This window comes from Aldersonia kunmingensis (assembly GCF_001646865.1).
GTDB lineage: Bacteria > Actinomycetota > Actinomycetes > Mycobacteriales > Mycobacteriaceae > Aldersonia > Aldersonia kunmingensis.
This window is the reverse complement of record NZ_LRRB01000255.1, coordinates 1-44,642: the sequence shown is the minus strand read 5'-3', so window position 1 is coordinate 44,642 and position 44,642 is coordinate 1. Positions and strand designations below refer to the sequence as shown.

The following is a 44,642-nucleotide window of genomic DNA, read 5'->3' as shown; positions in this document are numbered from 1 at the left end:
ACGCGGGCGACTGGATCTGCAGGTTCATCAGGGCGGAGCATGCCCAGGTCTTCTCAATCTTCCACTTGCCGTCCTCGGCAACGAACGGCACGGTGACCGGGTTGACCTGACCGTTGATCGTGAAGTCTGCGTTGGCCTGCAGCGATCCGCCGAGATCCTGGACGCTGGTCACGACGATGGTCGCGCCCGACTGCTTGTAAGCCTCGGCGAGCCGGTTCGGCAGCTCGGGATCGGCCTCGGCGCCCTGCACCATGTCGGCCTTCTCGCTCGACGGCACGGCGGGATCGAGTGCAATCTGCAGCTGGGCATTGAGATCTTCGGCCGACGGCACCGGCGGGGTGTCGGCCTGTGCGGTGGTATCGCTCGCGCTGGTGGTTGCCTTCGACGTGGTGGTGCTCGACCCATTGTCGTCGTCGGAGCTACATGCGGTCATTGTCAGTGCGGCAACGATCGCCATGCCCGCAACCAGGGCGCGGCTCGTGGGGCGAAGGTTCAACTGCTCGTCCTTTGCGTCGTACTTGTTCGCGGTCCGTGCCCAGGCTACCCGTCAGCGGAGGCTGTCCAACGGATCGGCTCTCACCAGCGCGGACTCCTCTGCGGGAAAGGTGCGGGCCGGTCCGGGTCCGGTTGACCGCGTCTCGAATCGCACCGACACGACACCGTGCCCCGCGCCCTGCACCCAGCCGTGGCCGTACTCCGAATGCCGAACATCGGTGCCGGGCAGCCAGACCGGATCGGCAGCAACGTCCTCCGCCGGCGGTGGCTCCGAAAGCGCAGCGGCCGATTCCGTTTCGACGGGGATATCCAGCTCGGGAAACAGTGCTGTCTGACTGACGCTCGACAGCCCGCCGTAGCCGACTCCGACCAACCTGATCGGCCCGAGCTCCACCGGGTCGATCACGGACCGTTGCGCCGCGGCCACGAGCATCGCGAGTTCCGTGGTTGCGGCGGGCAGCGTCACCGACCTGGTGAGCACGCTCATATCCGCCTTCTTGAGCTTGAGCACGACCGTTCGCGCGGCACGGCCGTCCTTGGCCAGGCGTCGATGCGCGGACGCCGCGAGCGACTCCACAGCCTCACGCAATTGAACGAGGGTGACGAGATCGGCGGCGAAGGTTGTCTCGGCCGAAATCTGTTTCGCCTCGGCCCGTTCGACGACCGCGCGGTCGTCGATGCCGCGCGCGAGGCGGTGCAGGGACGGACCAACCGTGCCACCGAGCAGCGACGCGACCTCCGACTCCGGCATCTCGGCGAACGCGCCGATAGTCTCCACCCCGAGCTTGCGCAGCTTCGCCTCGCCGACGGGGCCGATTCCCCACAGCTTGCGGACGGGTAGCGCGGCGAGCAGCTCGTCCTGTTCGGCGGGCGAAACCACCCGCACGCCATCGGGTTTGGCGAGTCCGGAGGCGATTTTGGCGACCTGCTTGCCGCTGCCCGCTCCGATCGACGCGACCAAGCCGGTGCGTTCTCGGACGTGGCTGCGCAGGTCCTCGCAATACTTCCACACCGAGGCCGCGTCCGCCCCGGCAAGATCGGCGGGTTCGCCGAATGCCTCGTCGGTGGACAACTGCTCGAGCACGTGCATCCGCTCGCGGACTGTGTCGAAGACGGTTTTGCTCATGGACGAGTACACGATTCCCCGCGGTGGCAGCACGACCGCCGTTGCCCCGACCAGCCGACGGGCCTGATGCATCGGCATTGCCGAGCGAGCACCGAACACCCGCGCCTCATAGCTCGCACCCGCGACCACACCGCGCCCGCCGGTGCCGCCGACGAGCACTGGTCGCCCGCGCAGCGTGGGTCGAGTGAGTTGCTCGACGGAGGCGAAGAACGCGTCCATGTCGAGATGGAGGACCCAGCGGGCACTGCGGGTGGGGTCTGCGGTCACGTCTTTCGGCGAGTCTTCTTCGGTTTCGGGACGGGCAGCACGTCCGCGGTCGCCTGAACGAATCCGTGCAGCCAGTCCACCTCGTGCAGCCGCTCGGACGGTATTGCGAGATAGTCCTTGGCCTCCGGATACGGCCGGCCGAGCGGCAGGCCGTCCGAATACCGATCCGACACGTCGGTGATCTTCATCAGCAGCGTGTTGTCGCACACGAAGCCGACGACCTTCTCGTCGCAGTACAGCGCGTATTCACCGAACATCGGGTGCACACGAACGTCGAGCGGCTGCAATTGCTCGAGCAGCGCGTCTACCGTCTCCCGCCGAGTACCCACGCCGCAGACGCTACGCCCGCCTCCCGACAGGTTCGCGGTATCACCCGAGGTCGCCCGAGTAGTCGATGTGCTCGTGCGCGCCATGCGCATCGAAACCGCCGTATGCACCAAACCGGCCCTCGGTGTCGATTTCGAACTCCGGGCCTCCCGCAATGCCGATCGAGAGTTCGACCCCACCGCGTCCTGGATGCCGGCGGCAATCGCACTCAGGTCGGGGATCTGGAACGGATTCGTCATTGTTTCTCCTCGTCGTTGTGTCGGTGCCGCTGTGCTGCGGCTGCCATTCGGATGCGCGCCGGGCGCCGAATGTTCCCGCCATCGCGAACAGCGGGCAGAGTGGAGGCCATGGACATCGGATTCGGACTGCCGGTCTCGGGGTCGTGGGCGACGCCGGGCAACATCGTGGAGATCTCGCGGCGCGCCGAGGAACTCGGCTACTCGACGCTGTGGACCTATCAGCGCATCCTCGTCGCCGAATCCACCCCACTCGGCCCGCAATACGCCAGCGTCCTCGATCCCGTTGCGGCGCTGAGCTTCGCGGCCGCGGTGACCGAGCGAATCCGGCTCGGCACCGGCATCGTCAACGTGCCTTTTCAGGCGCCCGCGATTCTCGGTAAGCAACTGGCCACCCTCGATGTCCTGTCGGGTGGGCGGCTCGACGCGGGCCTCGGACTCGGCTGGTCAGAGGACGAGTTCATCGCCGCCGACGCCGACTACAGCCGCCGCGGAGCGCGGGGCGCGGAGTACATTTCGGCGCTGCGTGCGGTGTGGGGTGCCGATCCCGTGGAATTTGCCGGCGAGTTCTATCGGGTGCCGCGCTCGAAGATCCAGCCCAAGCCCGTGCAGCAACCGCACCCGCCGATCATCCTGGGCGGTAGCGCACCGGTCGCGCTGCAGCGCGCGGGACGGCTTGCCGACGGCTGGATGAGCAGCAGCCACACCGATCTCACCGCGATCGGCGAACAGGTCGAAATCGTGAAAGTGGCGGCACGCGAGGCCGGTCGGGACGAGAGCCAGCTGCGCTTCATCTGCCGCGGCGTGCTACGCAATGCCGAGCGCTCGAAGCCGCTATCGGGATCGTTCGACGAGATCCGCGGCGATCTGGACCTACTCGCGCGAAACGGCATCACCGAGACGTTTCTCGACCTGAACTTCGACCCGACCGTTGGCAATCCAGACGCCGACCCGATCGCATCGATGCGCTGGGCGCACAAGGTGCTCGACGCTCTGGCACCGACTAGGGCGTAAAGAACCGGCTCGACGCGATCCGCCTCCCGGGCGATGCAGCCCGCTCATACTGGCATTTGTGGCAGGGACATTTTCGGGGCGACTCGTCGCGGTCCTGGCGATCCTGACCGCGAGCCTGGTGGGGTGCGGTGAGTCGGCTACTTCGTCGGACCTGCCCGAAGCGCAGCTCACCGAGACGATTTCACAGGGAATGGCGCAGGCCTCGGTTCCCGGGGTAATCGTCGGGGTATGGCAGGGCGACTCTGCGTACGTGCAGGCCTTCGGTTTACGCGACACGGCGACCGGCGACCCCATGGCGCCCGATCTCCATATGCGCATCGGCAGTATCACCAAGACCTTCACCACGACGGCCGTGCTGCAAATGGTCGATCAGGGAAAGGTCGGCCTCGACGATCCGATCGCCAAATATGTGCCGGGCGTTCCCAACGGGGAAAACATCACCATCCGCCAACTGGCTGCCATGCGGAGTGGACTCGCAAACTACTCGGATGTCGTGATCTCGGCGCAGCCGACTGACCCCGAGCACGTGTGGACACCGCAGGAAATGCTCGCCATCAGTTTCAGCCGTCCGCCGCTCTTCGCGCCGGGTACCGAGTTCGACTACTCGAACACCAACACGGTGCTTCTGGGCCTCGTCGTCGAGAAGGCTTCCGGCCAAGCGCTGAACGACTACATCGCCGAGCACATCACGGAACCCGAGAATCTGGACACCACCTCGGTTCCCACCTCTGCTGCGCTTCCCTCACCGCACGCTCAGGGGTACGCGAAGATTCCCGACGGCGCGACTGTGGATTCGACCGACTGGAGTCCGTCGTGGGGATTCGGTGCAGGAGACATGATTTCCACACTCGACGATCTTCGCGTGTGGGCGCACGACCTGGCGGTCGGAACATTGCTCTCCGAGGAGACTCAGCGCGCACGGGAGCAATTTCAGTTGGCGCCCTCTGAAGGCGCGGGATCGCTCTACGGGCTCGGAGTCGAATACCAGAACGGCTGGATCGGCCACAACGGCAACATCGGAGGATTCCAGGCCTACGCCTATTACCTTCCACCGGAGGACAAGACGGTGGTGTTCCTCGTCAATTCGAACGCCGATCCGCTGGGCGTATGGAACTTCTTCACGGAGATCGCGAATATCGTCAGCCCCGACCACCCATGGCCAGGTCCGCCGGCGTAGCGGTGCTCGACCCACCGAATGGGGGAAGCACTTACTCACCGAGGCGGGCATGGGGTATCGGTTCGAGCCCTGAACTGGAAGCCGGAGTCAGCGCCGGGTGATCCGCGCGCGCACGCCCTCGATCACATCCACGGCGTCCGCGCCTGGATCGCCGAGCGAGAACTCGGTGGCGAGCACCTCACCAGCGATGAGTTCGCTGTGGGTCTGCGCCCAGCCCACGTGCTCCTCGTCGACGCCGAGCACGAGGCTGATCCGATCGGAGACATCGAGACCCGCGGTCTTGCGAGCCTCCTGCAGTTCGCGGATCACGTCGCGTGCCCAACCTTCGGCCTCGAGCTCCTCGGTGACCGTCGAATTCAGCACCACGAGACCGGCATTGCCGGGCAGCGCCGCTGTCGACTCGGGCTCCGCGGCGACGAGACGCTGGGTGTATTCCTCGGGCAGCAGCGCGATGCCGGCCGCACTGACGACTCCGTCGGTTTCGGTCCAGTCGCCGGCCTTGACCGCCTTGATCACGTCCTGCACCTGCTTGCCCAGGCGCGGGCCCGCGGCGCGGGCGTTCACGACCAGTTCGAACTTGCCGTGGACGTCGACGTCGGTCGTCAGATCGACCTTCTTGACGTTCACCTCGTCGGCGATGATGTCGGCGTACGGCGTCAAGCGCTCGGCGTCACCTGCGGCGATGGTCACCTCCGAGAGCGGCAGCCGCACCCGCAGGTTCTGCGCCTTGCGCAGGCTGAGCACCGTCGAGCAAACCGTGCGCACCTCGTCCATCGCCTCGACGAGCTCGCGATCGGCGGGAACCTCACCCTCGGCAGGCCAGTCGGTCAGATGCACCGAGGTGCCGCCGGTGACGCCACGCCAGATCACCTCGGTGACCATCGGTAGCAGCGGCGCGGCCAGCCGACTCACGACCTCGAGCACAGTGTGCAGCGTGTCGATCGCATCCTGATCCTCACGCCAGAACCGCTGACGCGACCGGCGCACATACCAGTTCGTCAACGCATCGCTGAAGGCGCGCAGTTCTTCGCACGCGCCTGCGATGTCGTACACATTGAGCGCTGCCGTCATCGAATCCCGCAGTGCGGCAAGCTTAGCCAGCACGTACCGGTCCAGGACGTGCGGAGAGTCGGTCCGCCAGTTGCCCGGCTTGGCCGCGTAGAGCTGCAGGAAGGTCCAGGCGTTCCACAGCGGGCGCAGCGCATGCGAGACGCCCTCGCGGATGCCGCGCTCGGTGACGATGAGGTTGCCACCACGCAGGATCGGCGAGCTCATCAGGAACCAGCGCATCGCGTCCGAGCCGTCCCGGTCGAACACCTCGTTGACGTCCGGGTAGTTGCCCTTGGACTTGCTCATCTTCAGGCCGTCGTCGCCGAGCACGATGCCGTGTGCGGCAACGGTCTTGAATGCAGGACGGTCGAACAGCGCGGTCGCCAGAACGTGCAGCGTGTAGAACCAACCGCGGGTCTGCCCGTTGTATTCGACGATGAAATCGCCCGGGTTGTGCGGTTCCTGGCCACCTTCACCGTCGAACCAGTCGCGGTTCTCGAACGGGTAATGCACCTGCGCATACGGCATCGAGCCGGACTCGAACCAGCAGTCCAGTACCTCCGGCACCCTGCGCATGGTCGACTGCCCAGTCGGGTCGTCCGGGTTCGGACGGGTCAGGTCATCGATCATCGGGCGGTGCAGATCGGTCGGGCGCACGCCGAAGTCGGCCTCGAGCTCGTCCAGGCTGCCGTACACGTCGATCCGCGGGTAGGCGGGATCGTCGGACACCCACACGGGGATCGGGCTGCCCCAGTATCGGTTTCGGCTGATGTTCCAGTCCCGCGCGCCTTCGAGCCACTTACCGAACTGGCCATCACGGATGTGCTCGGGCACCCAGGTGATCTGCTTGTTCAGCTCGACCATGCGGTCGCGGAACTTGGTCACCGCGACGAACCAGCTCGGCACCGCCATGTAGATCAGCGGCTGGCCCGAGCGCCAGCTGTGCGGGTACGAGTGCTCGATCGTCTCGTGCCGCAGGATCTTTCCTGCCGCCTTGAGGTCGCGGATGATGTTCGGGTTCGCGTCGAAGACCATCTGGCCCTCGTAGGGCGGCACCATCGAGGTGAACTTGCCGCCCGGATCCAGCGGCTGCACGAGCTCGATCCCATTGGCCGAGCAGTACTCCATGTCCTCCTCACCGAAGGCCGGCGCCATATGCACGATGCCGGTACCGGAGTCGGTGGTGACGTAGTCCGCTTCGATCACGCGATGCGAATTCGGATGTCCGACAAAGAAGTCGAACGGCGGCGCGTAGTGCAGGCCGACCAGGGCCGCGCCGTCGAACTCGCCGAGCTGTTCGGCGCCTTCGAGTTCGCGCGCGTAGTGGCTGACCCGCTCGGCGGCGAGTACGTACCGCTTGCCATCGGTGGCCTGCACGTGCACGTAGCGCAGGTCGGGGTGGACCGCGATCGCCAGGTTGGACGGCAGCGTCCAGGGAGTCGTGGTCCAGATCACCGCGTTCGCACCATCGAGCGCGGCAAGCGGATGATCCGCGGCGACGCGCAGCGGCATGTCGACCGTGACCGCCGGGTCCTGGCGCATCTTGTAGGCGTCGTCGAGCCGCGTCTCCTGGTTCGACAGCGGTGTCTGCTCGTACCAGCTGTAGGGCAGCACCCGGAAGCCCTGGTAGATCAGCCCCTTCTCCCAGAGCCGCTTGAACGCCCACATCACCGACTCCATGAAGTCGAGATCGAGAGTCTTGTAGTCGTTGTCGAAATCGACCCAGCGCGCCTGACGCGTGACGTAGTTGCGCCACTCGTCGGTGTAGCGCAACACCGAGGTCTTACAGGCCGCGTTGAACTCGGCGAGTCCCATCTCGTCGATCTGCGACTTGTCGGTGATGCCGAGTTGCTTCTCCGCTTCGATCTCGGCGGGCAGGCCGTGGCAGTCCCAGCCGAACCGACGCTCGACCTTGTGGCCGCGCATGGTCTGGTAGCGCGGGACGACGTCCTTCACGTACCCGGTCAGCAGGTGGCCGTAATGCGGCAGGCCGTTGGCGAAGGGCGGGCCATCGTAGAAGACGAATTCCGGCGCGTCCGCGCGCTGCTCGATGCTCTTGCGGAAGGTGCCGTCCGCGGCCCAGCGTTCGAGGACGCGCTGCTCGAGCTCGGGAAAGAGCGAGCCGGAGGCCGCGATGCCCGCCGTCAGGTCCACGCGGGGATACGACTGTTCGGTGGTCGGCTGGTCGGCCATGACGCGTCTCCTGTGCCCGTTTACTCGGCACGGGGACGATCGCAACGCCGTTGCGTTGCTACCGCGGTACCACCCCGCTTGCCCGGACACTGCGTCCGAGCCTCTCTTCACGAGCTGTGACGGGCTCTCCCGTTCGGTTCTACTGAGCGAGCATGCTCGCCGTTCTTCCGAAGGCTCCCCGGTGATGGCCGGATCCACGCCGAAGGTTGTGCAAAACCGGATTCTACCGGTCGATCGTGGTGCTCATCGCGTCCGGTTGCGCCCGCTGAGGGCACTCGCCAGGAGCAGAACCGCACCCACCAGGCACACGCCGATGCTGCCCCACGCCCATGCCACCGAACCGGTGGACAACGCGATGACGAGGAGTGTGAACCCGACGGCAGCCATCACGAGCGTCAGTACCAGCACAATGGTGCGAGCTTAGTTGCTCTCGTTGGCGTACGAGGACTGTCCGCGGCTGTTGTTATCGAATGCATCGCCGCCGTCGGCCGGCACCGCGGAACCGCGGTTCTCCAGCTCCTCGAGCTGCGACTCCAGGTACGACTTCAACCGCACGCGGTACTCGCGCTCGAAGGTCTTGAGCTGGTCGATGCGACCCTCGAGCACCGAACGCTGCTGGTTGATCGTCGCCATGACGTCGGTGTGCTTGCGCTCGGCCTCCGCGGCCATCGCGTCGGACTTCTCCTGGGCCTCGCGAAGCTGATTCTGCGAACGGGTCTGCGCGTCGGTGATCATCGCGTCGGACTTCTGCCGCGCCTCGCCGATCATGCCCTCGGCACGCATCCGCGCGTCGGTGACCAGGCGCTCCGAATTCGTACGGGCGTTGGTGAGGAGCTGCTCGGACTCGGCCTTGGCCTCGCTGGTGAGCCGGTCGGCCATCTCCTGGGCAAGTCCGAGAACCTTCGCGGCCTGCAGGTTCGCCTCAGCGGACGGTTCGGGCGCGGGAGCGGGCTTGGGCGGCTCGGGAACGTGAACGGGTTCCGGCTTCGGGGCTGGAGCGGGGGCAGGGGCTTCCTGCTTGATGGGCTGCGGCGCCCGCTTGGCATCGGAAAGCTCGGAGTCGAGCTCGCTCACGCGCTGGCGCAGGTCTGCGTTCTCCTCGATCAGTCGAGCAAGCTCCTGCTCGACCAGGTCGAGAAACGCGTCGACCTCGTCCTCGTTGTAGCCACGCTTTCCGATTGGCGGTTTGCTGAACGCGACGTTGTGCACATCAGCTGGTGTCAGCGGCATGGAAGGATCCCTTCACGCATATTGCAAGCGGTAAAGCTACTGGTCGGAACGGCTCTATGAGCGTTGTCGAACCTAACCACTCTAACCGTGTCGCTCAGAATCATGCCAAACCGGCCGGTTGTGCGAGACGGCTGACGATTTCCATCAAGATGTAAACGAGAAACAGCAACACCATGATCGACAGGTCCAGTCGCAGGCCACCCAGTGAAATCGGCGGGATGATTCGCCGCAGCAATTTCACAGGCGGGTCCGTGATGGTGAAGACCGCCTCCAAGATGACCACGACCACGCCAGTCGGGTGCCAGTCTCGGGCGAAGGCCCGGATGAACTCGACAATGATCCGGCCGATCAACAACAGCCAGAATATGAAAAGGACGAAGTACAACACCGCGAACACGACCACGCATTCACTCTGCCTGACTATCTACGGGTGATCAAAACGACGGCGGCCGCCGGGATTCCGGCGGCCGGTCAATCTTCGACTATTGCTGGTTGTAGAAACCCGTTTCTGCGATCCGCCTGCGTTCCTCGGCAGACACATCGATGTCGGCCGGTGAGAGCAAGAACACTTTAGTTGCCACTTTGTCGAACGAGCCTCGCAATGCGAAGGCGAGCCCGGCAGCGAAATCGACGAGGCGTTTCGCATCCGCGTTGCTCATCTCGACCAGATCCATGATCACCGGCGATCCGTCGCGGAAGCGCTCGCCGATCGTGCGCGCCTCGCTGTAGTCCCGCGGCCGCAGCGTGGTGATCTTCGACAGCGGACCGCTCTCGTCGAACAGCGGTGCACGCCGTTCCTCGGCCCGACGCTCGATCCCGGCGTCAACCGCGAGTGCCCCGCGTGTCGTCGCGCGCGAGACCGGTGCGCTCGCCCGGGTCGGGCGGGGCGCGATCGACTCGACACGCGCCGGACGCCGCGGCTCGTAGGCGTCCTCGTCGAACTCGGGACGGCGCGCGTACGCCGCGGACTTGTACGCCGGCTCCGCGTAGTCGACCGGTTCGTGGTCGGCGTAACCGTCACGCATGCTCGGGCGCCGCGACGTCGGCTCGTCGTAGTAGTCGTCTTCGTACTCTTCGAACGGGACCATGCCGAAGTACGCCTTGAACTTGTGCAGGGTGCTCATTGATCGACCTTCCTCGGCGCGGCTGGCCCGATGTACTGGTGGTCTTTCAGCGGACAGCGGGGTTGTTTCAGTTGTGACTGGAGTGATTCCGTTGTTAGTCCGAGATTATCGGCCGCGGACCCATCAGAGCGGTACCGACACGCACACAAGTGGATCCGTGCCGCACGGCAATCTCGAGGTCGTTCGACATTCCCGCCGAGAGCCCGGTCGCTTCCGGGTGCACGGAGGTCACCAGCGTCTGCAACTCGGCCAGCCGGGAGAACGCGCGATCGGGTTCGACGCCGAGCGGCGGGATCGCCATGAGCCCGGCAAGCTCCAACTCCGATGTGCCACCTACGGTGTCGGCGAGTTCGATTAAGTCGCCGGCCGCTATACCACCGCGGCTCGGATCGTCGTCGAGGCTGACCTGAACGAAAACCCGCATGGCACTCGACCGCTCGCCCGCGTCGCGCGCCTCGGCGACGCCGCGAGCGAGCGCGTTGGCGAGACGAACACTGTCCACCGAATGCACCGAGGATGCCCAACGTGCCACGGCGCGAGCCTTATTGCGCTGCAGGCGGCCGATCATGTGCCACGACACACGATTCGCGAAGTGCACCTCGGTCACCTTGACCGAGGCTTCCTGCTCGCGCGATTCGCCGAATTCGCGGCAGCCGAGGTCGTAGAGGATCTGCACATCGGAGGCCGGGAAGTACTTCGTCACCGGCAATAGCGCCACTTCGTCGCGGTTGCGACCCGCGGCACGGCAGGCGTCGTCGAGCCGCTGGGATAACCGGTCCAGCGCTGCGGCCAGATCGGAGGTTCGGCTCACGGCGCGGTGGGCTCAGCCTGCTGGAGCCCGGTATGCACCGGCTCGGTCTGCATCCAAATCACGCCGGCAAGTCTGCCAGTGGGCGCACCTCGTCGGTGACTGAACAATGCCTTGTCCTCGATCGTGCAGCGCGGATCCATTGCGACCGCCGAGATTCCCGCCTCCAGCAACTGCCGGCGAAGCCCCGCCCGCAGATCGAGGCCCGGCGTCCCCCGCACTGTGGTGGTCGCACTGCCGGGCAGATGTGCCTCGACGTCCGCCCGCATCGCCGCGGGCACCTCGTACTGGCGCCCACTCGCCGCGGGACCGAGGAACGCGCCGATCCGATTCAGTTGCGCGCCCTGAGTGACCATCGTCTCGAGCACACGCGGCACGATGCCGATACGCGCTCCGACACGTCCGGCGTGAACGGCAGCGATCACGCCCGCCTCGTCGTCGGAAAGTAGCAGTGGCACACAGTCGGCAGTGAGAACGGCCAGCCCAAGGTTCGGGACGGTCGTGACGATCGCATCGCTGGCCTCAACCGGGTGATCTTGCGGACCGTCCACCACGACGACGTTGCGGCCGTGGATCTGCTCCATCCAGACCATCCGGTCGGGGGCCAGGCCGATCTGCCGGGCCAGCCGTTCGCGGTTGGCCGCGACTGCTGCCGGATCGTCGCCGACGTGATCCCCCAAATTGAAACTGTCGTACGGCGGCACGGAGACGCCACCCGCCCGCGTGGTGACCACGCGGCGAACAGTAAATCCTCCTCGCGGCGTCGGCTTGTTTGCCGAGCTCACCGACGCATGAAGGACGGAACGTCGACGTCGTCCTCGAGATCGTCCTGGACCGGCTGCGGACGCGATTCGCCGCGCACACCCATCGGACTCGATTCCTCCGCGCGCACCGACTCGGCCTCGCGGTAATCGGCCGAAACCTCACTGTCCCTGCTGGTTCGAGCACCGATCTGGCCCGCCCGGCCGACACCGATCGACGAGCGACCCGGGGTCGCCTCCACCGGACGGCGCGCGGGCGTGCCCGCGTCGAAGCCGGCGGCAATGACCGTGACCCGCACTTCGTCGCCGAGCGAGTCGTCGATCACCGTGCCGAAAATGATGTTGGCGTCGATGTGCGCGGCCTCCTGCACGAGCGAGGCCGCCTCGTTGATCTCGAACAGACCGAGGTCCGAACCGCCCGCGATCGAGAGCAGCACGCCGTGCGCACCTTCCATCGATGCCTCGAGTAGCGGTGAATTGATCGCCGCCTCAGCGGCTTTCACCGATCGGCCGTCTCCGCGGGACGAACCGATGCCCATCAGCGCGCTGCCGGCGCCGGACATGACCGACTTGACGTCGGCGAAGTCGACATTGATCAGGCCCGGCGTGGTGATCAGATCTGTTATCCCCTGAACACCGTTGAGCAGCACCTCGTCGGCGGAGCGGAACGCGTCCATCAGGCTCACCGCGGCGTCGCCGAGCTGGAGCAGCCGGTCATTGGGGATCACGATGAGGGTGTCGCACGACTCGCGCAGCGCGGTGATGCCGACCTCGGCCTGGCCGCCGCGCCGCTTTCCCTCGAAGGAGAACGGGCGGGTGACGACACCGATGGTCAGCGCACCGAGCTTGCGGGCGATGCTCGCCACGACGGGCGCGCCGCCGGTCCCGGTACCGCCGCCCTCGCCTGCGGTCACGAACACCATGTCGGCGCCCTTGAGGACTTCTTCGATCTCGTCCTTGTGGTCTTCGGCGGCCTTGCGTCCGACCTCGGGGTCCGCGCCGGCGCCGAGGCCGCGAGTCAGTTCACGGCCGACGTCGAGCTTGACGTCGGCATCACTCATCAGCAATGCCTGTGCGTCGGTGTTGACCGCGATGAACTCGACTCCCTTGAGTCCCTGTTCGATCATGCGGTTCACCGCATTGACACCGCCGCCGCCGATTCCGACGACCTTTATGACGGCGAGGTAATTGTGCGGGGGCGTCATATGCTCTCGCCTTCCTTCGATACCGGAACTACGGTGCTTGTGATGCTTCTGGAGCCCTTCCGGATACCGAACCCTAAACCTCAACCACAGGGTTAGCGTTATGTCAAGTACCCGACTGGAACGAAACGCTATTCGTAGGAGCGGCAAACCCGCCGCAGGCGCGCCGCGACACGCGAAAAAATAGGCGCGCCTTCACACATCGTTGTCGGCAAGCCGCGCGAGCCCGCTTCCCACCTGGTCATTTCACAGTCGGCAGATCCGGACTGGAGATGTCGTAGGTCTGGCCCGGCTGCGTCAGCAGCGGCAACGCAATCGCGGCCTTGCGGTCCGCGTTTTCCGCACTCCCCCAGACGATCACCCGATCGTCGAGCAGTGTGAGACGAATATCGGAGATAGATTTCGCAGCGATCTCACCCGTCTGCGCGCGCAGACCGGGCGGAATTGTAGCGAGCACCTTCAACGCCGCGCGGGTGGTCGGGTCGTCGGAACCCGGCGTCGCAACCTTCAGGCGCGGTACACCCGGCGGCGGCGGCTCGATCGCGAAATCGACACCATCGACGTCCACGAGATGCGTGCCCTGCGGCGAGTCATAGAACACCACCGCGATGCGCTCGTCGACTGTGACTCGCACGGTGGACGGGTACTCGCGCTGCACCCGGGCCTGCGCGACTCTCGGGAGCTGCGCGACCCGCTGTGCTGCGGCACCCGTGTCGACCCCCATCAGTCGTTCACCCTGCGGTACCGCCAGCGCGGTGAGCACCTGCTCCTCGGGGATCGCCGACAACCCGTCGACCTGTACGGTGCGCACCGACATCAGCGGCGTGAACCAGACAACTGCCGCGAGCGCGACCACGGCAACGACACCTACCGCGACCCATAGCCAACGCCGGCTCATCCGTGCGGCTTCCCATACCGGGGACGGGCGCGCAGTGCGTCGAGAATCTGGCTGCCCAGCATGGTCACATCGCCCGCGCCCATGGTGATCACCACGTCGCCGGGCTGAGCCAGCGCCGCGACCTGACGACCAACCCGCGACATGTCCGGTTGGTAGTGAACAGGTTTGGTGACCGCCTGCGCGATCAAGGCACCACTCACGCCCGGCAGCGGTTCCTCACGCGCCCCGTAGACGTCGAGCACCAAAACCTCGTCGGCAAGGTCGAGCGCAGCCGCGAACTCGGCTGCGAACGTGGCGGTCCGGCTGTACAGGTGTGGCTGGAACACGACGAGCACACTGCCGCGCCGGGATCGGGCACCGTCGCGGGCTTCCTGCTCGACGAGTTCGACGGCAGCACCCAGCACTGCACGCACCTCGGTCGGGTGGTGGGCGTAATCGTCGAAGACGCGGACACCGTGTTCCCTGCCGGTGAACTGGAAGCGCCGATGGACACCGCCGAAAACCGCAAGGCCCTCGACGATCTCCTCGACGTCCGCGCCGGCATCCCGGGCGGCGGCAATGGCCGCAATTGCGTTGAGCGCCATGTGCCGGCCCGGCACGGACAGCCGCAGCGTGCGCGGATTCGGCTCGCCGACCACCTGGAACTGTGCGACGCCGCCGACGTCGCGCGGCTCCCAGCTGTGCAGCCAGATCCCGACCGGCACGCCGTCCTGTTCGGCGGGCACATCGGTCGTACCTGCCGGCAGGGTGCCGTAGCCAATCACTCGAATGTCGTCTCGCGCACCTTGGATCACCCGCTTCGCGAGCGCGGCCGACCCCGGATCGTCGAGGCACGCCACAAGCGCACCGCCGGGCGCGAGCCGGTCGACGAAATCGTCGAACACCTGCACGTAGGCCTCGGTGCTGCCGAAATAGTCAAGGTGATCCGATTCGACGTTGGTGACCACGATGGTCCCCGGGTCGTATTCGAGCAGCGAGCCGTCACTCTCGTCGGCCTCGGCGACGAAGACATCGCCGGTGCCGTGGTGGGCGTTCGTGCCCGCCTCGTTGAGCTCGCCACCCACCGCGAACGACGGGTCGACGCCACAGTGTTGCAACGCGACAACAAGCATCGAGGTGGTGGAGGTCTTACCGTGCGTGCCTGAGACCAGGACAGTGCGGTAGCCCTGCATCAGCGACGCCAGCACGGCGGGCCGAAGGATCACCGGAATGCCGCGGCGGCGGGCTTCGACAAGCTCGGGGTTCGACTTCGGGATCGCGGCATGTGTCGTGACCACCACCGTCGGTCCACCCGGCAGGAGATCCAGCGAGCTCGCGTCATGACCGACGCGCACGTGTGCGCCGCGAGCGCGCAGCGCGAGAACCGCCCGGCTCTCCTTCGCGTCCGACCCGGACACGGAGCCACCGCGGGCGAGCAGAATCCGGGCGAGACCGGACATGCCGGACCCGCCGATGCCAACCATATGCACACGCTCGAGGTGCGCGGGCAACGGCGACGTGGTCACTTGCGCGCCACCTCCAGCACGATTCGGGCGACTTCGTTCGCCGCGTCACGGTGGCCCGCTCCTGCGGCCGCGAGCCCCATCTCGCGCAACTTCTGCCCGTCGAGAATCGCCGGAATCACGCGCTCGACGATGTAGGACGAGGTGAACTGCGCGTCGGCGACGATTGTGCCACCACCCTGGGCAACGACGGGCCGAGCGTTGAGTTCCTGCTCACCGTTCCCGTGCGGCAGCGGAACGTAGAACGCGGGTAGCCCGACCGCGGACACCTCGGCAACCGTCATCGCACCGGACCGGCAGATCGCCACGTCCGCGGCGGCGTACGCCAGGTCCATCCGGGAAAGATAAGGCACCGCGACGTACGGCGCGGAACCGTCGCCGGCCCCGGCCGGGAGATCGAGGACATTCTTCGGGCCGTGCGCGTGCAGCACGGAAATACCGGCCGCCGCGAGTTCGGCGGCCGCACCCGACACCGCCTCATTGAGCGAGCGCGCTCCCTGCGACCCACCGAAAACCAGCAGCACGGGCCCGTCCTGCGGCAGCCCGAAATGCGCGCGGGCGCCGGCCCGGAACGCGGAACGATCCAGCCCGGTGATCGAGGACCGCACCGGGATGCCGACGAGTTCGGCGCTCGGCGCCCGGCGCGCGTGAATGCCCGATCCGGGCACCGCGGCGAGCACACGAGTCGCCAGACGAGCCCCGACCTTGTTGGCGATGCCGGCCTTGGCGTTGGCCTCGTGCACGACGATCGGCACTCGGTGCTTGCGGGAGAACCCGGCCGCGAGATACGCCGGAAGCGAGACGTAGCCACCGAATCCCACGATGACGTCCGCGCCGGTCTGCTCGATCACCTTGCGGGTCTGCCGAACCGACTCCAGTACGCGCCGCGGCAACCGGAACAGGTCCGCATTCACCTTGCGCGGCATCGGGACCGGCGGAATGAGTTCGAGGCGGTAGCCGCGCTGCGGTACCAGTGTCGTCTCGAGCCCACGCGCTGTGCCGAGCGCCGTCAACCGGATCGTCGGTTCGAGCCTGCGCAGCGCATCGGCAACCGCAAGCGCTGGTTCGATATGCCCGGCCGTGCCTCCTCCCGCGACGATCACCGACAGTTCGTCAGGCCCACTCACCTATTTACGTCCTCGCTCTTCGTGGCATTGCTCCGGAAGACGCCGCTCTCGGCGCTCCCGATCGTGACGCGCGTGCCGTTCCCGCACGCGGCGCCGCCGCTCGTCCGCCGACCGGCTCGCGGACGCGGACCGCACGGCGCCTTTCGTCGAGTTCACCACGCGCGGGGTAACGCACCGGCGTTCGGCGTGCGGCCCGCGCTCGAGCAACCTTCGCCCGGCCCGGCGCGTACGCCTCGGGCATCGGCAGCCGGAGCATCCGACTGAACCGTCCGTCCTGGCCGGCAAGCAGCGCAGCGATCGCCTCCGGTTCGTGTCTGGCGGCGCTCGCGATGATCCCGAACATCAGCAGCGTAATCGCCAGCGACGAACCGCCTGCGGAGACCAAGGGCAACTGCAGCCCGGTCACCGGCAGGATGCGGACGACATAACCGATGTTGATCAGCGCCTGCGCGACGATCCAGGTGGTTGCCGTGGCCACGAGCAGCCGCAGGAACGGGTCCGCGGACCGTGTCGCGATCCGCATGCCGGTGTACGCGAAAAGTGCAAACAGGCCAATCACGGCGGCACAGCCGAGGAAACCGGTCTCCTCGCCGATGATCGCGAAGATGAAGTCGTTGTGCGAGTTGGGCAGGTAGCTCCATTTCGCGCGACTCTGACCGAGCCCGCGGCCGAACATCCCGCCGTCGGCTAGCGAGTACAGCGCCTGCCGCGACTGGTAGCCGATACCTTGCGGATCCTCGCCAGGGTTGAAGAAGGCCTTCATCCGGTCGGACCGATACCCGGCGGTCAGCGCCAGCGCGACAACCCCGACGATGCCGGTCACGGTGATAGAGAAGAACAACTTGCCGGACAGGCCACCGAACCAGAGCAGCGCGACCAGGATGATGCCGAGCGCGATCATGGTGGACAGGTTCGGCTGCAACACGACGAGTGTGCACGCCAGGATCGCCATCGGAACCAACGGCACCATGATCTGTTTGATCGGGTTGGAGCGCGTCGACATCCGGGACGCCAGGAGGTGCGCCCCCCAAAGTGCAAGCGTCACCTTCGCCACCTCGGACGGCTGCACCGAGATGGGGCCGAGCATGAACCATCTGCGCGCGCCCTGACTCTCGACACCGATGCCCGGAATCAACACGAGCATCAGCGCCACGAGCGTGACGGCGTAGGCGGGAAAAGCCAACTTGCGCAGCACCCGGATCGGCACCCGCAACGCCAGATAGAACAGGACGATGCCGAGCAGCGCGTACATCAACTGCTGGGTGAACAACGCATACGGCGAGGAGCCGCCGACATAGGACTCGACGCTCGATGCCGACAGCACCATGACGAGCCCGAACACGGTCAGCAGGGTCGCGATCGTGACGATGAGATGGAATGACGCGAGCGGCCGGTTGAGCCAGGTGCCGATCCGCCTAAGCCCGATCAACTTCTGGCCTGCCATTACCGCTGCCCGGTCGACTGTGACCCGGGAGAGCCGGCCCCGATATCAGCGGCGGTCAGGTTCGCGACGGCAGCGGCGAAGCTGTCGCCGCGGTGACCGTAGCTCCGGAACATGTCCAGTGACGCCGCGGCAGGCGCGAGCAGGACCGTGTCGCCAGAATCCGCGAGCCGCGCGGCCGCCGCGACCGCGTCGGCCATGATCGCATCGGGATCCGTCACATCCGTTGCTGTTGTCACATCTGTTACTGCCGTCACTCCAGCATCGTCCCGCGAAGGAACCTGCAGCACCGGAACCTGGGGCGCGTGTCGCGACAAAGCCTCTGCGATCTTGGTCGCATCGACGCCGATCAACACGGCTCCGCGCAGCCGCGGCGCCACTTCGGCGATCAGCGCATCCACTGCGGCGCCCTTGAGCTGGCCGCCCGCGAGCCAAACAACCCGCGGGTGCGCGACGATCGAGGACCGCGCCGCGTGCGGGTTGGTGGCCTTCGAGTCGTCAATGAACTTCACGCCGCCGAGCTCGCGGATCAACTCCGCCCGGTGCGGTCCCACCCGGTGCGATGCCAATCCTGCCGCCACCGCATCCGGGGCGACGCCGATCGCACGCGCAAGCGCCGCTGCCGCGAGCGCATCGAGCATTCCGGCCGGCCCCGGCGGGCTGATCTCCCCCGCGGCACCCAAGTCCGCGGACTCGGCAAATGCTCGATCGATAAGCCGCCCGCCCGAGACACCGAGTTCTCCCGGCGCCGGCTGGCCGAGCCGGAAGCCGACCATGCGCGATCCATGATCGGTATCGGCGAGTGACGCCGCGACCGGATCGTCGAGCCCGACTACCCCGACCCCGCCAGCGAGCGCACGTGCCTTCGCGGCGACGTAGCCGGGCATTCCGCCGTGCCAGTCCAGATGATCCTCGGCGATATTGAGCACCGCACCGGCCGCCGGACGCACCGACGGAGCCCAATGCAGCTGAAACGAGGACAACTCGACCGCGAGCACCCGCACCTCGGGGCGCTGCAGCGCGTCGAGCACCGGCAGGCCGATATTTCCGCACGCGGCACTGCCGAGGTCTGCGGCCGCGAGGATCGAGGCGAGCATCGAGGTGGTCGTGGTCTTGCCGTTGGTGCCGGTCACCACAAGCCACTGCCGGACCGGTCCGTAGAGCTCGGCCTGATCGACACGCCAGGTGAACTCGATATCGCCCCAGACCGGGATGCCGCGCGCCGCAGCGGCGCCAAACAGCGGTGCATCCGGCCGCCACCCCGGGCTGGTGATTACCAGTGCGATGTCGTTCAGGCCGCCATCCGCGAGCAATTCCGCCTCGGTCGCGGTGCCGAGACCGAGTTCCGCTGCCTCGCTCAGCGATTCGGCGCGGCCGTCGGTGACGGTGATCCTCGCGCCGAGGAGTTGCAGCGGTGCGATGACCGCACGGCCGGAAACGCCCCACCCGGTAACCAGGACACGCGCGTCGCGCAGATCGCGAAGGTCCTCCGCGACCACGGGTCAGTCCCCGATCGCGGCGAGGTACTCGCTGTAGAACAACGCCAGACCGATCGCGGATGCCGTCCCGGCCAGCAGCCAGAACCTGATGATCACCGTGGTTTCCGCCCACCCGGCGAGCTCGAAGTGGTGGTGGAACGGCGCCATTCGGAATACCCGGCGGCGCGACGATCGGAACACCGCGACCTGAATGACCACCGACGCGGCCTCCGCGACGAATAGTGCGCCGATGACGACCATGAGCAGCTCGGTGCGGGTGGTGATCGACAGGCCCGCGAGCATGCCGCCAAGCGCGAGTGATCCGGTGTCACCCATGAAGATCCGGGCGGGCGCGGCGTTCCACCAGAGGAATCCGACGCAGGCCGCGGCACCGGCCGCACAGATCAGCGCTAGGTCAAGCGGATCGCGGACGTCGTAGCAGCCCTGGCCCGGGCTGGTTTCACAGGCGTTGCGGTACTGCCAGAACGTGATGATGACGTAGGCACCGAGGACGAAGCCCATGGAGCCTGCCGCGAGACCATCGAGCCCGTCGGTCAGGTTGACCGCGTTCGACCAGGCACTGATCAGCAGGTAGCAGAACAGGATGAAGACGATCGAGCCCATCGAGACCGTGGTGATGTCTCGGACGTACGACAGATGCGTGCTGCCGGGCGTCAGCCCACTCGCGCCGCGGAACTGCAGCGCGAGGAAGCCGAATACGAGCGCGACCACGAGCTGGCCAACCAGCTTCGCGGTTTTGTTCAGACCCAGGTTGCGCTGCTTACGGATCTTGATGAAGTCATCGAGGAAGCCCACCGCGCCCAGTGCGGTGGTCAGCCCGAGCACCAGCAGACCCGAAGCGGACGGCCCGTCGGCGTGATAGCCGATGCCGATCAGGTGCGATCCCCAGTAACCGGCCCACAGACCCGTGATGATCGCGACGCCACCCATGGTCGGGGTGCCCCGCTTCGACTGATGACTCGCCGGCCCCTCGACGCGGATCTCCTGCCCGAACCCCTGCCGGGAGAAGATGCGGATCAGCAGCGGCGTCAGCAGGATCGAAACAGCAAGGGCGATACCCGCCGCGAAGAGGATCTGTCTCAATTCCCCACCTCCGTCGTGTCACCGAGCAGATGCTCGGCAACGGTCCACAGCCCGATCGACTGCGATGCCTTCACGAGCACGAGGTCACCCGGCTCGAGTTCGGCATCGAGAAGTTCGATCGCGGCGCGCGCGTCGGGGACGTGCAAGGCCTCGTCGCCCCACGAACCCTCCTGCACCGCGCCCTGGTACATCGCGCGGCACGGGCGGCCGCCACCGACGACCACAAATCTGGTGACATCGAGGCGCACGGCGAAACGGCCGATCGCATCATGCTCGATCACCGACTCTTCGCCAAGCTCGCCCATCTCGCCGAGCACCGCCCAGCTGCGGCGCAGCCGGTCGGCCGATCGTGCCATCGACACCAATGCCTTCAGCCCAGCGCGCATCGAGTCCGGGTTCGCGTTGTACGAGTCATTGATCACGGTGACGCCGTCGGCCCTGGTCCGCACATCCATGCGCCGCGCGGATGCCGCCGCGGCCCCGCCGAGCGCGGCGGCAATGTCGTCGAGACCCAGCCCGCACTCGAGTGCGACCGCTGCCGCCGCCAATGCGTTGCCGACCTGGTGTTCGCCGTGGACGGCGAGCGTGACATCGACGCGGCCGGCCGCGCATACGAGGACGAAACGAGCGCGCGCCTCATCGTCGAGCACGACATCGACAGCACGGACGTCTGCGCCTGCGGCCTGCCCCACGGTGACGACCCGGGCTTGGGTGCGCGATGCCATGGCCGCAACCAGCGAATCGTCCGCGTTGAGAACGGCGACACCGCCATCCGCCGCCGGCGGAAGCGCCTCCACCAGTTCGCCCTTGGTCTGCGCGATCGCCTCGCGTGAACCGAATTCACCCAGGTGCGCGGTCCCGACATTGAGGACGACGCCGATCCGCGGCGGGGCGACCTGCGCCAGCGCCGCGATGTGGCCGATCCCCCGCGCGGACAGCTCCAGCACCAGGCTGCGGGTCTCCTCATCGGCGCGCAGCGCGGTCCACGGATGACCCAGCTCGTTGTTGAACGACCCCGGAGGTGCGACCACCGGGCCCAGCGGGCGCAGCACCGCAGCGAGCAAATCTTTGGTCGAGGTCTTGCCCGACGATCCTGTCACGCCGACGACGGTCAGGCCGGTGCGGGCGCGGAGATCGTCGACCACGGCCCGGGTCAGCTTCGCGAGCGCGGCGAGTACGGCCGCGCCGGAACCGTCGGCGTCGTGTTCGAGGGCCATTGCGCCGGACGCCTGCTCGGGATCAACTGCCAGCGGAGGCACGACAATGGCCGGCACACCGACCGGGCGGGCTGCGAGGACCGCGACAGCCCCGGCTGCGATCGCCGCGGGCGCATGGTCGTGCCCATCGGCGCGCGCCCCGGGCAGCGCGAGGAACAAATCGCCCGAACCGATCTTGCGGGAATCGAACTCGACCGAACCAGCCACCACGGCGTCCGGGTCCTGGGCATCGTGCAGCGTCCCGCCGACGATCTCGGCGATCCGCGCCAACGACAATGCGATCACGCGCCAGTCGCCTCCCCCGCGACGTTTCCGCGGCGATCGATGGCGTCCGCAAGTACCTCGCGATCGTCGAACGGGTACTTCACGCCCTGAATCTCCTGACCTGTCTCATGTCCCTTGCCGGCGACGAGTACGACGTCACCCGCTTTCGCCCATTCGACGGCCGCCGCGATCGCCGCGGCGCGGTCGCCGATTTCTCGTACGTCGCCGCGCTCCGCCTCGGGAACCTCATTGGCACCGGTCAGCATCGCCGCACGGATCGTTGCAGGTTCCTCGGTGCGCGGGTTGTCGTCGGTGATGATCAGCAGGTCGGCGTCACGCGCCCCAACCTCACCCATCATCGGCCGCTTGCCGTGGTCACGGTCGCCGCCGGCACCGACCACGAGCGCGATTCTGCCCGGCACCTGCGCGCGAAGGGTGGCAATCACCGCGGACAACGCGGCCGGCTTGTGCGCGTAGTCGACCACGGCGAGGAAATCCTGGCCCCGCTCGACGCGCTCGACACGGCCCGGCACATCCACCTCCGCCAGCGAGCGGGCCGCAGCGACCGGGTCAATACCGGCCGACTCGCAGGTGGCGACTGCGAGCAGCGCGTTCGCGACGTTGTACCCGCCGGGCAGCCGAAGGTGCGCCGGAATCGCCTTCCATGGACCAGGGCCGACGATCCGGAACGACTGACCGCCGTTCGGCAGAACTTCCAGCGCGGTGGCGGTCCAGTCGGCATCCGTTGTGGTTGCCACGGTGGTCACACCGTCGCCGGCCGTCTCGGCCATCCGGCGGCCCCACTTGTCGTCGACGCACACCACAGCACGTTCCGCGCGCACCGACGACCCGGACTCGAACAGCCGGGCCTTGGCGGCGAAGTAGTCCTCAAAGGTGGGATGGAAGTCGAGGTGGTCCTGCGAGAGGTTGGTGAACGCGGCGACATCGAAGCGGGTGCCGTCGACCCGGCCGAGGGACAGCGCGTGGCTGGACACCTCCATGACAACGCAGTCGGTGCCTTGTTCGAGCATCGCGGCGAACAACGCATGCAGTTGCGGCGCCTCAGGCGTGGTGAGCGCGCTCGGAACCCGTTCGCCCTTCACCCGCGTCTCGATCGTGCCGATCAGACCGGGCTCACGACCGGCCGCGCGCAGTGCGGCCTCGATCAGGTAGGTGGTGGTGGTCTTCCCGGACGTGCCGGTGACACCGATGACCGTCATCTGCTCCGACGGCCGCCCGTAGATAATCGCGGCAAGTTCGCCGAGTACCGAGCGCGGCGTCGGGTGGACCAGCACCGGCACGGTCGCCGGACCGTCCGCCGTGAGCATCCCGAGCCCGGTCTCATCGGTCAGGATCGCTGCCGCGCCGTTTTCGATGGCCTGGCCAGCGAAACGGGCACCGTGAGCCTTCGCGCCTGGCAGCGCCGCGAACAGATCGCCGGGGAGCAGTTCGGTGGAGCGGTGCTCGACACCGGTGACAAACACCTCGTCGGACTCCGATGCCGCGACCAGCGTCGCTTCGACCGAAGCAGCAAGCTCCGAAACCGAACTCGACGGTGGGGCACTGGGGCGGAGCGCGGCATGAGGACCGACCTGCTCAGGCACCGGGCTCCTTTCGTCTGCACGCATTCGCCGCGACAGTTCGACACTGCCGGTTGGCGAAACCGACGTGTCACGTTACCGAGGATTCACCGCACTACCGAACCCAGACCCGGGTGCGGCGACGACAGGCGTCAGTCGGCCTGCAACGTGTAATGACGCGATGGCGGCGACAACGGCACGCTGTCGCGCTGCAACAGCCACGATGCGATGTTGTGGAACAGCGGTGCAGCGGACTGTCCGCCACCTCCGTCCACGCCGCGGACCGGCGCGTCGAGCATGATCCCAACGACGTACCGCGGGTTATCGGCCGGTGCTATGCCCGCGAACGTGATCCAGTAGTTCGAGCTCGAATAGCACTTGCACTTCGGGTCGACCTGCTGTGCGGTGCCGGTTTTGCCCGCAATCTGGTATCCCGCAATGCCGGCCTGCGAGCCGGTGCCCTGCTGGTACCCCATCGGATCGCGCTGGGTAACCGACTGGAACATCGACAGCAGCGTCGCGGATGTCTGCGGGCTCACCACGCGCACGCCCTCGGGGCGCTCCTCTTCCATCCGGTCCCCATCCGGGTCCGTCACCGACCTCACGATGCGCGGCGGGACCCGCAAACCGCCGTTGGCGATCGCCTGGTACATACCGGTCATCTGGAGCAGCGTCATCGAAAGACCCTGCCCGATGGGCAGGTTGGCGAACGTGCCGCCGGACCACTGATCGCGACTCGGCACATCGCCGGCGCTCTCACCGGGCAGCCCGACGTTGGCGCGCTGACCGAGTCCGAAGCGGTGCAGCATGTCCGCGTACCGGTCCTCGCCGACGCGCTGCGCGAGCATGAGTGTGCCCACGTTGGAGGACTTTCCGAAGATGCCGGTGGTCGTGTACGGCGCGACGTCGTGGCTCCACGCGTCGGCGACGGTGACCCCGGCCATCCGGATATTGCCCGGAACCTGGAGCACCTCATCGGGATTCGTCAGCCCGTACTCGATCGCCGCCGATGCCGTGACGATCTTGTTCACCGAGCCCGGCTCGAACGGCGAGCTGACCGCGATGTTGCCCAGCTGCGTGGACTTCGCCTTAGCCATACCGTCGGACGGGTTGAAGGTGCTGTCGTTGCTCATCGCGAGCACTTCCCCGGTGCGCGAATCGAGTACCACGACCGACGCGTTCTTCGCCCCGGACAGATCTTTCGCTTGCTGCACCTGCTGTTGGACGAAGTACTGCAGGTCGGAATCGAGCGTGAGCTCGACCTTCGACCCGTCCATCGCCGGTTGCCTGTCCCGCCAGCTGCCGGGGATCACCGCACCATCCGAGCCGCGGTCGTACGTTTGCGACCCATCCGTGCCCGCCAGGGTCGAATCCATCGACGACTCGAGCCCGAGCAGGCCATGGCCATCCCAGCCGGTCGCGCCGATGACATTGGCCGCCAACGCCCCGCCCGGGTATTCGCGAATTCCCTCGCGCTCGGTGCCGACTTCCGGGTATTTGTCGGCGATCTGGGCCGCAACGGCCGGATCGACACTGCGGGCGAGATAGACGAAGGTCTCGTCACTGCGCAGCTTCTTCAGGAGTTCCTTCTCCTCGACTGCCGCGCCGAGCTTGTCGTCGATCATGTTCGCGATATCGGTGATCCGCTGTTCCGGATCGGGCGCGTCGGCGTCCTTCGACTTGGCTTCGGCGAGTTCCTTGCGCACCCGCACCGGCTGGAAGGTCAGCGATCTGGCCTCCATTGTGAACGCGAGGGGCTTGCCGTTGCGGTCCACTATCGCGCCGCGCGTCGCGGGGTCGACGACTGTCGTGGTGCGCTGGCTCGCCGCTTCCGCGGACAACCGAGGCGCGGAGATGGTTTGCGTGATAAACAGTGGCACCACGACGACGCACAACAGGCCGAGCAACACCCAGCGGCCTGCGACCAGCCTGATGCGCAAGGGATCCCGAGTGGTTCGCGCTCGGGGGCGCGGCGGCGCAGGACGGCGCGGCGGGGCCGAACGCTTGGGCGGGGTGCTCGCCTTGGCGCCGGCCTTGTTGGCCTTCGCGCCCGATCCGCGGTCTCCGCTCGAACTCTTGCTCGCTCCGCGGGCTCCGCTCGAGCGCTTACTCGCTCCAGCCGGGTTGTTTCCGCGGGTCGGGCGATTCACCGCGGCTGCCCGCCTGTCGCCGGGGGTCCCGGAATTGCGGCCGCCTGAACCGGAATCGCCATGGGAACCAATTGTTCACCCTGAGCTCGGGCATCGGTGGCGGTGCGCTGCGGCGTGTCGCTCGGTGTCGGCCGCTCGGCGGCCCGAGTCCCGGACGGCGCCGACCGTGGCGTTCCGATGATGCTGCTGTTTGGCCCCGGGGCGTTGAGCAGCGGAACCGGCGGCCCCTGGGCCGGCACCGGCTTGCCGACAACGACAACACCGCCATCCGGTGCCACGAGCAGTCGCGCCGGATCCTTCGCCGGGATCATGCCCAGATCACGTGCCTTCGCCGCGAGATCCGGTGCGGAATCAGCGGTCTCCACGGCCCGTTGCAGCGAGGCCCGCTCCTGGGACAAGAGCTGGTTTTTCGAACGTGCCGCGCTGAGCTCATAACTGTCCTCGGCGGAACGCGTCGTCAGCAGTAGTGTGCACATCAGTCCGCATGCGAGCAGCCCGATCACCGTGGCCACGAACGGGATTCGCGCGGCGAACCGCGAACTGCGCTTGGGCAGCGCGGCAATCGCAACGGCATCCCCGTGGTGCAGAGCAGCGCGCTGCTGCCTGCGCTCGTATGCGCGCTTTGCCGCTCCGGACCGGGTACGCGTGCCGGCATCGGGGCTCTCACGCACCGCGATATCGCGTCCGCCGCGGGGCCGATCCAACTGGGCTCCGGGGCCCTTGCCGCGCTTGGTCGTATCCTCCGCGCTCCGCTTGGCCCGCCCGTTCTTCGCTGCCGCCCGCCCGTTCTTTTCTGCTGCTCGGTCGGTCTTCGCTTCCGCTTGCTGTGCTCGCCGTGCGCCCTCTTCCCCTCGCTTCGCTCGACCGGCCCGGTTGTCGAGAGTGTTCGTGCGCATATTCATGCCGCTGACCTCCTGGCAATCCGTTCCGCCGCGCGCATACGCACCGGCGCCGACCTCGGGTTCACTTCGATCTCTTCGTCGGTCGCCTTCTCGGCTCCCCTGGTGAGCAAGCGGAACTCCGGCCCCATGCCGGGCAGCTCCACGGGCAGCCCTCGCGGTGTGCGAGATGCCGTGCGCGGCGCCAACTCCTGCTTCACCACTCGGTCCTCGAGTGACTGGTAGGACATGAAAACGACTCGCCCGCCGATCTCGAGCGCGTCGAGCGCGGCCGGCACCGCGGTGCGCAGCGAATCGAGTTCGCGGTTTACCTCCACCCGCAGCGCCTGGAACGTGCGCTTGGCGGGGTGTCCGCCGGTGCGACGAGTCGCGGCGGGAATCGCGTCGTAGATGAGCTCGACGAGCCGGGCGCTGGTGTCGAACGGCTGCTGCGCACGGCGGCGCACGATCTCGCTCGCGACGCGGCCGGCGAAACGCTCCTCGCCGTAATCCTTGAGGATGCGGGCAAGTTCGCCGTGACTGTAGGTATTGAGGATGTCCGCAGCGGTCTGCCCGGTCGACTGATCCATCCGCATATCGAGCGGCGCGTCGATCGAGTACGCGAATCCGCGATCACCCTCGTCGAGTTGCATCGACGAGACACCGAGATCGAACAGAATCGCCCGCACCGAGTCCGTGCGGGCAAGTCCGGCATCCTCGAGCGCGGCGGGCAGTTCGTCATATCGACTGTGGACCAGCGTGATTCGATCCGCGAATCGACTGAGTCGATCCCCGGTGAGGCGCAGCGCCTCGGTGTCCCGGTCGAGTCCGATGAAGCGCATCCGCGGATAGGTGCTCAGGAAGTGTTCGGCGTGACCGCCCAAACCCAGTGTCGCGTCGACCAATACGGCATCGTCGATATCGACTGCGCCGGAATCGGTTTCATTTCGGAGGGCCGGACCGAGTAATTCGTCGGCGCGCTGCAGCAGGACCGGAACATGGCGTTCGTCCGGCGATTTGGCTGATCCGCCGGTGTCGTCCCGGCCTCCGCCTACATCGCCGTCCACCGTGGTCACTCCGATCCTGCAGTCGCACTGCGCCGCACGATAGAGAGGCGCCTTGTCGGTGGTGCGAATGTCGTGGGGTCTCTGTCCGAAGTGGCACCTGGCGCTGGGGAAGTGCGTCAGGGTCCACACCGGGCAGAGGCCTCGCGGCACTCGCCTGGCTCAGGGCGTCAGAGAATCTCGCCCAGCGACTCGTCGTCGGCCCGGGAATAGGCCTCCTCGTATTCCGCTTGGTATGTATTCCAGGCGGGTTGATCCCAGATCTCGATAAATTCCGCCGAGCCGTTCACCACACACTCGCGACCGAGGTTCGCGTAGCGCCGATGGTCGGCGGACAGCGTTATCCGTCCTTGTGCGTCGGGATGTTGTTCGTCGGCGCCCGATGTCAGAAAGCGGACGTAACCACGCGCCGCTGGGTTGCTGCGCGAAACCGCGGTGGCTTTCTGAACCACCCGGTAGAACTCGTCGCGCGGGTAGACGGCGAGCGTATGGTCCTGTCCGCGTGCAACCACAAGCCCTCCCGCCAACTCGTCGCGAAACTTCGCCGGCAACGTCAACCTCCCCTTGTCGTCGAGCTTCGGCGTGTAGGTACCGAGGAACATCTCGACACCTCCATGGATCGCCACCGCTCTCCGATGTGCCCCACATTACCCCACTTTCCCCCACCCACAACCGAAATGACCGGCGTGTTAGACCAATCTCCGGCTAACCCGCAGGTAGCGACGCTGCCAATCAATCACTACAAATCGGGCTCAATACGCGATACCCGAGCCACACCCTGCCGATCGCAACGGAAAAGCCCAGGTAGCGCGGGACCCAGTGCTCGGAATGGGGCGGCCGGTCCGGATTCGTCGGCTTATGCGGCTAGCCGTGGAGTGAAGTGGGGAATCGACTGCGCGGCGCGCACGAAAAACGGCGTGCACCGAAGTGCCACGCCGTTTAGCGACCGTTCCCGCGAGCAGTTACTGCTGATCGAATCTACGACGGAAGCGGTCCTCCATCCGCGCGGAGAATCCGCCGGACTTGCGCTTGCCGGACGACTTGCCGGAGCCCGTTCCCTTGGGCTTGGCCCCGCCATCCACCGAGTGGAGGTTGGCGCGGGACGTTCCCATGAGCAGCAACACGCCGGCGCCGAACATGATGATGAACCCGAGCAGGCTGATGATCGGGAACCCACCGGGCTTGATCGGAAGTGCTACGCCTGCAACGAGAAGCACGAGGCCGAGAACGAACAACGTCGCCGCTTGCAACCGACGGCGGTTCGACGCACCGCGTAAACGTCCACCACGGACGTGCGACGCGAACTTGGGATCCTCAGCATAGAGAGCGCTCTCGATTTGTTCGAGCATGCGCTGCTCGTGCTCGGAGAGTGGCACGGTTACCTCCCCCGGCACTAGATGTGGTCGCCGCCTCCGGGTAAGACGACGTGTAGCCGACGCTTCGGCTACCTACTTGCAATGATACGAGTTGAATCTAGGCCGTACCACCTACTCAGGTTCACGACTTATTCAATCTTTCCCGTGACATCCTGCGTTACCCAACCCGGCTCATGCGGTCTTGCCCGCCGTGTCCATCGGACGCAGGCGAGAATCGTCTCCAATCAGGTCTTCGACGTCGTGCAGGAACGCCCCGACCCGCCCGCAGAACTCGTCGGCCTCGGCCGGCGCGACGTCGCGATTGATGCCCGCCTCGAGCGCGGCGCGCGTTGCGGAGAAGCCTGCGAAGTAGTCCGACCACATGACAAACTCCGGGGCGGCACGTGCCATCAACACCCAGGCACTGCGGTTTTTCGCCCTGGCCGGAGCGCTCGCCGACGTCACGGCCAGCACGGCACCGGCGCCCCGCAGCGCGGCGAGATAGCCGGCACGGAACCGTTCCCGCGGGTCCGGTTCCCCCATCGCCTCGATCAGTAGTCGGTCTGCTCGGTCGAGCAGAGTGTTCTTACGAGTCGCCGGGCAGCGTCGCCCGACCCTTCCGGCGCGGTCACGCTGAGCAGTCAATCGAGGACCTCCTCGTCTCCCGGGCCCGCCCGCGCGGACACCATGGGATGGAGCCCGGGACCCGGCGATGGCCCGCTTCCCTCGGTCCATCGCCGGATCGCCGCTATCGAACATTCATTCGACAGATTGAATGTAACCACGCCCACCGACAAGTTCCCCTCACGGAAATGGACATGGTCGTCGAATTCACGCCAGCGAGGCCGGTCGTCGTCGAACTCTCGGCGCAGGACCTGCGCAACCGTCTCTACGAGGCGCTCGACGTCTACGTGACAGCGATGGGATATCCCCGCGGTACCGAGCACCACCGTGCGCCGATGTGGTCCGAGCACATCACCCGGCCCGGCTGGCGGGCCGTCGGCGCGCTACTCACCGATACCAGCGGCAGCATTGGCCCGGACTCGCCGCTCGTCGCGATTGCCTACGGCTACCGCGGCGCGCCGCAGCAGTGGTGGCACGCCCAAGTGCACGCCGGGATGCGCAAGGCCGGCTGGTCGGACGCCGAAATCCGCGACCTGCTCACCGACTACTTCGAGGTCACCGAGGTGCACGTGCATCCCGATGCACAGGGCCACCGGCTCGGCCAGACGATGCTCGACAAGCTGCTCGACGGGCGCACCGAGCGCCGGGCGCTGCTGTCGACACCCGAAGTCGCCGACGAGGACAACCGCGCATGGCGGCTGTACCGCCGGCTGGGCTTCACCGACGTCGTCCGCGATTTCACTTTCGCCGGGGACAGTCGACCCTTCGCCGTCCTCTCCCGCGACCTGCCGCTGTGACGATGCTCGACGCGGCGGTCATCGGATCGGGCCACAACGCCCTGGTCTCCGCCTGCTACGTCGCACGCGCCGGTTGGTCGGTGGAGGTTCTCGAGCGCGACACCGTTGTCGGCGGCGCCGTCTCGACGGTGGAACGGTTCCCCGGGCACCAGGTGGACCGCGGCTCGTCGGCTCACATCATGGTCCGGCACACCGGGATCATCGAGGAACTCGATCTCGCCCGGTTCGGCCTGCGCTATATCGACTGCGACCCCTGGGCGTTCGCTCCCCCACCGCCCGGCACGGATGCCGCGCCGATCGTCTTCCGTCGCAGCGTTGCCGACACGTGCGCGTCGATCGAGGCCGCCTGCGGAGCGCGCGATGCCGACGCCTATCGCCGGTTCGTCGAGGTCTGGGGCCCGCGCAGCGCACGCGTCATGCGGGCGTTCGGCGCGGCACCGAGCGCACCGAACCTCGCGCGCGCGTTCTGGGGCATGAAACCGGAGCGCGGTCCCGGGCGTTTCGCGAAGTCCTCACCCGCAGACGGCAGTGCCGTGTCGCGGGAGTTTCTCGGCACGGGCGACGCACTGCTCGACGAGTGGTTCGACGACGAAAGGCTCAAGGCCGCGTTGGCCTGGTTCGGCGCACAGTCCGGCCCGCCGATGTCGGAGCCGGGAACCGCGCCCATGGTGGGTTTCTCGGCACTCATGCACTCACTCCCGCCCGGCCGCGCGGTCGGCGGCAGCGGGGCGCTCACCGCTGCCCTGGCGGCACGGCTTTCCGCCGACGGCGGCCGGTTGCACACGGGCGACGAGGTGACCGCACTGGTTCGCCGTGCGGACGGTTGGACGGTTCGCACCGCAGGCGGGCGAGAGTTGAACGCCCGCACGGTGATTGCCGGCTGTCACGTGCTGACCACGCTCGACTTGCTCGAAGCTGGCGGGCATGACCGCGCCGTGCTGGACGCCTGGCGGCGGCGGATCCGGGTGGGCCCCGGTATCGGCATGGTGGTTCGGCTCGCGACGACCGACCTGCCCCGCTACACCGGTTGCGACACCGCCGATTCGAGTACCGGACTGCAGTTGCTCGTGCCGGACCGTCGAATGCTGCACGCGGCGCACGGTTCGGCACTCGCGGGTGAGTTGCCACCCGAACCTGCCGTTCTCGCAATGAGTTTCAGCGCGCTCGACCCAAGCATCGCCGCCCCCGGCCAGCATCAGCTGTCGCTGTGGTCGCAATGGCATCCCTACCGGCTTTCCCAGGGGAGGGAGTGGGCGGATCATGGCGCGCGCGAAGCGGATCGGATCATCGAGATGATGGACCGGTTCGCGCCCGGCTTCGCCTCGACGGTCGTCGCACGGCACGTACAGACGCCGGCGGACATCGAGTCCGAGCTCGGCATGCTCGGCGGCAACGTCATGCACGTGGAGATGTCGTTGGACCAGATGTTCTTCTGGCGCCCGCTGCCCGAACTCGCCCAGCATCGCGTCCTCGGCGCGCCCGGGCTGTATCTCACCGGAGCGTCCACACACCCTGGCGGCGGCGTATCGGGTGCGAGCGGACGCACAGCCGCCCAGGTCGCGCTCGGGGACGCCCGGCCCAGCCTCGTACGCCGACTGCTGTCACGGTGACGATGCCGAAGATTCCCGTCGCATTCGCGGTGTGCGCGGTTCTCGCGCAGATCTCTTATCCGCTGACCTCAGGTGATGCGCGCGATATCGTCACCGCCGCGGTGGTGCTGCTCGGCGCGGCGGCCGCGCTCAGCGATGCGGTCGTGCAACGTGGCATCCGGTTCGCGGCACTACTGTTCGCCCTCACCGCCGGTGTTGGGCTGATCGCCGAAATCATCGGTGTGGCTTCGGGATTCCCGTTCGGTTGCTACGACTACGCCACCGATCGCCTCGGACCCGCCGTGGCCGGGGTGCCTCTCGTTGTCCCGCTGGCGTGGACGGCCGGGATCTACCCGGTGTGGGTGGTGGCGGGTGTCGTCGCCCGATCCGAGGCCGGACGGATTCTGCTCACCGCTACCGGTGCGGTCGGCTGGGACCTTTATCTCGACCCGCAGATGGTGCACGACGGGCAATGGCAATGGTGTTCGGCCGGGGCGAGCGAAGCGACGGGGAATTCAACATCCGCCCCCGCGCTGCCGGGGATCCCGGACATCCCGATCACCAACTATCTCGGCTGGTTCGTGGTCGCGGCGGTGATGGCCGCCGGGCTTGCAGTGGCGGCGCGACACGCGCGAGAGCCCGAGTCACGTGTGGTGCCGATCGCGCTGTTCCTCTGGACATGGCTCGGCTCGGCATTGGCGCACGCGACGATGCTCGGACCGGAATTGCGCTGGTCGGCGCTCTACGGCCTGGTCGTCATGGGCGTGCTCGGGGTGCCACTGCTGGCCCATTTACGCGATCGGCGAAGTCGCCGGGATCCCGCCTCGGCCCGCTGAGTTCTGGCACGATGGCGATGTGCAGCCGATCAAGCCTATTGCCCGGCGCCCCGCGCGCGTGCTATCGCTTGCCGCACTGATCCTGCTCATCCCATTGCTTTCCGGGTGCCTGCGCGTGCAGGTATCGATGGGCGTTTCCGCCGACGACCGGGTTTCCGGCCAGATCGTCGCCGCAGTTGTCCCCGAGGACGAGAACGACAAGGGCCCGCAGCTGGTGGTCCCCGATTCGCTGTCCTCGAAGGTGCGGGTGCAGGCGTACAACCAGGACGGTTACGTCGGCTCGCAGGCGTTCTTCTCCGACCTCACCTTCGGCGATGTCGAACAACTCGGCCACCTATCGGCGGAGAACTCCGGAACCTTCCAAATCCAGCTGAAACGGACCGGCGACCTCGTCAGTCTCGACGGCAAAGTGGACCTGAAGGCGGTGCCGACGCAAGGCTCCGACGTGCAGTTCACCATTGCCTTCCCCGCGCGGGTGGCGACCACAAACGGAAACCGCGAGGGCGACTCGATCGTCTCGTGGAAGCTGCCGCCCGGCGATGTGAGCACGATGCGCGCCGAGGTGAAGTACGCCGACCCGAGCACTCGTAGCTTCGCCGGCTGGGCCGGGATCATGGGCGGCGTCACGATCGGCGTGGCCGCGATCGTCGCGGCACTCGCCTACATCAATCGCAACCCGAGCCCCCCGCGCCGTCGCGTCGCCACGGATCGCCAACCCCAAGACGTCTAACGATGGAACGAATTGTCGCCGCCGCCGCTTTGGCGGCCGCGGCGCGAGCCGGACTCGCCCTGTACAACCGGGCTGCGCTGCCATCGGTCGCCGCGGTCGCCGCACGTGCAGCGGCCCCTCCGGGACCAGTGACCGTCTGCATCCCCGCGCGTAATGAGCGGGACCGGCTGCCTGAGTTGATCGCCGACCTGCGTGCCCAGCGTGGCGTGTCCGATCTGCGCATCCTGATCCTCGACGACGACTCCACCGACGGCACCGCCGACGTCGGCGCTGCCGCGATCGACGGGGACGCACGGTTCGAGTTGCACCGCGGCACGGGCGACCCGCCGCCCGGCTGGGTCGGCAAACAGGCCGCGTGCGCCCGGCTCGCCGAGTTGGCCGACGCCCGGACCGGTGCGCTGGTGTTCCTGGACGCGGATGTACGACTGGCACCGGACGCCCTTGTCGCCGCCGCACGCGCATTGCCCGTGACGGGCGCGATCCTGCTGTCGCCGTGGCCGCGTCAGCTCGCGGAGTCGATGGCGGAGCGCCTGATGCAGCCGCTGCTGTGCTGGTCGTGGGCGGGCACGCTGCCGATGCCGCTGGCCAATGCGTCAACCCGGCCGTCGACCGCGGTGGCGTGCGGGCAGTTCCTGGTGTTCGACCCCGAGGGGTATCGCACGATCGGCGGTCATGCCGCGGTCGCCGCGAGTCCAACCGAAGACCTGGCGCTGGCCAGGGAGTTACGCAAATCCGGGGCACACACCGTTACGCTGCCCGCCGGAGATCTCGTGTCCTGCCGGATGTACCGCGGCGCAGCCGAACTCGATGCCGGCTACACGCGCTGGCTGTGGTCGGCCTACGGCGGGCTGCCCGGCAGCATCGCGGTGGGCGCGACGCTGGCATTCGTCGACGTATTACCGGTGCTTGCGGCGCTGTTCGGCCGCGGGCGGGTGCGGACCAATGGCGTGATCGGCTACTCGGCCGCCGTCGGGTCGCGCGTGCTGGCGAGGTCGATGGAGACGGCCTCCCCGCCGAACCGAGCGGAAATCCTCGCGGCGCTGGCGCATCCGGTGGCGATCGTGGGTTACCTGCTGCTGACCGTCAAGTCGCATCGTGCGCATCGGCGCGGCACCGCGAGCTGGCGCGGTCGGCTGCTGCCTACTGACCCCTGGTCTTCAGCCACTCCGAGCCGCGGCGCGCCGATGCTCGGGACAGCCAGGCGTCCTCGATGACCTCCGCCAACTCTGTACGGGTCAGCTCGGACAGGCGGCTTGCTCGACACAGCACCGACAGGTGTCCGTCGAAATGCGGCGTGGTGAAGAACGGCAAGGACTCGTCCTGTACGAGAGCCTGCTTGTCGCTCTCGGAGGGCACCCAGAACACGATCACGTCGGGATAGCGCTCACCGGTCTCGGGGTCCTTCGCATCGGGTCGCGGATTGCGGAAGAACACGAACGACTTACGGCCCACCTGGTACACCGGACGCTCGTCGGATATCCACTCGACGGTGACATGCGGCATGGCATTCGCCAGGTCGTGCACGTCCTGCACCCGCGCACGACGGCGATTGGCCGGGCCCTGATCGACCATGGCCCCTCCGCTCGAATCAGACGGTTGCTACGCCCAGACCCAGGTTCGCCAGCACCTCACGAGTGGCGCGCGCGAAATTCAGGGTGATGAAGTGCAGGCAAGGAGCACCTTCGGCGATGAGCCGCTCACCCATCTGGGTGGCGAGCTCGATGCCGACCTCACGCACTGCCTGGCGATCCTCCTCGGGGCCGTCGCCCGCCGCGCGGGTGAGCCGCTCCTCGAGATCCTTCGGCAGATGCGAGCCGGAAAGTTCGACCATCCGCCGCACCGAGCGCAACGAAGTAATGGGCATGAGCTCGGGAATGATCGGCTTGGCGCCCTGCTCCGGGTCGTACGCGTCCACCCTGTCACGCAACCGCAGGAAGTGCTCGACATCGAAGAACATCTGCGTGATCGAGTACTCCGCCCCGGCGCGCAGCTTGCGCACCAGGTGCGCGGTGTCGTGGTCGAGGTCCGGTGAACGGTGATGGCCCTCCGGGAACGAGGCGACGCCCACATGGAAATCACCCAGGTCGCGGACCAGCGACACAAGCTCGTGCGCGTACTCGACACCGTCCTGGTGCTTGATCCACTCGCCGAGTGGGTCGCCCGGCGGGTCGCCTCGCAGCGCAAGGATGTTGCGAACACCACAGTCGGCATAGGCGCCCACCAGGGCGCGCAGCTCGTCCACGGTGTGCTCGACGGCGGTGAGATGCGCCACCGGAAGCAGCGTGGTCTCCGCTGCGATCTGCCCGGTGACCCGCACCGTACGGTCACGCGTAGTACCGCCCGCGCCGTAGGTCATGGAGACAAACGCTGGCCGCATCGGCTCGAATTCCCGCACTGCACGCCACAATCGGGCCTCGGCGGCCTCGTCACGCGGCGGCGAGAACTCCACCGAGAACGGCACACGTCCGCAGTCGGCAGACTCCAGACGCGACACCACCGACGGCGTCGTGGAGACCCAGCCTGCGCTGGCACGGCCGCGGATCGGCTGGTCGGCGCCGGGGCGGGATACGGAATTCACGGCCCCAGCATAAAGTGCGTCGGCTGATGCTCGACCGGCCCCACTATCGTGAACAGCGACCCCATCCACTCGCCGCGGAGGCAACCCTGACTATCGGACCCAGCCCGTCGCTGGCGGCAACGGCCGACCCGGCTACCTTCGCTTCCGCTGTAGAAGCCGAGCTCACGGCGTTTTTCGCGTCCCGGCGCGGGATCGTCGCAGGCGTCGGCACGGACTTCGTCGCCGCGGTCGACGAGCTCGAACAATTCGTGCTGCGCGGCGGTAAGCGCATCCGTCCGACCTTTGCCTGGACCGGCTGGCTGGGCGCCGGCGCCGACCCCGTCGGTGCGGACGCCGAAGCAGTGCTCCGCGTCTGTTCAGCGCTCGAGTTGGTGCAGGCCTGCGCACTGGTGCACGACGACATCATCGACTCCTCCGACACCCGCCGCGGGCATCCCACTGTGCATGTCACGTTCGCGCAGCGGCATCTGCGCGACGGCTGGGCCGGCGGGTCCGAGTCGCACGGGGCGGCGGTCGCAATTCTGCTCGGCGATGTCGCCCTCGCCTGGTCCGACGACATGGTTCGAGAGGCGGGCCTGCCGCCGGACGCGGCCGCACGGCTGGCACCGGTGTGGTCGGCGATGCGTACCGAGGTGCTCGGCGGCCAGTTGCTCGATATCACCGGTGAATCGCGCGGCGACGAGTCCGTCGAGGCAGCGATGCGAATCAATCGCTACAAGACGGCGGCGTACACGATCGAGCGTCCGCTGCACATCGGCGCCGCGCTGGCCGGCGCACCGGAATCGCTCGTAGGCGCCTACCGCCAGTACGGGACCGACGTAGGTATCGCCTTCCAGTTGCGTGACGACCTGCTCGGCGTGTTCGGCGATCCGGCAACCACCGGGAAACCGTCGGGCGATGACCTGCGCGAGGGGAAGCGGACCGTCCTGTTCGCGTTCGCGCTGCAGCGCGCCGACGAGCAGTCCCCTGAGACGGCCGCACTACTCCGGCGCAGCATCGGCACCGAGCTGACGAATGCGGCGGTAGACGAATTGCGCGGCGTACTTACCGATCTCGGCGCGGTCGACGAGGTGGAGCGGCGGATCACCGAGCTCACCGAACGCGGCCTCGCCGCTGTCGAGGACAGCCCCGCGACTCCCGCGGCCAAACGGCAACTGCGCGAGATGGCCGACGCGGCAACCAGGCGGAGCGCCTGATGAAGACAGTTGCAGGTCCTACCGACCGCGTACTGATCGTCGGCGCCGGGTTGTCCGGCCTTGCCGCCGCGCTGTACCTGCGCGGTGCGGGACATGAGGTCACCGTCGTCGAACGCGCCGACCACCCCGGTGGGCGAGTCGGCATCCACCGCGGCGCGGACTACGAGATGGACAACGGCGCGACCGTATTGACCATGCCCGAGTTGATCACCGACGCGCTCGCGGCGGTCGGCACGGCACCGGAGACGGGCCCTGAGCCACTGTTCATCGACCGCATCGAGCCCGGGTATCACGCGCGATTCCGAGACGGCCGGGCGATCGAGGTCTACGGCGATCCCGACGCGATGGCCGCCGAGGTCGAGCGGGCGTGCGGCCCCGGGACATCGCGTCATTACCGGCGCCTGCGCGGCTGGCTGGGTGAGGTCTTCGACGCCGAGTACGACCGGTTCATGGACTCGAACTTCGATTCGCCGTTCGATCTAGTGAAGTCGCGCGGCGCCCGCGCCGACCTTGCCAAACTGACCCGCCTCGGTGGATTCGGCCGGCTCGGTCCACAGATCAGCCGGTTCATCGCCGATCCCGATCTGGCCCGGCTGTTCACTTTCCAGGCGTTGTACGCCGGCGTGGCCCCTGCCCAGGCACTCGCGGTGTACGCCGCGATCCCGAATATGGACACATGCATGGGCGTGTACTTCCCGCGCGGCGGCATGCGTGCGATCGCGCGCTCGATGGCGGCCGCGTTCGTCGCCGCCGGTGGCAAGCTCGAACTGCGCACCGACGTGGAGCGGATCGAGTTCGAGGGGCGACGGGCGCGCGGCATCCGCACCACCCAGGGCGCCCGGCTCGACTGCGACACCCTGATCGTCACGGCCGACCTCGGCGCACTGGCCGACCTCGGCGTCAAGCGCCGCCGCCCGCTGCGCGCATCGCCGTCCGCGGTGGTCGCGATGGGTACCGTGCCGGCCGAGGTCAGCGCGCGCTGGCCCGGGCAGGCCCACCACGTCATCGATTTCGGCGAGGCGTGGGACGGCACCTTCGCCGAGATCACGGCCCGCCGCGGGCGCGGACGGGTGATGAGCGACCCCTCGCTGCTGATCACGCGTCCGGCCTGCACCGATCCTGGTGAGTACATCGAACGCACCGACTCCTCGGGCCGGACGCAGCGCCACGAACCGCTGTCGGTGCTCGCGCCCTGCCCCAACCTCGACAGTGCGCCACTGAACTGGGAGTTCCTCGGCCCGGCCTATGTCCGCGAGCTGCTCGGCGTCCTGGAGGCACGCGGCTACGTGGGCATCGCGGACCACTTCACCATCGACCACATCGATACGCCGCACACCTGGCTCGCACAGGGGATGATTGCCGGTACCCCGTTCTCGGCTGCGCATCTGTTCCGGCAGACCGGACCGTTCCGTACCCGCAACCTGGTGCCGAGCGCGGACAATGTCGTTCTCGCTGGTTGCGGGACCACTCCGGGGGTCGGCGTGCCCACGGCACTCCTGTCCGGCAAGCTCGCTGCGGCGCGCGTCACCGGCTGACACACGGCCCGATCTGCGTCACCGCGAACCGGGCTTGAACGGCATTTTCCAGGGCAACCACTAAGCTGTTGGCTCGACCGGTTGCTCGGCCGGGGGTAACGATCGACGTTGGGGAGGCAAGCACCGCTATGTCCCTCCCGTCGACGACGCCCCAGACAGCCACCACGAGCGGGCGCGCCCCGGCGGCGACGACCGTTGCTGCGAGCGTCCGATCCTGGCTTGCCACCGCCGCCGATTTCGCGCGCAGCCCCGAGGGGCACCACGCCGTACTCGGCCTTTTCGGCGCGCTGATGATTACCTTCGGCGGATTCGGTGCGGGCAGTGTGCGCCGCCGCGACCCACTGCTCGAGGCCGCACACCTGTCGTGGCTGCGCTTCGGCCACGGACTTGTGCTGTCGTCACTGATGGTGTGGATCGGCGTGCTGCTGATGATCGCCGCGTGGGTCCGCCTCGGCCGAACCACCATCAATGACGGAGTCAGCCTCAACGAACTGCGGTCCATCGTCGGCATCTGGTTGTTCCCGCTGCTCTTCGCGGTGCCGATGTTCAGCCGGGACGCCTACTCCTACTTGGCTCAGGGCGCATTGCTGCGGGACGGCTTCGATCCGTACGCGGTTGGGCCCGTGGCCAACCCCGGCATCCTGCTCGACAACGTCAGCAACGTCTGGACCACGACCACCGCGCCGTACGGGCCGATCTTCCTGCTGCTCGGCCGGGCGATCACCACGATCACCGGGGATAGCGTCATCGGCGGCACCATGCTGCTGCGGCTCACCATGCTCCCCGGTCTGGCGCTGATGATGTGGGCGGTGCCGCATCTCGCCCGCCACCTCGGTGGCAAGCCGGCCGTCGCCCTGTGGCTCGCGGTGCTCAACCCGCTCGTACTGATCCACCTCATGGGCGGCGTCCACAACGAGATGCTGATGGTGGGCCTGATGGCCGCCGGTATCGCGCTGGTGCTCGAACGGCACCACGTCGGGGGCATCGTGCTCGTCGCGATCGGCGTGGCGATCAAGGCAACCGCCGGAATCGCTTTGCCGTTCATCGTGTGGATCTGGATGCAGCACGAACGCGAGCGGCGCGCCGAACGCGGCGAGGGACCGCTCCCGCACCCAATGGCATTGTTCGCCCGCACCGCGGCGCTCGGTATCGGCGTCTTCGCGGCGGTCTTCGCGGTGGCCTCGGTGATCGCCGGTGTCGGAATCGGCTGGCTGACCGCCCTGTCGGGCTCGGCGAAGATCATCAACTGGCTTTCGCTGCCGACGATTCTGGCGCACATCGTCACTTGGTTCACCCCGCTTTCACTCGGCCCGGTTCTCGATGTGACCCGCATGCTGTGCGGCATCGCTCTGCTCGGTGTGCTGGGCTGGGCGTGGTGGCGGTTCCGGCGCACCGAGCGCGAGGCCGTGCTCGGCATCCTGATCGCCTTCATGGCCATCGTGATCCTGTCGCCGGCGGCACTGCCCTGGTACTACTCGTGGCCGCTTGCCCTCGGCGCGGGGTTCGCACTGACCACCCCGACCCTGATGGTCCTTGTCGGCGTGAGTACCTGGTTGATGCTGGTTTTCCAGCCGGACGGATCGATCGGCCTCTACAACCCGCTCCACGTCGCGCTCGCGACGTTCGCGGCGGTTGTCGCAGCGCTCTCGCTGCGCACCGTCGATCCGCTACGGCTCCGGTCCTCGCCGCCTACGGCCGACCCCGGCGGCCAATCCCCTGCGGCCGACTCGGTCTCAGCCGATCCGGTGGGCCAATCGCCCGGCCCGGCCGCGGCCAACCGTGACTGAGCAGGCATGACGCAATCAGGCGATCTCGACGCGGCGTACCGGACCTGCCGCGATATCGCCGCGCGGCACGGCCGCACCTACTTCCTGGCGACACGGCTGCTGCCGCCGGCCCGCCGGCCGGGCGTGCATGCGCTCTATGCGTTCGCCCGCGCCGTCGACGACATCGTGGACGTCGACTCCGAGAAGCGGCGTGACCCGGCAGATCGGGCCCGCGACCTGGACCGGATCGAACGCAGGCTGCGCGGCACGGGGTCGCCGGATGAACTGCCGCAGGCGTGGGAGCCGATCTTCGCAGCGTTCGACGACACCGTGACCACCTACGGGATACCGCGCGAGTACTTCTGGGCGTTCCTCGACTCGATGCGGATGGACGTGCCGGGCACCGCGCTGTTCCGCAATCGCTTCCGCGATATGGCCGAACTGAACCGCTACACCTACGGCTCGGCGGCCGTGATCGGCCTGCAGCTGCTGCCGATTCTCGGCACGGTCGTCCCGCAGGAGGAGGCAGAACAGCCCGCCGCGGCACTCGGCGAGGCGTTCCAGCTGACGAACTTCATTCGCGATGTCGGCGAGGATCTCGACCGCGACCGGGTGTACCTACCCGCCGACGAGCTCGCGGCCTTCGGCGTCGACGACGAGCTGCTTGCCTACTGCCGCGCCACCGGCACGTCGGATCGCCGCGTCCGCACGGCGCTGGCACACTTCGCCGCGATCAACCGGTCCATCTACCGGGTCGCCAAGCCCGGTATCGACATGCTCGAACCGCGTGTGCGGCCCGGGATCAGCGCAGCCTTCACGCTCTACGGCGAGATTCTCGACCGGATCGAGGAGGAGGACTTCGCGGTGCTGCGCAGCCGAGCAGTCGTCCCCCGCGGTCGCCGATTCGCGGTCGCGATCACCGAATTCGGCAAGGGCGCCCTGCGGTATTCGTCTGCGGGCTAGTCGGTAGCGGCCGAGCGGTCAGCAGGACGCATCGGCGGAGCCGATCAGAAAGCAAGCGCCTGCGCTCTCCGGACCACCTCGCGCGCCTGATGCCCGTGCATCGCCGCCGCCGGCGTGCCGGACAGGCTCTCATCGGCCGTGAACAGCCAGCGCAAGATCTCGTCGTCACGGAAGCCACCATCGCGCAGCACCGAGATCAGGCCGGGCAGGAACTTCAACACCTCGCCGTCTTCGCCGAAGAATTCCTCGGGCACGCCGACCCAGCCGGAGCGCTTCACCGCGATGAACTGATGGTCGCGCAGCATCTGATGCACTCGCGTGACGGCGAGTCCGAGTTGTTTGGCGATATCCGGCAGCGAGAGCAGCGGGACCTCGGCGGGCAGAACATCGTCGCAGTAAGGGATCGTGCTCACCTCGGTAAGGTTATCGGTTCGCCGGGACCGATCAGCACGGGACTCTGCCGCATTGGCGCTCGCCGGCTCCCCGCGGGTCGGCGTGCCGGACTTGGCGCTGGTCCTGGCTACCATCGTGTAACCGGATACGACAATTCCGGTGCCGGTGACCGTGGTGAGAAAAGGGGCGAGCATGCGAGGCGCACACGACCCGCTGCTCGGGCACATGCTCGAACGGCGCTACCGCCTCGACGCCCCGATCGCGCGCGGCGGAATGTCGATGGTCTACCGCGGTCTCGACGTGCGGCTCGACCGTCCCGTCGCGATCAAGGTGATGGACCCGAAGTTCGCCGCCGACCCGCAGTTCCTGTCCCGGTTCGAGTTCGAGGCCCGCGCGGTCGCGCGGCTCAAGCATCCCGGCCTGGTGTCGGTGTACGACCAGGGAGTCGACGGGGACCTCGCTTTCTTGGTGATGGAACTCGTCGAGGGTGGCACGCTGCGCGAGTTGCTCCGGGAGCGCGGCCCAATGCCGCCGCACGCGGCACGGGCAGTGGTGGAACCGTTGCTCGACGCGCTCGGCGTGGCGCACGCCGCCGGACTGGTGCACCGCGACGTCAAGCCGGAGAACGTGCTGATCTCCGATTCGGGCGAGGTGAAGATCGCCGATTTCGGGCTCGTCCGCGCAGTCGCGGCCGCGAACACCACCTCGAGCAGCGTGATTCTCGGCACCGCGGCGTATCTCTCGCCCGAGCAGGTCACCAGCGGCACCGCGGATGCCCGCAGCGACGTCTACGCAATGGGCGTAATGCTGTTCGAAATGCTCACCGGCCGAGCGCCGTTCACGGGCGACAACTCGCTTTCGGTTGCCTATCAGCGCATCGAGAACGACGTGCCACGGCCGAGCGAGTTCATCGACGGTGTGCCCGTGCAGTTCGACAACCTCGTGCTGCACGCCACGGAAAATGAACCGGCCCATCGGTTCCCGCATGCCGGGGCGATGGCAGCGGCACTCCGCTCGGCAGCGTCCGAACTGGACCTGCCGCCGTACCGCGTCCCTGCCCCGCAGCGCTCGGCGCAGCATGCCAGCGCGCACGTCCGTCCAGCGTCGCCCGACGCACCGACCACCCGCACCGCCGGTGCCGGGGCCGCGCACGCAGCTGCTGCGGCATCGACGACGGTGCTGGCGCCCGAACCTGCGCACCCCCCGACGCGCGAGGACCGCGGTCCGCACGCGCCGCAGCACACTCGGGTGGTCACCGCGGTGACGTCGCGCGCCGAGGCCGATAATCCGGACGACCCGGGTTCGTCGTATCCACGCTTCCCCGGCTTGCAGATCGACCGGAGTCGGTCCCGCCGCACCACGATCATCTGGCTGCTGGTGGTGCTGCTCCTCGCGCTGATCGTCGGTGTGGGCGGCTGGTGGCTGGGCTCTGGCCGCTATACGGCCATTCCGTCTGTCAACGGCTTCGACCGGGACGGCGCGGTCACCGCGATCGAAAACGCCGGGCTGACAACGAAGGTCAGCGGACGGCACTCGGACAACATTCCGGTCGACAACGTACTCGGCACCGATCCGCCGGCGGGTTCACGGATTCCGAAGAACAGCACCGTGACGGTGTTGATTTCGCTCGGCCGCCCCTCGGTGCCCACAGTGACGCCGGGTGACGATCCGCAGGACGTCTTCGAACGCATTCGTGCCGCTGGCCTGAAACCCGTCGATGGCGGCGAGGCGTACAGCAAGAGCGCGGCGCGCGGCACGGTCGCCGCACTCGATCCGAAGCCCGGTACCGCGGCACCGGTCGATTCCGCAGTCAAGGTGATTCGGAGCAAGGGCGCCCCGCCCGAGCCCCTGCCCGATCTGAAGGGCAACTCGGTCGAGGAGGCCACTGAGGCACTCACCGCGCTCGGTGTCTCCATTCGCGAAACTCGCGTCGCGTTCGATTCGAAGGTGGACGAGGGCCGCGTGATCGGCACCGATCCCAAGGCGGGTACTGAACTCGAGGGCAACGACAGCGTCGTGCTGATCGTGTCGAATGCGGTACGCGTGCCCGGTGTCGTCGGCTCGTCGGTCGGCGCTGCGCGAGCCGAACTCGAGCAGCTTGGGCTCGAGGTGCAAGTCCGCCAAATGGCGAGGACCGACAGCTCGGTGGTGATCACGCAGAACCCCGGCTCGGGCGCACGCGTCGAGCCGGGCAGCAAGGTCACGCTGATCTCGGTGCCGTGATTCCGGCACTCTCGTCATAGCAGGGGCAATCCCTCGGGCACTGCTCGGACGGGCGGCACGAATTCGTTACGTGCCGCTCGCCCGACCGGTCCCGCTGAGTGAGGATCTGTAGCACCCGGATGGATTGAGCTCGATACGACACCGAGGCCGAAACGGCCTAGAACGCCAACGGAATGCCCGAACCGGTGACGGACTCCGCGAAGTACTCCAGCAAGTCCTTCAAAGCGACATCCCCTTGACACTGAACGGTCGCTGAACCGGAAGTGCAATTTTCCGGTAGGTCGGCGGTTTCGACGGCCTGGGCAACGCCCGCCCCAAGCAGTGGAAGGGCGAATGCACCCAGG

The 44,642-nt window shown here is 67.4% G+C and carries 41 protein-coding genes; 12 read left to right on the top strand and 29 right to left on the bottom strand.

Going from position 1 to position 44,642, the window contains the following annotated elements:
- From A8G08_RS20400 to A8G08_RS28085, 3 genes are all read right to left on the bottom strand, one after another.
- A partial coding sequence (locus A8G08_RS20400; RefSeq protein WP_084436619.1) for a WKL family lipoprotein occupies positions 1-496 on the bottom strand: 496 nt, incomplete at its 3' end.
- Positions 497-547: 51 nt separating this feature from the next.
- Positions 548-1,840: a DNA polymerase IV gene (locus A8G08_RS20395; protein WP_068278259.1), complete on the bottom strand. Its 1,293-nt coding sequence runs from the start codon at positions 1,838-1,840 to the stop codon at positions 548-550.
- 44 nt (positions 1,841-1,884) lie between these two features.
- A complete protein-coding gene (locus tag A8G08_RS28085) occupies positions 1,885-2,454 on the bottom strand; it encodes a TfoX/Sxy family protein (protein WP_245672918.1) in 570 nt (189 codons plus the stop codon).
- 108 nt (positions 2,455-2,562) lie between these two features.
- Between A8G08_RS28085 and A8G08_RS20380 the strand changes: the two genes are divergently transcribed.
- Both A8G08_RS20380 and A8G08_RS20375 read left to right on the top strand, forming a co-directional pair.
- Positions 2,563-3,465: a TIGR03619 family F420-dependent LLM class oxidoreductase gene (locus A8G08_RS20380; RefSeq protein WP_068278226.1), complete on the top strand. Its 903-nt coding sequence runs from the start codon at positions 2,563-2,565 to the stop codon at positions 3,463-3,465.
- A gap of 58 nt (positions 3,466-3,523) precedes the next feature.
- Positions 3,524-4,642, top strand: coding sequence for a serine hydrolase domain-containing protein (locus A8G08_RS20375; protein ID WP_187344499.1), 1,119 nt, complete (start codon positions 3,524-3,526; stop codon positions 4,640-4,642).
- An 87-nt stretch (positions 4,643-4,729) separates the two neighbouring features.
- Here A8G08_RS20375 and ileS read toward each other — a convergent pair whose 3' ends face one another.
- The 22 genes from ileS to A8G08_RS28080 form a co-directional block, all read right to left on the bottom strand.
- Positions 4,730-7,885, bottom strand: coding sequence for an isoleucine--tRNA ligase (gene ileS / locus A8G08_RS20370; protein ID WP_068278224.1), 3,156 nt, complete (start codon positions 7,883-7,885; stop codon positions 4,730-4,732).
- Between the two features lie 243 nt (positions 7,886-8,128).
- The gene (locus A8G08_RS27620) at positions 8,129-8,293 is read right to left on the bottom strand and encodes a hypothetical protein (RefSeq protein WP_169823346.1); all 165 of its coding nucleotides are present in this window, start codon (positions 8,291-8,293) and stop codon (positions 8,129-8,131) included.
- A gap of 12 nt (positions 8,294-8,305) precedes the next feature.
- Complete coding sequence (gene wag31, locus A8G08_RS20365; RefSeq protein ID WP_068278222.1) at positions 8,306-9,115, bottom strand: DivIVA-like cell division protein Wag31; 810 nt, start codon at positions 9,113-9,115, stop codon at positions 8,306-8,308.
- A 100-nt stretch (positions 9,116-9,215) separates the two neighbouring features.
- Positions 9,216-9,518, bottom strand: coding sequence for a YggT family protein (locus A8G08_RS20360; RefSeq protein ID WP_068278221.1), 303 nt, complete (start codon positions 9,516-9,518; stop codon positions 9,216-9,218).
- A gap of 79 nt (positions 9,519-9,597) precedes the next feature.
- On the bottom strand, positions 9,598-10,239 hold the full coding sequence (locus A8G08_RS20355; protein WP_068278220.1) for a cell division protein SepF: 642 nt from the start codon (positions 10,237-10,239) through the stop codon (positions 9,598-9,600).
- A gap of 94 nt (positions 10,240-10,333) precedes the next feature.
- Positions 10,334-11,050: a YggS family pyridoxal phosphate-dependent enzyme gene (locus tag A8G08_RS20350; protein ID WP_068278218.1), complete on the bottom strand. Its 717-nt coding sequence runs from the start codon at positions 11,048-11,050 to the stop codon at positions 10,334-10,336.
- Positions 11,047-11,832, bottom strand: a complete 786-nt coding sequence (gene pgeF, locus A8G08_RS20345) for a peptidoglycan editing factor PgeF (RefSeq protein WP_068278217.1) — start codon at positions 11,830-11,832, stop codon at positions 11,047-11,049. The genes A8G08_RS20350 and pgeF overlap by 4 nt, the downstream gene beginning before the upstream one ends.
- Positions 11,829-13,013, bottom strand: a complete 1,185-nt coding sequence (ftsZ, locus tag A8G08_RS20340; protein WP_068278215.1) for a cell division protein FtsZ — start codon at positions 13,011-13,013, stop codon at positions 11,829-11,831. The genes pgeF and ftsZ overlap by 4 nt, the downstream gene beginning before the upstream one ends.
- A 238-nt stretch (positions 13,014-13,251) precedes the next feature.
- Positions 13,252-13,908: a cell division protein FtsQ/DivIB gene (locus A8G08_RS20335; protein WP_068278214.1), complete on the bottom strand. Its 657-nt coding sequence runs from the start codon at positions 13,906-13,908 to the stop codon at positions 13,252-13,254.
- The gene (gene murC, locus A8G08_RS20330; RefSeq protein ID WP_068278255.1) at positions 13,905-15,371 is read right to left on the bottom strand and encodes a UDP-N-acetylmuramate--L-alanine ligase; all 1,467 of its coding nucleotides are present in this window, start codon (positions 15,369-15,371) and stop codon (positions 13,905-13,907) included. Before murC ends, A8G08_RS20335 begins: the two co-directional genes overlap by 4 nt.
- Positions 15,372-15,409: 38 nt before the next feature.
- Positions 15,410-16,537 (bottom strand): undecaprenyldiphospho-muramoylpentapeptide beta-N-acetylglucosaminyltransferase, encoded by a 1,128-nt coding sequence (gene murG / locus A8G08_RS20325; protein ID WP_068278213.1) that lies wholly within the window; start codon positions 16,535-16,537, stop codon positions 15,410-15,412.
- A 4-nt stretch (positions 16,538-16,541) separates the two neighbouring features.
- Complete coding sequence (ftsW, locus tag A8G08_RS20320) at positions 16,542-17,981, bottom strand: putative lipid II flippase FtsW (protein WP_068278212.1); 1,440 nt, start codon at positions 17,979-17,981, stop codon at positions 16,542-16,544.
- On the bottom strand, positions 17,981-19,477 hold the full coding sequence (gene murD, locus A8G08_RS20315; RefSeq protein ID WP_068278211.1) for a UDP-N-acetylmuramoyl-L-alanine--D-glutamate ligase: 1,497 nt from the start codon (positions 19,475-19,477) through the stop codon (positions 17,981-17,983). Before murD ends, ftsW begins: the two co-directional genes overlap by 1 nt.
- A 3-nt stretch (positions 19,478-19,480) precedes the next feature.
- Positions 19,481-20,560 (bottom strand): phospho-N-acetylmuramoyl-pentapeptide-transferase, encoded by a 1,080-nt coding sequence (gene mraY / locus A8G08_RS20310; RefSeq protein WP_068278210.1) that lies wholly within the window; start codon positions 20,558-20,560, stop codon positions 19,481-19,483.
- The gene (locus tag A8G08_RS20305) at positions 20,557-22,062 is read right to left on the bottom strand and encodes a UDP-N-acetylmuramoyl-tripeptide--D-alanyl-D-alanine ligase (RefSeq protein ID WP_068278209.1); all 1,506 of its coding nucleotides are present in this window, start codon (positions 22,060-22,062) and stop codon (positions 20,557-20,559) included. Before A8G08_RS20305 ends, mraY begins: the two co-directional genes overlap by 4 nt.
- The gene (locus tag A8G08_RS20300) at positions 22,059-23,669 is read right to left on the bottom strand and encodes a UDP-N-acetylmuramoyl-L-alanyl-D-glutamate--2,6-diaminopimelate ligase (protein ID WP_068278207.1); all 1,611 of its coding nucleotides are present in this window, start codon (positions 23,667-23,669) and stop codon (positions 22,059-22,061) included. Before A8G08_RS20300 ends, A8G08_RS20305 begins: the two co-directional genes overlap by 4 nt.
- A gap of 104 nt (positions 23,670-23,773) precedes the next feature.
- On the bottom strand, positions 23,774-25,561 hold the full coding sequence (locus A8G08_RS20295; RefSeq protein WP_068278206.1) for a peptidoglycan D,D-transpeptidase FtsI family protein: 1,788 nt from the start codon (positions 25,559-25,561) through the stop codon (positions 23,774-23,776).
- A 206-nt stretch (positions 25,562-25,767) separates the two neighbouring features.
- Positions 25,768-26,673 (bottom strand): cell division protein FtsL, encoded by a 906-nt coding sequence (gene ftsL / locus A8G08_RS20290; RefSeq protein WP_245672916.1) that lies wholly within the window; start codon positions 26,671-26,673, stop codon positions 25,768-25,770.
- Complete coding sequence (rsmH, locus tag A8G08_RS20285) at positions 26,670-27,638, bottom strand: 16S rRNA (cytosine(1402)-N(4))-methyltransferase RsmH (protein WP_245672920.1); 969 nt, start codon at positions 27,636-27,638, stop codon at positions 26,670-26,672. The genes ftsL and rsmH overlap by 4 nt, the downstream gene beginning before the upstream one ends.
- A gap of 245 nt (positions 27,639-27,883) precedes the next feature.
- Positions 27,884-28,315 (bottom strand): division/cell wall cluster transcriptional repressor MraZ, encoded by a 432-nt coding sequence (gene mraZ / locus A8G08_RS20280; protein WP_068278249.1) that lies wholly within the window; start codon positions 28,313-28,315, stop codon positions 27,884-27,886.
- A gap of 360 nt (positions 28,316-28,675) precedes the next feature.
- Complete coding sequence (locus A8G08_RS20275; RefSeq protein WP_068278247.1) at positions 28,676-29,089, bottom strand: DUF3040 domain-containing protein; 414 nt, start codon at positions 29,087-29,089, stop codon at positions 28,676-28,678.
- A gap of 171 nt (positions 29,090-29,260) precedes the next feature.
- Positions 29,261-29,713, bottom strand: a complete 453-nt coding sequence (locus A8G08_RS28080) for an SAV_6107 family HEPN domain-containing protein (RefSeq protein ID WP_342669675.1) — start codon at positions 29,711-29,713, stop codon at positions 29,261-29,263.
- A gap of 173 nt (positions 29,714-29,886) precedes the next feature.
- On the opposite strand from A8G08_RS28080, the gene A8G08_RS20265 reads away from it, so the two are divergent.
- From A8G08_RS20265 to A8G08_RS20245, 5 genes are read left to right on the top strand one after another with little or no spacing between them, the layout of a single operon-like run.
- Positions 29,887-30,489: a GNAT family N-acetyltransferase gene (locus A8G08_RS20265; protein ID WP_187344498.1), complete on the top strand. Its 603-nt coding sequence runs from the start codon at positions 29,887-29,889 to the stop codon at positions 30,487-30,489.
- A 2-nt stretch (positions 30,490-30,491) separates the two neighbouring features.
- The gene (locus tag A8G08_RS20260; RefSeq protein ID WP_068278246.1) at positions 30,492-32,099 is read left to right on the top strand and encodes a phytoene desaturase family protein; all 1,608 of its coding nucleotides are present in this window, start codon (positions 30,492-30,494) and stop codon (positions 32,097-32,099) included.
- Between the two features lie 2 nt (positions 32,100-32,101).
- A complete protein-coding gene (locus A8G08_RS20255; protein ID WP_068278203.1) occupies positions 32,102-32,914 on the top strand; it encodes a carotenoid biosynthesis protein in 813 nt (270 codons plus the stop codon).
- A gap of 19 nt (positions 32,915-32,933) precedes the next feature.
- Positions 32,934-33,644 carry an LppM family (lipo)protein gene (locus tag A8G08_RS20250; RefSeq protein WP_068278202.1) on the top strand — a complete coding sequence of 237 codons (711 nt, stop codon included), beginning with the start codon at positions 32,934-32,936 and terminating at the stop codon, positions 33,642-33,644.
- Between the two features lie 2 nt (positions 33,645-33,646).
- Positions 33,647-34,858 carry a glycosyltransferase family 2 protein gene (locus A8G08_RS20245; protein ID WP_068278201.1) on the top strand — a complete coding sequence of 404 codons (1,212 nt, stop codon included), beginning with the start codon at positions 33,647-33,649 and terminating at the stop codon, positions 34,856-34,858.
- On the opposite strand, the gene A8G08_RS20240 is transcribed toward A8G08_RS20245, so the two are convergent.
- Both A8G08_RS20240 and metF read right to left on the bottom strand, forming a co-directional pair.
- Complete coding sequence (locus A8G08_RS20240) at positions 34,785-35,216, bottom strand: MmcQ/YjbR family DNA-binding protein (RefSeq protein WP_157108688.1); 432 nt, start codon at positions 35,214-35,216, stop codon at positions 34,785-34,787. The genes A8G08_RS20245 and A8G08_RS20240 overlap by 74 nt on opposite strands.
- A 16-nt stretch (positions 35,217-35,232) precedes the next feature.
- Positions 35,233-36,138: a methylenetetrahydrofolate reductase [NAD(P)H] gene (gene metF, locus A8G08_RS20235; protein WP_245672919.1), complete on the bottom strand. Its 906-nt coding sequence runs from the start codon at positions 36,136-36,138 to the stop codon at positions 35,233-35,235.
- Positions 36,139-36,248: 110 nt separating this feature from the next.
- On the opposite strand from metF, the gene A8G08_RS20230 reads away from it, so the two are divergent.
- The 4 genes from A8G08_RS20230 to A8G08_RS20215 all read left to right on the top strand — a co-directional run bounded on the left by A8G08_RS20230 (position 36,249) and on the right by A8G08_RS20215 (position 41,682).
- Positions 36,249-37,418: a polyprenyl synthetase family protein gene (locus tag A8G08_RS20230; RefSeq protein ID WP_084436605.1), complete on the top strand. Its 1,170-nt coding sequence runs from the start codon at positions 36,249-36,251 to the stop codon at positions 37,416-37,418.
- Entirely contained in the window at positions 37,418-38,953 is a 1,536-nt protein-coding gene (gene crtI / locus A8G08_RS20225; protein ID WP_068278199.1) for a phytoene desaturase family protein, read from the top strand. The genes A8G08_RS20230 and crtI overlap by 1 nt, the downstream gene beginning before the upstream one ends.
- A gap of 128 nt (positions 38,954-39,081) precedes the next feature.
- Complete coding sequence (locus tag A8G08_RS20220; RefSeq protein ID WP_068278197.1) at positions 39,082-40,740, top strand: alpha-(1->6)-mannopyranosyltransferase A; 1,659 nt, start codon at positions 39,082-39,084, stop codon at positions 40,738-40,740.
- Between the two features lie 6 nt (positions 40,741-40,746).
- Positions 40,747-41,682 (top strand): phytoene/squalene synthase family protein, encoded by a 936-nt coding sequence (locus tag A8G08_RS20215; protein WP_068278195.1) that lies wholly within the window; start codon positions 40,747-40,749, stop codon positions 41,680-41,682.
- Between the two features lie 44 nt (positions 41,683-41,726).
- Here A8G08_RS20215 and A8G08_RS20210 read toward each other — a convergent pair whose 3' ends face one another.
- Entirely contained in the window at positions 41,727-42,095 is a 369-nt protein-coding gene (locus A8G08_RS20210) for an Rv2175c family DNA-binding protein (protein ID WP_068278234.1), read from the bottom strand.
- A 172-nt stretch (positions 42,096-42,267) separates the two neighbouring features.
- On the opposite strand from A8G08_RS20210, the gene pknB reads away from it, so the two are divergent.
- Entirely contained in the window at positions 42,268-44,298 is a 2,031-nt protein-coding gene (gene pknB / locus A8G08_RS20205; RefSeq protein WP_068278194.1) for a Stk1 family PASTA domain-containing Ser/Thr kinase, read from the top strand.
- Between the two features lie 157 nt (positions 44,299-44,455).
- On the opposite strand, the gene A8G08_RS27820 is transcribed toward pknB, so the two are convergent.
- Positions 44,456-44,642 (bottom strand): hypothetical protein (locus tag A8G08_RS27820; RefSeq protein ID WP_222844286.1); only part of this gene is annotated, 187 nt, incomplete at its 5' end.

Excerpts from the sequence above, each read along its gene's own strand:
- ftsZ (WP_068278215.1), bottom strand. The coding sequence starts at position 13,013 with ATGACGCCCCCGCACAATTACCTCGCCGTCATAAAGGTCGTCGGAATC.
- A8G08_RS20240 (WP_157108688.1), bottom strand. The coding sequence starts at position 35,216 with ATGGTCGATCAGGGCCCGGCCAATCGCCGTCGTGCGCGGGTGCAGGAC.
- A8G08_RS28085 (WP_245672918.1), bottom strand. The coding sequence starts at position 2,454 with ATGACGAATCCGTTCCAGATCCCCGACCTGAGTGCGATTGCCGCCGGC.
- A8G08_RS20395 (WP_068278259.1), bottom strand. The coding sequence starts at position 1,840 with ATGGACGCGTTCTTCGCCTCCGTCGAGCAACTCACTCGACCCACGCTG.
- A8G08_RS20380 (WP_068278226.1), top strand. The coding sequence starts at position 2,563 with ATGGACATCGGATTCGGACTGCCGGTCTCGGGGTCGTGGGCGACGCCG.
- A8G08_RS20245 (WP_068278201.1), top strand. The coding sequence starts at position 33,647 with ATGGAACGAATTGTCGCCGCCGCCGCTTTGGCGGCCGCGGCGCGAGCC.
- A8G08_RS20300 (WP_068278207.1), bottom strand. The coding sequence starts at position 23,669 with ATGCGTGCAGACGAAAGGAGCCCGGTGCCTGAGCAGGTCGGTCCTCAT.
- ftsW (WP_068278212.1), bottom strand. The coding sequence starts at position 17,981 with ATGGCAGGCCAGAAGTTGATCGGGCTTAGGCGGATCGGCACCTGGCTC.
- A8G08_RS20220 (WP_068278197.1), top strand. The coding sequence starts at position 39,082 with ATGTCCCTCCCGTCGACGACGCCCCAGACAGCCACCACGAGCGGGCGC.
- pknB (WP_068278194.1), top strand. The coding sequence starts at position 42,268 with ATGCGAGGCGCACACGACCCGCTGCTCGGGCACATGCTCGAACGGCGC.
- A8G08_RS20265 (WP_187344498.1), top strand. The coding sequence starts at position 29,887 with ATGGTCGTCGAATTCACGCCAGCGAGGCCGGTCGTCGTCGAACTCTCG.
- A8G08_RS20230 (WP_084436605.1), top strand. The coding sequence starts at position 36,249 with ATGCTCGACCGGCCCCACTATCGTGAACAGCGACCCCATCCACTCGCC.
- ileS (WP_068278224.1), bottom strand. The coding sequence starts at position 7,885 with ATGGCCGACCAGCCGACCACCGAACAGTCGTATCCCCGCGTGGACCTG.
- murC (WP_068278255.1), bottom strand. The coding sequence starts at position 15,371 with ATGGTTGGCATCGGCGGGTCCGGCATGTCCGGTCTCGCCCGGATTCTG.
- A8G08_RS20335 (WP_068278214.1), bottom strand. The coding sequence starts at position 13,908 with ATGAGCCGGCGTTGGCTATGGGTCGCGGTAGGTGTCGTTGCCGTGGTC.
- mraZ (WP_068278249.1), bottom strand. The coding sequence starts at position 28,315 with ATGTTCCTCGGTACCTACACGCCGAAGCTCGACGACAAGGGGAGGTTG.
- ftsL (WP_245672916.1), bottom strand. The coding sequence starts at position 26,673 with ATGAATATGCGCACGAACACTCTCGACAACCGGGCCGGTCGAGCGAAG.
- crtI (WP_068278199.1), top strand. The coding sequence starts at position 37,418 with ATGAAGACAGTTGCAGGTCCTACCGACCGCGTACTGATCGTCGGCGCC.
- wag31 (WP_068278222.1), bottom strand. The coding sequence starts at position 9,115 with ATGCCGCTGACACCAGCTGATGTGCACAACGTCGCGTTCAGCAAACCG.
- A8G08_RS20215 (WP_068278195.1), top strand. The coding sequence starts at position 40,747 with ATGACGCAATCAGGCGATCTCGACGCGGCGTACCGGACCTGCCGCGAT.
- A8G08_RS20255 (WP_068278203.1), top strand. The coding sequence starts at position 32,102 with ATGCCGAAGATTCCCGTCGCATTCGCGGTGTGCGCGGTTCTCGCGCAG.
- A8G08_RS20260 (WP_068278246.1), top strand. The coding sequence starts at position 30,492 with ATGCTCGACGCGGCGGTCATCGGATCGGGCCACAACGCCCTGGTCTCC.
- A8G08_RS20355 (WP_068278220.1), bottom strand. The coding sequence starts at position 10,239 with ATGAGCACCCTGCACAAGTTCAAGGCGTACTTCGGCATGGTCCCGTTC.